Source organism: Polymorphospora sp. NPDC051019 (assembly GCF_040683055.1).
In the GTDB taxonomy this organism is placed as follows: Bacteria; Actinomycetota; Actinomycetes; order Mycobacteriales; family Micromonosporaceae; genus Polymorphospora; species Polymorphospora lycopeni.
The window spans coordinates 114,361-169,290 of record NZ_JBFBCH010000009.1; the positions used below are offsets into that span (position 1 = coordinate 114,361).

Consider the following 54,930-nt stretch of genomic DNA (forward strand, 5'->3'; position numbering starts at 1 on the left):
ATGCCGTCGTTCCTGCGCTACGACGGGCGCGAGGGACGGGCCCGCAAGGAGGCCGAGGACGCGGCCTGGGCGGCAAAGGCGGGCAGCGGCCCAGCCCCGTCCTGACCCGGCAGGGCCGCCCCGGGGAGCCGACCGGCGCCCGGGACGGCCCCACGGCAGGCTCAGCTACGTGCCCCGGCGAACTCCTTGACGATCGTGCGGCAGAAGGCCGGCAGGTCGTCCGGCTTCCGGCTGGTGACCAGCCCCCGGTCGACGAAACACTCCTCGTCCACCCAGGTGGCCCCCGCGTTCGTCAGATCCGTACGCAGGGTCGGCCACGAGGTCAGCGTGCGCCCCTCGACCACCCCGGCGTCGATGAGCGTCCACGGCGCGTGGCAGATGGCGGCGACGGGTTTGCCCGCGTCGAAGAACCCCCGGACGAACCGCCGTACGTCGGTGTCCGTACGCAGGAAGTCCGGGTTCGCCACGCCGCCGGGCAGCACCAGGGCGTCGTAGTCGGCGACGTCGGCGTCGGCCACCACCCGGTCGACCCCGTGGGTGCCGCCCTTGTCGAGGTGCTCGAACGCCTGGATGGTGCCGGAACTCAACGAGATCAGGTCGGCCGTCGCACCGGCCTCCTCGACCGCCGCCCGCGGCTCGGTCAGTTCGATCTCCTCGACGCCGTCGGTGGCGAGGAAGGCGATCCGGCGGCCCTGAAGTGTCGTACCCATGGTTGATCTCCCGTCTCGTCGGTGGCTCCCTTTTTCAATCTCCGCAGGTCGGTGGCCCAAACACCGGCCCGCGTCGTCCGCCTCACGTTTGACCCGCGGCACCGGCGGGGATGCGCAGCGGCATGTCAGAGGTCGCCGCCGTCGTCGACAACTGGGCCGACCGGGAGGTGCTGGTCGTCGGCGACGCCATGCTCGACGAGTGGCGGTTCGCCGACACCGACCGGCTCTGCCGCGAGGCGCCCGCCCCCGTACTCACCCTGCGGCACCGGCTGGCGAGCGCCGGCGGGGCGGCGAACACGGCCGTCAACGTCGCCGCGCTCGGCGCCCGGGCCACCCTCGTCGCGCCGGTCGGCGCGGACACCGCCGGCGGCGAGGTCCGCGCCTGCCTGGACCGGGCCGGGGTACGTGACCACACCCTGCTCCGCCCCGGCCACCCCACCCCGGTCAAGCGCCGCCTGCTCGCCGCCGACCAGATCCTGGTACGCGAGGACGAGGGCGGGCCGGCCGGGCCGCTGCCGGACGACGCCGTACGGCTGCTCCTCGACGCGCTGGCCGATAGCGTCGACGAGGTCACCGGCCCCGGCGCCGCCCTGGTGATCTGCGACTACGGGCTGGGCGCGCTGCCCGGGCCGGTACGCGCCTGGCTGCTCGCCCACCGGCACCGCTTCGACACCGTCGCGCTCGACGCGCACGACCTGGCTCCCTGGGGCGGCCTCGCCCCGACGGTGGTGACCCCGAGCCTCGGCGAGGCACACGCGGCGCTGCGGCCCGGTTCCGGGCCACCCCCCGGCAGCCCGCCGGGGCCGGCCGCCGGGTCGGCGGAGCGGGTGGCGCTGGCCGAGTCGTACCTGCCGGAGCTGCGCCGACGGACCGGGGCCGACGTCGTCGCGCTCACCCTCGACGTCGACGGGGCCGTGGTCAGCGACGGGGTCGGGAGCCCGTACCGCAGCCATGCCGACCCGGTGCCGGCGAGCCACGCGGTCGGTGCCGGCGACGTCTACCTGGCCGCGATCACTCTGGCCCTGACCACCGGGGTGCCGGCCGGGGTCGCCGCCGGGATCGCGCAGTCGGCCGCCAGCCACACCCTGGACGGCCCCGGCACCTGCGTCTGCGACCGGGACCGGCTGGTCGCCGCGCCCGGCCCGACCGGCACCACCCGGCGTCCGGTCGTCGACGCCGCCGCCCTGGTCGCCGCGGTCGACCGGCGGCGGACGGCCGGCGCCCGGATCGTCTTCACCAACGGCTGCTTCGACATGCTGCACCGCGGCCACGTCCGGTTCCTCGAACAGGCGGCCGAACTCGGCGACGTGCTCGTGGTGGCGGTCAACTCCGACGACAGCGTCCGCCGGCTGAAGGGGCGCGACCGGCCGGTGAACCCGGTCGAGGACCGGGTCGCCGTGCTCGCCGCGCTGTCGTGTGTGGACCACGTGGTGACCTTCGCCGCGGACTCGCCGGCCGACCTGCTGCGCGCGGTCCGGCCCGAGGTGTATGTCAAGGGCGGCGACTACCCGCCCGATCTGGTCCCCGAGGCCCCCCTGGTCCGTGGGCTCGGCGGCGAGGTACGGATCCTCGGGTACGTACCGGACCGCTCCACCTCGGCGATCATCGAGCGGATCCGGTCCAGGAGCAGGGTTGGCAGCCTTGACCCGGCCGATTGACCCCGGCGAGCCGGCCGCCTTCCGGGCCGGCCGGCTGCTCGACGTGCTCATCCCGACCCGGAACCGGCCCGCCGAACTGGCCACCACGCTGTCCGGGCTGGCCGGACAGCCCGGCCCGGCCGGATTCGGGGTGCTGATCAGCGACCAGTCCGACGGCGAGCCGTCATGGGCGCATCCGGCAGCCGCCGCGATGGCCCGGGTGCTGCGCCACCGTGGCCATCCGGTGCTGCTGGCCCGGCATCTGCCGGCGCGGGGCATGGCCGAGCAGCGGGCCTTCCTGCTCGCCGGTTCGGCGGCCCGCTACGTGCTCTTCCTCGACGACGACGTGTGGCTCGAACCCGGGGCGGTGGACCGGCTGGTCACCGCCATCGGGCGGCTCGGCTGCGGCTTCGTCGGCAACGCCGTACAGGGCCTGTCCTATCTGGATGACCTGCGGCCGGCGGAACAGGCGGCGTACGAGGAGTGGCCCGGCCGGCCGGAACCCGAACGGATCCGTTCCGGCGGGCCCGGCTGGGACCGGTGGCGGCTGCATTCCGCCGCCAACCTGCTGCACATCGCCGACCGGCTCGGCCTCGGCCCCGGGCAGTGGCGGGCCTACAAGGTCGCCTGGATCGGCGGCTGCGTCCTCTTCGACCGGGCCGGGCTCGTCCGCGCCGGCGGGTTCGACTTCTGGCCCCGGGTGCCCGCCGACCATCAGGGCGAGGACGTGGCCGCGCAGCTACGGGTGATGGAGCGCGACGGCGCGGCGGGCGTGCTGCCCAGCGGCGCCTTCCACCTGGAGTCGCCGACCACGCTCACCGACCGGGGCGTGGAGTGCTGGCAGGTGGTGCTCGGCGACGGGGCCGGCACGGACTACCCGCCGGCGACCGGGCCGGCCGGCCTGCCGGCGACCGGGCCGGGCGTGCCGAGCCGCGCCGGCTGAGTCCGGGCGTGCCGGAGCAGGTCCTCCACGGCGTCGAGGACCTCGCGCACCGTTATCTCGGCGACGAACGACTCCCGGTGGTCGCAGGTGCTGCCGCCGCCGGGCCGGTCCGGGTAGAGGTCCCGGGTGCAGTCCAGCCCGCAGACCGGGCAGTGGACGGTCCACGACTCCAGCGCCCGGTGCCGGCCACGCACCCCCGCCGCACAGTTGATCAGGTTGCCGATCCAGTAGATCCCGACCGTCGGCGTCCCCACCGCCGCCGCCAGGTGCACCGGGCCGGTGTCGTTGGAGACCACCACCGCACAGTCCGCGAAGAGGCCGGCGAGGCCGCCCAGCGACAGCACGCCGACCAGCGGGCGGACCGGGGCACGCGCGGCGGCGCGGACCGCCTCGACCACGTCGCGTTCGGCCGGCGTACCGGTGACCAGCACCTCGAACCCGTCGGCCGCGAGCCGGTCGGCGATCTGCGCGAACCGGTCCGGCGGCCAGCGGCGCCGGGAATCGCTGGCACCCGGATGCAACACGGCCCGCGGGGCGGCCGGAACGCCGACGACCGCCGCCGCCTCCTCCCGGTCGGCGGTGGTGACCCCGATCGACGGGGTCAGCGTGACCGGCTCCGCGCCGACCAGGGCGACCGCCTCCAGATAGCGGACGACCTCCGGTTGGTAGTAGACGTAGCGGAGCCAGCGGTCCAGCGGCGGCGCGTCGGGGGCGCGCAGGCCGGCGGTCAGCCCGGCGCCGAGCCGGCGGACGAACGGGTTGCTGTTGCGCCCGCCGCCATGCAGTTGCAGCACCAGGTCGAAACCCTCCCGCCGGGTGAGGGCCGCGAAGCGCGCCTCCTGCCCGGCCGGATCGGGTTCACCGGGGACCGGCCCGCGTACGCCGCCGGTCGGCGGCACGACGACCACCCGGTCCACCGGACCGGGCCGGCCGGTGAGCCAGTCCGCGTGCCAGGGGGCGCCGAGCAGCACCAGCTCCGCCCCCGGGTACGCGGCCCGCAGCGCCTCCAGGGCCGGCAGCACGAAGATGAAGTCGCCGAGGGCGTTGGCCCGCAGTACGCCGATCCGGCGTACCCCCTCGACGAGGCCGGTGCCGGTCACCAGCCGATCTGCCCGCCGGCGGTGGGAAACGACACGTCCGGCCGGTGCATCTCCCGGTCGGCGACCGGATCGGGGATCGTGACCGGACCGGGTGGGGACTTCGGCTCGGGTGGCGGTGTCCGCGCCGCCGGCTCCGGTCGCGCCCCGGCGGGCCGCTCCGGCTCGTACTGCCGGCGGCCGACGACGATCGTACGGCGCAGCACCCGGGTGCCCCGGGGCAGCGTGACGGTGAGCAGCCCGTGGTCCATCACCGCGTCGACCCGGGACAGGTCCACGTCGGCGGGCAGGTCGATCCGGTGCTCGAAGGCCCGGCTGGAACCCGCGCCGTCCGGGATGCCGTTGTCGGCGTCGACCTCCTCCGGCGTCCGGGCACGAACGCACAGTTCCCGGTCGTCGAGTTCGACGGCGACCTCCTCGGGCGCGACACCGGGCAGCCGTACGACCACCGTGTAACCGCCGTCGGTCGGGGTCAATTCCGCGTCCGAGCGGCCGACCCGACCACCGGTCAGCGTCGCCAGCACCCGGTTCAGCCCGGACCGCAGCGTCCGCAGGTCCTCGACCGGATTCCAGCCCCACTCGGGGCGTGCCTTCAGCAGCGATCGGTTCACCGGTCGCCCCCAGCGCGACCGAGCCGGGTGGCGGACAGCGAGTTGGGGGCGTTCAGGTCGGCCTCCCGGTCGACGCCGACGCCGAGCCGGTCGACGAGTTCGCCGCCCAGCCACGCGGCCACCCCGGTGCCGGCGATGGCCACGATCTCGATGGCCAGCAGCCCGCCGCCGGCCACCCGCTGGTCGGCGGCCGTCCGGACCACCCAGACACCCGCGAACAGCAGGATCATCGCCGTGTTGACCAGGGCGTGCATGACCCCGATCCGTTTGGCCCGGGTGTTGCGCGGGATGGCCCGCAGGTCGACCGCCCCGGCGCCGGCGGCGAGGATGCCGCCGATCAGGCCGACACTGATGTTCCAGTACGCGACCTCGCCGAGGATCCGTGGTCCGCCGGCGACGTCGATGACATCGAAGATCACGGCGGTGACGAACAGCCCGACCGGCAGTGTCACCAGCATTGGATGGACCGGATGGCCCAGCACCTTGAGACGGCTCTCCATTGGTCGTTCTCCCAGCCTCGGCCGGCGCGGCCGCGACAGCCCCGGCGTGGGCCACTGCCGTACCCGTCGAGGGGAGACACAAACGCGGAGGTGGCCCGCTCTCCGGTCGGAGAGCGGGCCACCCGCGTGTCGAAACGGTCGTTCGGCCCTCGGGGAGGTCAGTCCTCGGGGGTGGTGAGCACGACCCGCCGGCGCCGGGCGAAGTACGCCGCGACGACGCCACCGATCAGCAGGAGCAGGCCGACGGTCACGATGCCCGTCGTGGCGGCACCGGTGACCGGCAGGCCCGGGTCGTCGCCGCCACCGCCGCCACCGGCCGGGGGCGCGTCGTCGACGTGCACGGCCCGCTTGGCGGTGTCTGCGGTGATCGGGCTGTTCGCCTCGAAGTAGGCGACCAGCATGGTCAGGTCGTTGTCACCGGTGGTGGTCCGGTTGGTGCCCTCGCCCAGCGCGGCGAAGTTGTCACCGCCGGACGCCAGGAACGAGTTGATCGTCACCCGGTAGGTGCCGGCCGGGTCGATGGCGGTGCCGTTCAGCGTCATCCGGACGATCCGGCTGCCGGCGGCGGCGTCCGGGTCGAAGACGTAGCTGAAGCCCTTCGAGACGCCGAGGTGCAGGTAGGGGCGGCTGGAGCCGGCCGGCTGCCACTGCTGCTCCAGCGCCGACTTGATCTGCGCGCCGGTCAGGGTCACCGTGACCAGGTCATTGGCGAACGGCTGGACGGCCGCCAGATCGGCGTACGTGACCACGCCGTCGTCGCCCTTGAGCAGGTCGTCCCGCAGGCCGCCCGGGTTCATGAAGGCGATCTGGGCGCCACCACGGCCGTCGGCCTTGGTCTGCTCGAACTGCACGTCGGCGATGAAGTTGCCGAGCGTCGACTCGGCGCCACGGTTCTCCGAGCCGTCGGCGTTCTTGGCCCGGGTGATGTCGGCGGTGATCTCGCCGACCTCGACCAGCCCGATCACGTCGGCCTCGGCCTTGGCCTTGGCGACCAGTTCGGCGACCGCCGGGTCCGGGGTGATGCCGCTGACCGGCACGTTCTCGGCCTCGATCGCGGTGACCGCACCGTCGGTGACGGTGATGTTGAGCTGGCCGAGCAGCGCACCGTACTGGCCGGACTGCAGGACCACCCGCTCGTGCCCCAGCCCGGTGACCGGGTAGGAGCAGTTGTACTCCCGGTGGGTGTGCGCCGAGACGATGGCGTTGATGTTCGCGCTCGCGCCCTTCACGATCTTGCCGAAGTCGGTGGCCTCATTGGCGACCCCGGCGCAGTCGGTGGCCTCGGAGCCCTCGTGGGCGAGCAGCACGACGAGGGCGGCACCCTCGGCCTTGAGCTTCGCGGCCACCCGGTTGGCCTCGGTCGTCGGGTCCTTGAACTCGATGCCGGCGATCCCGTCCGGAGACACCAGCGACGCGGTCTCCTCGGTCACCACGCCGACGAAGCCGACCTTGACCCCGTCGACCGTCTTGACGAACGACTCCTCCAGCGCCGGCGAGCCGCCCTTGTAGACGTTCGCCCCGAGGTAGGGGAAGTTCGCCAGGTCGTTCACCCGGCCGTCGAGGTCGGCGAAGCCCTTGTCGAACTCGTGGTTGCCGACCGCCGACACGTCGAGGTCGATCACGTTGAGAAAATCGAGCGTCGGCTTGTCCTGCTGCACGGCGGAGATGAACGGCGAGGCGCCGATGTTGTCGCCGGCGGAGACCACGAGGGTGTTCGGGTTCTCCGTACGCAGCGAATTGATCAGGCCGGCAAGCTGGGCGGCACCGCCGACGGGCGGGGTGGCGGCGGTGGCCTCCAGGCGGCCGTGAAAGTCGTTGAAGCCGAGAATCTGGATCTCGGTCGTGGCCGGGGCGGCACTCGCGGGTGTCGCCATCGCACCCATGGCGAGCAGCGCGGCGCCGGTCGCCGCGCCGAACGCGCGCAGGGGTGACTTGCGCATGAATCCTCCTGTTGCCGCGCCGGTCCACCGGATCGACAGCCGCCGGTGCCGACGCGTGACGCGGCCCCGATGGTGCGGGGCCGGGAGTCGCGGGTGAAGACGTCGACCGTCACGATCGGGAATCTCGGCGCGCACGTCAAGACGGAGCGCTGTTACGGCTGGTTGCGATACTCGACCAAAGCCTTCAAGGCTGACAGAGCCGACATAGCGCACCAATGACCATTTAGGAGGTTCCATCCGACCGGAAAGCCGGACCAACCGGTAGCGTCGCGCCCGATCCGCGCTCAACCAGTGACCTTCATAACTAACTGGTAACAAGAATGGATGGCCGGCAAGCGCGATGAACGGTACGCCAACGCGCCGTGAACCGGGTGCCCGGTGGCATCAAAAAGCGCCCCACCGACCGGTGGGGCGCTTCATCTGGAGCCGCCTAACGGAATCGAACCGTTGACCCCGATATTACGAGTATCGTGCTCTACCGACTGAGCTAAGGCGGCACGCGCGCATGCTGGTGCACCGCGCCGGACCAGTGTACGCGACCCGACGACCGACGGGCGCACCGCACCCCGCACAGCGGCTAGGCTGCCGATCCGTGACGGATGACCGCGCCACACCACCCCCACCGGTCGAACCGAACCACGACGGGCGCCCCCGGCCGCGCAGCCTCGACCCGCACGAACTCGGCTTCACCCCACGCGGGCCGGTCCCCTGGCTCGGCCCGTTCCTGCTGCTCAGCACCGGTCTGCGTACGCTGCTGGCGATCCTGTTCGGCGCCTATCTCGACAAGCGCGAACTCCAGAACGCGTTGCCCGGCGACGTGCTCGAAGAGGCCGGCACCGACGGCGAACTCTGGCTCGACTACGTCGCCGACCTCGGTGACGGCTTCGACGCCACCTATTCGGTGGCGTACCTGCTGGGCCGTCCCGAGTTGGAGATCGACGGGCGGCAACTGCCGCGCGGCCAGGTGCTGCTGATGGGCGGCGACCAGGTCTATCCGACCGCGAGCGGGTCGGCGTACGAGGACCGCTGCAAGGGGCCGTACCAGGCAGCGCTGCCCGGCAGCGCCGAGCCCCGGCCGAGCCTCTACGCGGTGCCCGGCAACCACGACTGGTACGACGGGCTGACCGCCTTCCTGCGCCTGTTCACCCGGCACCGCGACGCCAGCATCGGCGGCTGGCGGACCAAGCAGTCCCGCTCGTACTTCGCCGTCGAACTGCCGGCCAACTGGTGGCTGTTCGCCATCGACGAGCAGTTCGGGGCATACCTCGACGATCCGCAGCTCAGCTATTTCGAGAAGGCCGCCACCCGGCTCGGCCCCGACGACCGGGTCATCCTCGCCGTACCGGCACCGACCTGGGTCAAGGCCGTCGAGGAACCGCAGGCGTACGACGCGGTCGACTACTTCATCCGTACCGTCATCAAGCCGACCGGGGCGCAGGTCCGCCTGATCGTCTCCGGCGACCTGCACCACTACGCCCGCTACTCCGGCCCGGACCGCGAGCTGGTCACCTGCGGCGGCGGTGGCGCCTACCTCTACCCCACCCACAAGCTGCCGGAACGGATCGAGGTGCCGCCGCGCCGCACGCTCGCCCGCCGGTCCAGCACCACGCAGGAGTACGACCTCGCCGCCCGCTACCCGACCGCGCGGAAGTCCCGCCGGCTCGGGTGGGGCATCTTCGGCAAGCTGCCGCTGCGCAACCCCGGCTTCACCACGTTGCTCGGCGGACTCCACGCCCTGCTGCTGCTCGCCATGACCAGCTTCGCGGAAGAGCGGGTCAGCGGCACCGAACAGCGGCTCTTCAGCATCCCGCTGGCCCTGGTGCTGATCACGACTCTGCTCGGCGCGGCCCTGTTCGCCAAGCCGCCGAGCGCGTCCGGCAGCCGCCGTACGCCGCACTGGATCCTCGGCACCGCCCACGGCCTGGCGCACATCGCGCTCGCCATCGGCGGCACCCTGGTCTGGCTGCGGCTGCCGTTCCACGACTGGGCGTGGCCGCTGCCACTGCTCGTCGCCGCCCTGCTCTACGCGCCGGTGGCCGGGCTGGTGGCCAGCCAGGTGACGGCGGCGTACCTGCTGATCGCCAGCAAGTTCAAGGTCAACCTGAACGAACTCTTCGCCGGGCAGGGCATCGAGGACGCCAAGAGCTTCCTGCGGGTGCACATCGCGGCCGACGGCACGCTGACCGGCTATCCGGTCGCCGTCGACAAGGTCTGCCGCCGCTGGCGGCCCAACCCCGACGGCCCGTACGACGCGCCGTGGCTGGAGCCGGAAACCCCGCTGACCGTACGGCTCGCCGAGGAGCCCTTCGTCATCCGCTGACCGCGGCCGGTGGTGGTGGCTCAGCCGTAGTGCTCGTCGTGGGCCTTTCGAGGACCGCAGACCGAGGCGCGGCTGCACGAGCAGCGCGAGCCGTCGGCGTCCAGCCGGACCGTGACCGAGTCGCGCGGGACGCTGTGCGCGACCACCCGCCCGTCGCCCTCCGGCGTCGAAACCCGGGATCCGATCGACGGTGCGGAAGCCTGGAACTGCTGGTAGAGCGGGTGTTCGTACTTCAGGCAGCACATCAGCCGGCCACAGGCGCCGGAGATCCGCAGCGGGTTGAGCGGCAGGTCCTGGTCCTTCGCCATCCGGATGGTCACCGGCTCGAAGTCGTTGAGGAAGGTGGCGCAGCACAGGTCGCGCCCGCAGGACCCGATGCCGCCCTGGACCCGGGCCGAGTCGCGGGCGGAGAGCTGCCGCAGTTCCACCCGGCAGTGCAGGGTGGCGCCGAGGTCTCGGACCAGGGACCGGAAGTCGACCCGGTGCGGCGCGGTGAAGTAGATCGTGGTGCGGGCGCCGCCACCCGCCGACGGGCCGCCGGCCTGGTCGAGCGTGTGGTCGACCGCCACCACCTTCATCGGCAGCCCGTGCTCGCGGATCAGCCGCTTCGCGGCGACCTTGGCCTCGGCCTTCCGCTTGCGCTGCGTCTCGTCGCGGCGCAGGTCGCTCTCGGTGGCCATGCCGGCCAGCCTGGGAAAACCGGTGGTCTCCTCGTCGACCCACTGGGCGGCCCAGACGCACTCGGCGACCTCGGTGCCGTCGTCGGTGGGGACCAGCACCTTGTCACCGACGACGGGGTGCAGGTCGCCGGGGTCGAGGTAGTAGAGGCGCCCGTATCGGTTGAAGCTGACGGCGCAGAGCATCCCCATGCACCACACCCTACGACGGACACGGGCAACCGGAGAACACTGACCATTCGGACGATCCGCGCTGACCGTATGAATGGGACTTACTTTTTGTCCGCAACCCGAGGGCGGGGCCGTCGTTGGGATCGATCAGTAGACACCGTCTGACGCGGTGCCGACGGCATACCGCCGTATGCCGTCGCCCCTGGTTCCCGGTCACCGGAGGATGTCGATGACGGACGCCCAGTCCGCCCGTACCACCCTGCCCAAGCGCAGCCGGCGCCTCGCCGGACTCACTGTCGCCGGTCTCGCCGGCGCCCTGGTCAGCCCCGCCCTGGCGATTACGCCCGCGGCCGCGGACCCAGTGTGCGCCACTCCCGCCGCGTACGGCGCTCTCGCCAGCGCCGAACTGGTCAAGCTCGGCCTGCTCGACCTGCGTCCGCTCGGCCTGCCGCTCGGCCCGGTCGCCGACGTACGGCTGGCCTCGGCCAACTCCGGGCTCAACGCCCAGGCCGAAGTCAACTCGGGTGCCGCGGCCCGGCTGCTCGAAGCCGACCTGCTCGGCATCGACCTGCCGCTCGGCCCGCTGACCCGGCCGCTGCACCAGCAGGCCCCGCCGACCAACGCCGAGCCGGCCACCCGCTCACTGGCCCGGGCCGACCTCGGCGTGCTGTCGCTCGGCGTCGGCGAACTCAAGGCCCACGCCCAGTGGGACGAGGCGATGGCCTGCGGAAAGAAGGTCGGCCAGACGACACTGTCGTCGGCCAGCATCGCCAGCGCCAAGGTGCTGCCCGGCCCGTTCGGCCGGGCACTGGTCAGCGTGCCGAACAACCTGTCGAGCACCAGCACCACCGGCCTGGCCGAAGAGGGCGGCGCGGTCCGCTCGGTCGGCGCCGCCTCGATCGGGGTCAGCGAGGTGCGGCTCTTCGCCGGCTCGTCGTCCGAGATCGTGGTCAAGGTGATCAAGCCGCCTACCCTGCGGGTCACCACCGCCGGTACGCGGGACAGCGCCACCGTGCAGTACGACGCGCCGATCCTGGAGATCTCCGCCGCCGGCATCGCCTCGGCCCGGATCGAGTCGCCCGGCGAGTACGTCGACCTGGCCCTGCCGGCCCGCACCCTCGGACTGCCCGGGGCACGGGCGGCCGCCGAATCCGGTGACGTGCCGCTGGTCGGCAGCAACCCGCTCGACGGCCTGCTGAAGGAACTCGACCCCGACCAGGCCCGCACCGGCGCCGCCGCCGGACCGCTCGCCCTGCCCGGCGTACCCGGGCTGCCCGGCCTGCCGGACCTGCCCCCCGCCGGAGAGATCATCGGTGGCATTCCGGAGCGGCTGCCCGTGCTCGGCGGCGACCTCGCGCTCGTCCGCCTGTCCGTCGGCAAGCTCGAACAGCGGATCACCGACCAGGCCGTACACGCGAACGCCGCCTCGCTGCGCCTGCAGGTGCTGAGCGGCCCACCGAGCCGGGACACGAACGGGAACACCGAACGGCGCAGCGTCGTCGACGTCGGGGTCGGCCTGCTCCAGGCCGCGGCCGTGGCCCCCGTACCGGCGGCCAGCCCGAGCCCGTCCACGCCCCCGCCGAACGCCGGTGGTGGCGGCGGCCTGCCGGTCACCGGCGTGAACGTCGGGGTGGTGGCGGGCGCCGGCCTGCTGCTGCTCGCCGGTGGCGGCGGTCTGCTGGTCGCCACCCGGCGGCGCCGTACGACCTGATTCCTTCCCCCGCCTTCGGGCCGCACACGTCCCCGGTGTGCGGCCCGAAGGGCTTACTCGAGGTGCGGCCCGAAGGGCTTACTCGAGGTGCGGCCCGAAGGGCTTACTCGAGGTCAGTACGCGGACCGCCAAATAGTTGGCACCTCAGCCGGTACCGCACGGTACCATTCATCGTATGGCGACCATTTCTCTGCGCGAATTCCGGGACGGCGCGGGGCGCATCCTGGAAAGCCTCGAACGCAACCAAGAGCCGGTGATCATCACGAAGTACGAGCGGCCGGTGGCCGTCCTGATCGGCATTGAGGAGTGGGAGGAACTGGAAGCGTTCCGGGACCGGAAGGACTCCGAGGCGATCGCCCGGTCCCGTGCGGACGGCGAGTTCGTCCCGCTGGCCGCCGCTCTGGAGTCGCTCGGTGTCGACCCCGAAGAGGTACAGGCGTTACTCGCCGACCGGGGGCGCGCAGCCGCATGAAGGTCGAGGTCGATCGCGAAGTGCTCGTCTGGCTCCACAAGCAGCCACGCAATGTCTTCTTGACCGTGCTCGGCGCGATGCTCGAACTCGTCGCCGACCCGCAACCGCCGAACTCGACCGCCATGCGGGACGGGTCGGGCCGGCGGCTCCGGGTGGGTGACTACCGGATCGTCTACCGGATCGACGGCGACGCGCTCACCGTGCACGCGGTCGGGCACCGCAAGGATGTCTACAACTGATCCGCCGTGGCACCGGTTCCCGCCGTCCGGTCAGAGCGGGAGGCGGAGGTCGGTGTGGTGGCCGGGCGGCGGGTCCGCAGGGGCCCGGTAGGGCACTTCGGCCAGGCCGGACGCGTGCCGCCGGAGCAGGGCCTCGCCGCTTTCGTACACGTCGGCCACGGCCTGGAGCAGGACGGTGCCGACGCGCGCCGCGGCGAGCGCGTCGTCGCTGTCCGGGCCGGCTCCGGCCGGAGCCGCCGCCGTCAGGGTGACCGCTTCGGCGCAGGTCAGCACGGTAGCCAGGGTACGGGCCAGCGTGGCCCTGCTCCCCGCCAGCCATTCGGCGACCGCTTCGGCGTACGTCGCCGTCGCCGCCAGCCGGCCGGTCAGCCCGTCCGGGTCGTCGGACAGGTGGGTGGCGAGCGCCGTACGGTGCGCCTCGAAGCTGTCGGCACCGCCGCCCGTCCAGTCGACGCCGCGGGCGACGGCGGCGTGGCCGCGGGCGTAGCCGGGGCGCAGGTCGTGCAGCGCGGACCCGGCGGTGGCCAGCGGTGCCGGGTCGAACGCGGCGACCGCGCGGACCGCCTCGCCGGGCAGGGCCCGTAGGCGGCGCAGCAGTGGCCAGACCGGGTCGCCGTCCGGGGCACCGGATCGGGCGAGGATGTCGTCGACCCGGACGAGCAGTCCGGCGCCGGCCCGGACGAGCTGGTCGAGCGCGTCCATCAGGTCTCCTCGGGCTGCCGCCGGCGGGCGGCGTCGTCGGTGTCCGTGTAGTGGCCGGCGAGTTGGCGCAGGGTGTCGGCGACCTCGGCGAGGCGGGTGGCGGCGGTGGTGGCCTCTTCGCAGCGGGCGCCGGCCGCGACGAGCCACTGGTCGCGCAGGTCACGGGTGAGGTCGCCGAGCCGGCCGGGGCCGGGCGGGCCGAGGTCGGCGCCGGCGGCTCCGGTGACGGCGATGCGGCGGGCCGCGTCGGTCAGGTTGCCGGCCGCCGCGTCGAACCGGTCGGCGGCCTGCCGCAGGCTGTCCATTCAGGACCTCCGGAGCGGCGGGTAGTCGGTGAACGTCTCGGCGTGCAGCTTCTCGCGAGCCCAGCGGGCGGCGTCGGCCGCGGCGGTGACCGCCGCGTGGATCGAGCGGGCGACCTCGGTGTTGGCCCGGTTGTGGAGCGCGCCGGGGATGCGGACGTCGGTGATGACGCCAGCGGCGGTGACGACGACCTCGATCAGCCCGTCGGGCGAGCGCACGGTCACCTCGACGCCCTGCACCGCCTTGTCGAACTCGGCCCGGAGTGACTCGATGCGGCGGTGCCGCTCGACCGCCTCCTCGATCCATGCCTCGTCGATCTCGCGCGCCATGCACAGGCTCCTCACCCGATGTGCCGCTCCGGTTGCGGTACGGCACCGAACCGTACCGGTCGGGCTGCGGTTGCGATACCCCGTGGCCGTCGAGCCCGGGATGGCCGGTGGACGGTCAGCCGCGCCAGAGGGCGAGCATCATCGCCTCGACGGCGATGCGGGGTTTCACGTTGGCCCCGATCGCCTCCCGGCAGGCGAGCACCGCCTCCAGGCGGCGCAGCGTGCTCTCCGGGGTCCACTTCTCGGCGGCCGCCTCGGCAAGCGGTGCGGTGTCGGTGTGCACCGGGGCGACCGGGGCGCGCAGCAGGGTGGTGAGCACGTCGCGGTAGAAACCGGCCAGGTCGACCAGGGCCCGGTCGAGGGCGTCGCGCTGGGCCCGGGTGGCCCGCGACTTCTGCCGGCGTTCGAGTTCCTTGATCTGTCCGGCGGAGCCACGGGCCGCGCCGGCGGCGCCCCGGCCGGTGCCACCGGCACCGAGTGCGGTCTCCAGTGCGGCCCGTTCGGCGGCGTCGGACTCGGCGACCGAGGCGGCCGCCTCGGCCTCGGTGGCCTCGATGAGTGCCGAGGCGGCGTCGAAGCAGGCGCCGACGCTGCTGAGCCGGCGGGGTACGGCGAGCACGGCGTCGCGGCGCTTGCGGGCCTCCGGGTCGCGGGCCAGCAGCCGGGCCCGGCCCACGTCGCCCTGGGCCGCCGCGGCGGCCCACCGCGCGACCTCGGCGTCGATCCCGTCGCGGGCCCCGAGGACCGCGGCGACCGCTTCGGCGGGAGGCTGGCGCAGCGGGACCAGCCGGCACCGGGAGCGGATGGTGACGGAGATGTCGTCGGGGTGGGTGGACGGCGTGCAGAGCAGGAACACCGTCCGTGGTGGCGGCTCCTCGACCGCTTTGAGCAGGGCGTTGCCGGCCGCTTCGGTGAGCCGGTCGGCGTCGGTGACGACGACCACCTGCCAGCGTCCGCCGGCCGGGGTGCTCGCGGCGCGCAGCACCAGGGCACGCATCTCGCCGACACCGATCGACAGCCCCTCGGGCACCACGAACCGTACGTCGGCGTGGGTGCCGGCGAGCGTGGTGTGGCAGCCGGTGCAGTCGCCGCAGCCGGTGCCGTGGACGCATTCGAGGGCGGCGGCGAAGGCCCGGGCGGCGACTGTGCGGCCCGAACCGGGCGGCCCGGTGAAGATCCAGGCATGGGTCATCGCGCCGGTGCCCGGGCCGGCCGCGCCGTTTCCGTCGGCACCGTCCTCGTGGGCGGCCCGGACGATGCCGGCCGCGTCGGCGGCGGCCCGGCGCAGGGTTTCGACGGCCTCGTCCTGGCCGACGAGTTCGGCGAACACGCCGAGGCTCATCGGCCCGCCTCCACCGCGTTGTCCGCCATCGACATCCGATCGTCCTGGGGCGGCTTCGGCGGCCGGGCGGGCTCGGCCTCGCCGTCCGCGCGGGTCCGGTCGCCGGGATCGGTCCCGTGACCGGCGAGCAGTTCGGTGACCCGGGCGGCGACCGCCCGGGCGATGTCGTCGGCCGGCAGGGCGGCGTCGAGCACCAGGTAGCGCTTCGGGTCGGCGGCGGCCAGGTCGAGGAAGGCGTACCGGACCCGCTCGTGGAAGGCGACCGACTCGCTCTCCAGGCGGTCGGCGGCCGTGCCCCGCCCGGCGGCCCGGGCCAGCCCCACCGCCGGGTCGACGTCGAGCAGGACGACCAGGTCGGGCTTGAGCCCGCCGGTCGCCCACGACGACAGCCAGGAGACCTCGTCGACCGGCAGGGTACGGCCGGCCCCCTGGTAGGCCAGTGACGAGTCGACGTACCGGTCGCTGACGACGACGGCGCCCCGGGCGAGGGCGGGCCGTACGACGGTGGCGACGTGGTGGGCCCGGTCGGCGGCGTAGAGCAGCGCCTCGGCGCGGGGCGAGGGGGCCGACGGGCCGCTCCCGTCGGAGAGCAGCAGGGTACGGATGCGCACGCCGATGTCGGTGGCACCGGGTTCCCGGGTCACCACGACCTCGTGCCCCTGCTCGCCCACGGCGGCGGCCAGCCGGTTGACCTGGGTCGACTTGCCGGCGCCCTCGCCGCCCTCGAAGACGACGAACAGGCCGCTGCGGGCGAACGACTCGCCGACCGACAGCGGCCGCCCCCGGACCGAACCCCACAGGTCGGGCAGCACCGGCACCCCGGGCTTGTCGTCCATCTGCCGGAAGGCGCTGATGCCGGCGAAGATGCCGAAGACACCGGCGGCGAGCAGGAGCAGGCGGGTCGACGAGATCGAGATCCCGAGATCGGCGATCCGCAGCTCGCGGGAGCCGCCGACCCCGACGAGCAGGCTGCTGAGCGAGATGGCGAGCATCAGCACGATCCGGGTACCGGTCTGCACGACGGCGAAGACGCGCCCCCGGACCTCGTCGGCGATCTCGCCGCCGAGCAGGGTGGTCCCGGCCAGGAACGCCATGCCGGCGCCGGCGCCGACCAGGATCGCGCCGAGGATGGCCATCGACAGGTGGATCGCCGCGGCGAGCAGGAGCACCGAGGCGCTGGCGAGCACGATGCTCATGCCGAACCAGCGGCGCCGGGACAGCTCCCGGATGACCATCGGGCCGAGGCCGATGCCGATCGCCAGGCCGACGAAGATCGAGCCGAAGAGCAGGTAGAAGGCGGCGTCACCGGCGCTGAGCGAGTTGGTGAAGAAGCGGGCGGTGCCGATGACGATGCCGCCGCCGGCGAAGGCGCCGAAGATGCCGAGGACGAGGCCGCGGACCAGCGGGGTCTTGCCGATGAACCGCCAGCCCTCGACGAACTGCTTCATCACGCTCTGGCCGGGGCCGTCCGGCCGGCCGCCCCGACCGCTGATCTCCTTGATGCCGAAGAAGACGACGAGCGCGGTGGCGAGCCGGGACAGCGAGTTGAAGTAGAGGGCCAGCTGTGCGGGTTCGACCCAGGCCGGCGGCTCGCCGGAGGAGATGCCCCGGACCGTCCGGTCGAGGGCGGCCAGGACGGCGGCGGCCAGGACCGGGGTGATGCCGTACGTGGTGATCAGGGTGAGCTGGTTGGAGACCTCCAGCCGGGCCCGCGGGATCAGGTTGGGGACCGCGGCCTCCTTGGCCGGGATCCAGATCAGCGTGACCGCCTCGATCAGGAAGGTGGCGACGGCCGCCCAGGTGACGGTGACGCCGCCGCTCGCGCCCAGGAGCGCCACCAGCGGGATGGAGGCGAACAGCACGAACCGCAGCAGGTCACAGATGACCATCGTGTAGCGGCGGTCGAAGCGGTCGGCGAGGATGCCGGCGATCGGGCCGAGGACGAGGGCCGGCAGCAGGCGTACGGCGATGACGCCGCCGAACGCGAGGCCCTTGGCGGCGTCGCTCTCGACCTGGGTGGCGGCGAAGACCGAGGTGGCGAGCAGGCCGAGCCAGTCGCCCAGGGAGGCGACCCCCAGCACGGCCCAGAGCCGGCGGAACGGGCGAATCCGCAGCACGGACCGTAACGCCGGCAGACCGGACATCTCCATCCCGGCCGAGGACTTCGCCTTCCCGGTGGATGCCGACCTGTCGTCTCCGGTCTGATCGCCGTCTGCCGAGCCGCTCGCCTGCGTGTCGATGGCCGTACCTCCGCGTGCCGGCCCATCGCTGGGCTCCCCCGGATGACACTCTAACGGCGGGGCCCATCAGGCCGGTCCCCGACATTCCCCTGATCGGCCGGCCGAAGCGGCGCGACGATGATTAATACACGAAGGTATTTCGCATTGATCGGCGGCCCGCTAGCGTGCTGTCGTGCCCACCGAACGTGACCTGCTGCGCGACCGGCTCGACCGGGCGACCGCGCACCTCGACCCGCCGATCGCGGTGATCGACCTATCGGCCTTCGACGCCAACGCCGCCACGCTCGCCCGGCAGGCCGGCAAGCCGCTACGGGTGGCCAGCAAGTCCGTACGCAGCCGGGCCCTGCTCAGCCGCGCGCTGGCCACGCCCGGCTGGCAGACGGTGATGGCGTACACGGTGGCGGAGGCGATCTGGCTGGTCCGCACCGGCGTCACCAGGGACGTGCTGGTGGCGTACCCGAGCGCGGACCGGCAGGCGCTCGCCGAACTGGCCGCCGACGCCGACCTCGCCGCCGCCGTCACGATCACCGTCGACAGTGTCGAGCAACTCGACGCGGTCGACGCCGCCGCTCCCCCGGCCCGCCGGCCGGAGATCCGGGTCTGCCTCGAACTCGACGCCTCCTGGCGGCCGCTCGGTGGGCGGCTGCACCTGGGGGTACGCCGTTCGCCGGTGCACACGCCCGCGGCGGCCGGCACGCTCGCCGCGCTGATCACCGCCCGCCCCGGGTTCCGGCTGGTCGGGCTGATGGCGTACGAGGCGCAGATCGCCGGGCTGGGCGACATGCCGCCGGGGCAGGCCCTGCGCGGTACGGCGATCCGGGCGGTGCAGCGCCGGTCGTACCGGGAACTGGTGCGGCGCCGGGCCGCCGCGGTGGCGGCGGTACGCGACCACGCCGACCTGGAGTTCGTCAACGGCGGTGGCACCGGCAGCGTCGCCGCGACCGGCGCCGACAGCTCGGTCACCGAGGTCGCCGCCGGCTCCGGCCTCTTCGGGCCCACGCTGTTCGACGCCTACCGGGCGTGGCGGCCGGCGCCCGCCGCGTTCTTCGCCCTGCCGGTCGTACGCCGCCCGGCGCCACGGGTGGCGACCGTGCTCGGCGGCGGCTGGATCGCGTCCGGGCCGGCCGAGGCGAGCCGGCTGCCGACACCGTGGCTGCCGGCCGGGCTGCGGCTGACCGGCACCGAGGGGGCGGGCGAGGTGCAGACCCCGCTGACCGGGGCGGCCGCCGACTCGCTGCGGGTGGGCGACCGGGTGTGGTTCCGCCACGCCAAAGCCGGTGAGCTGAGTGAGCACGTACGCGAGCTGCACCTGGTCGACGGCGACCGGATCGTGGACACGGTGCCGACCTACCGGGGCGAGGACCAGGCGTTCCTCTAGCGGGTGGCCGGGCGGGCGGCACGGCCCGCCGGCCGGTCAGGTGGTGCTGACGTCGACGTGCCGGTGCAGGTATTCCCGGATCAGTGCCTTGGCCTCGCCGAGCACCTCGTCGTCGCCCTCGGGGTCGCGCCGGAACGCCAGCTTGATCAGGGCGTCGGCGGACTCGACCGCGATCTCCAGCGCGAAGCGCAGACGCGGCTCGTCGGCCACCCCGAACTGCTCGACCAGCACCCGGGCCAACTCCTCGGCGATGACCGCGTTGTTGTCGCGCTCGTCGTCGAGCAGGTGCACGTCGACGATGTCGCCGAAGTGCAGGGTACGGAAGCCGGGCAGCGACCGGTGCATCGAGATGTATTCGTCGATGCCGGCGTCGACGCCGTCCCACCAGTTCTCGAGGTCGCCCTGGCCGAATCTGGCGGACAGCCGCTGGAGGTACGCCTCCATGTTGCGCAGGGTCAGCGCCTGCACGATGGCCCGCTTGTCGGGGAAGAACTGGTAGACCGACCCGATCGCGACCCCGGCCCGCTCGGCGAGCAGGGTCGTGGTCAGGCCGTCGTAGCCGACCTCGTCGACCAGGACGGCGCAGGCGTCGAGCATCCGCTGGACCCGGGCCACGCTGCGTCCCTGCACCGGCACCCGGCGCAGGGGTCCGGCGGTGACGGTAGATGTCGCCACTCGTCGCCACTCCCTTTCAAAGATCGGTCGTCGGTCGTTCCGGATGAGAACGTCACCAGGATCAACGAACGACCCGCATCGACGGTGTTTACTCATATCAGTGGGCCTGATATGAAGGCTACTCACGTTCTCTGTGCGGACTCCGGAGGGTCCCATGCGAGGCACCGCCACAACGGGGTCCACGACCGGCAACACCTGGTCGAACTGGGCCGGCAACCAGCACGCCACCGCCGCCTCGGTACTCATACCGGGCAGCGTCGATGATGTAGTCGCCGCCGTCAATGCCGCCGCCGTCGCCGGCCAGCGGATCAAGCCGGTGGGCTCCGGACACTCGTTCACCGACATCGCCCGCACCGACGCACACCGCATCGACCTCACCCGGCTCGCCGGCCTGGTCGGGGTCGACCGGTCGGCCCGGCTGGTCACCGTACGGGCCGGCACCCGACTGCGGGCGCTCAACGAACTGCTCGCCGAGCACGGGCTCGCCATGCCCAACCTCGGCGACATCGACGAACAGACGATAGCCGGCGCGCTGGCCACCGGCACCCACGGCACCGGCGCCGGCTACGGCTGCCTGTCCACCTTCGTCGAGGCGCTGACCCTGGTCACCGGCACCGGCGCGGTGCTGCGCTGCTCTACGGCGGAGAACCCGGAAGTCTTCGCCGCCGCCCGGGTCGGCCTCGGCGCCGTCGGGGTGCTGGTCGAGGTCACCCTGCGCTGCGCCGACGCGTTCGTGCTCCGGGCCCACGAACGGCCCGCCCCGCTGCCGGCCGTACTCGCCGAACTCGAGACGTACGTCGCCGGCAACGACCACTTCGAGATGTACTGGTTCCCGTACACCGACCGGGTCCAGGTCAAGACGAACAACCGGGTGCCCGCCGACGACCAGCCGCTGCCCCGGCTGCGCGGCTGGCTCGACGACGAGTTCCTGTCCAACACCGTGTTCGCCGGCGTCTGCCGGCTCGGCCGTGCCGTGCCCCACCTCGCGCCGACGCTCAGCTCCGTCTCGGCCCGGGCGCTGACCGCCCGCACCTACACCGCCCGCTCCGACCGGGTCTTCTGCACCCCGCGCCGGGTCCGGTTCACCGAGATGGAGTACGGCCTGCCCCGCGCCGCCCTGCCCGAGGCCCTGGCCGCCCTCCGGAAGATCGTCGACGGGCTGCCGTTCAAGGTGCTCTTCCCGGTGGAGGTGCGGTTCACCGCCGCCGACGACATCTGGCTGTCGCACGGCTACGGACGCGAGTCGGCGTACGTCGCCGTGCACCAGTACGTCGGCATGCCGTACGAGCCGTACTTCCGGGCCTTCGAACAGGTCGCGCAGGCACTCGGCGGTCGGCCGCACTGGGGCAAACTGCACTACCGCGACGCCGCGTCGCTGCGGCCGGCGTATCCCCGCTTCGACGACTTCCTGGCCGTACGCGACCGGCTCGACCCGCGCCGCATCTTCGCCAACGACTACACGGCACGGGTGCTGGGCGCCTGACGGCGCCCGGTCACTCCGCCGCCGGCTGCCCGGCGGCCGCCTTCTTCGGCGCCGCCTTCTTGGCCGGTGCCGCCTTTGCCGTCGCCTTCTTCGCCGCCGTCTTCTTTGCCGCCTTGCGCGGTGCCGCCTTCTTCGCCGGCGTGCCGCCGTCGGCCGCCGCCTTCTTCGCGGCCGTCTTCTTCGCCGTGGCCTTCTTCGGCGCCGGCCCCTTCGCCCGCTTCTCCGACAGCATCTCCGACGCCTGCTCGATGGTCAGCGCCTCCGGCGTCTGCCCCCGGCGCAGCGAGGCGTTGGTCTCGCCATCGGTCACGTAAGGGCCGAACCGGCCGTCCTTGATGACCAGCGGCTTGTCGGTCAGCGGGTCGACGCCCATTTCCCGCAACGGCGGGGCGGCCGCCCGGCGCTGCCGGGTCTTCGGCGCGGCCAGCAGGGCCAGCGCCTCGTCGAGGCTGACCGTGAAGATCTTGTCTTCGGAGTCCAGCGACCGGTAGTCGTCGCCGCGCTTGACGTACGGGCCGTAGCGACCGGACGCGGCGAACACCTCCGCCCCCTCCGGGTCTGCCCCGACGAGCCGGGGCAGGCTCAGCAGGCGCAGCGCTTCGTCGAGCGTCAGCGCGTCCGGCGACTGTGTCTTGAACAGCGAGGCCTTGCGGTCCCCGCTGGCGACGTACGGCCCGAACCGGCCGGACTTGAGCACGATCGGCTCACCGGTGTCGGGGTGCTCGCCCAGCTTCCGCTCGCCGCCCCCGCCGAGGAACAGTTCGTTGACCTTCTCCGGGGTCAGCTCGTCCGGTGCCACCCCCTCGGGGATGGACGCCCGGTCACCGGTCGGCCCCTCGCCGCCCTCGCCCTCGACGACCGGCGCCGCCTCCGCACCCGGCAACGCCCGCTGCAGGTACGGCCCGTAGCGGCCGACCCGGACCACGACGTCGCGGCCCTCGTCGTCGCGGAACAGCGGGATCGAGTTGACGCTGCGCGCGTCGATCTCGCTGAGGTTCTCGGTGACCAGCCGCTTCAGGCCGCCGGCCCGGGCGATCGAGTCGTCGCCGGCCACCTCGCTGCCGAAGTAGAACGAGGTGAGGAAGTCGACCGCCGCCGAGTCGCCGCCGGCGATCTCGTCGAGCTGGTTCTCCATCGCCGCGGTGAAGTTGTAGTCGACCAGCCGCGGGTAGTGCCGCTCCAGCAACCCGACCACGGCGAACGCCAGGAACGACGGGATCAGTGCCTGGCCGCGCTTGAAGACGTAGCCGCGGTCCTGGATCGTCTGCATGATCGACGCGTATGTCGAGGGCCGGCCGATGCCCAGCTCCTCCAGCGACTTGACCAGCGACGCCTCGGTGTAGCGCGACGGCGGCGAGGTGTGGTGCCCGGTCGGGGCCAGTTCGTCGGCGGTGAGCGGCTGGTCCTTGGCCAGCTTCGGCAGCCGGCGCTCGGCGTCCTCGGCCTCGGCGCTCTCGTCGTCGCTTGACTCGACGTATGCCTTCAGGAAGCCCGGCTCGGTGATCGTCTTGCCGGTGGCGCCGAAGTCGGCCTCCTCGCCGGCCGTCGACACCGCGCGGATCCGCACCGACACCGACATGCCGACCGCGTCGGTCATCTGCGAGGCGATCGTCCGCCGCCAGATCAGCTCGTAGAGCTTTCGCTCCTCGGTCGACAGTTCGTTCGCCACCTCACCCGGGGTGCGGAAGTTGTCGCCGGCCGGGCGGATCGCCTCGTGCGCCTCCTGGGCGTTCTTGACCTTGCCCGTGTAGCGGCGCGGCTCCGGCGGGACGCTGCCGGCGCCGTACAGCTCGGTGATCTGCCGGCGGGCCGCGGCGATCGCGGTCTCCGACAGGTTGACCGAGTCGGTACGCATGTAGGTGATGTAGCCGTTCTCGTAGAGCCGCTGCGCCGTACGCATCGTCTGCTGTGACGAGAACCTCAGCTTGCGGGCCGCCTCCTGCTGGAGGGTGGAGGTGATGAACGGCGCGTACGGCCGGCGCCGGTAGGGCTTCTCCTCGACCCGGGTGACGGTGAACGGGCGGCCGTCGAGGCGGGCGGCCAGCCCGCGGGCGCCGTCGCCGTCGAGGTGCACCACGGACGCGCCGGGCTTGACCCGGCCGGTGGTCGGCTCGAAGTCCTTGCCGGTGGCGATCCGGTCGCCGCCGAGAGCGACGAGGGTGGCGTGGAAGGTGCGCGGGCCCTCACCGACGTCCTTCGCGTCGACCGCCAGGGTGGCCAGGATGTCCCAGTATTCCGCGCTGCGGAACGCCATCCGCTGGCGCTCCCGCTCGACCACGATCCGGGTCGCCACGGACTGCACCCGGCCGGCCGACAGCCGCGGCATGACCTTCTTCCACAGGACCGGGGAGACCTCGTATCCGTACAGCCGGTCAAGGATCCGGCGGGCCTCCTGGGCGTCGACCAGGTGGCGGTCGATCTCCCTCGGGTTGGCCACGGCCGCCTGGATGGCCGGCTTGGTGATCTCGTGGAAGACCATCCGCTTGACCGGCACCTTGGGCTTGAGGGTCTCGACCAGGTGCCAGGCGATCGCCTCGCCCTCGCGGTCCTCATCGGTGGCGAGGAAGACCTCGTCGACCTCCTTGGCCAGCTTGGTCAGCTTCGCGATCTGCTGGCGCCGGTCGGCGGAGACGACGTAGAGCGCGGTGAAGCCGTTGTCGACGTCGACGCCGAGCCGCGCCCACGGCTCCTTCTTGAACCTTGCGGGCACGTCGGCGGCGTTGCGGGGCAGGTCACGGACGTGGCCCAGGCTGGCCTCGACGACATACCCCGGGCCCAGGTAGCCCGAGATCGTCTTGGCCTTCGCCGGGGACTCGACGATGACCAGACGGTTGCTCCTGTCGTTACTCGGCACGTCTCTCCCTGACCTCGACCTCGTGTGCCGCCCGGCTGACCCGCCGTGCAGGCAGACGTCCAACGTAACCCGCGTTCCGGCCCGAGGCCGCGCGGGCGGTCAAACCTCCCTCACAAACCGTCCCTGACCGGGTGTGGAGCGCCGCCCGTGGCTCATCCGACGGACGGCGACACCGTACACCTATGAACAACGTGACGGCGCCCACCGCACCGGAGATAGGCCGATCTCACCAGGCTACGGAAAGCCACCGTACGGATGCGGTTGGTGTTCGAGGACCGCCCACGATCAGGGCAGATGACTGCGAATCCCGCGCAACCGCACCCCGACCCGCAACAACCATCTACTGTCGTGAATTAGACAGTTGGGTCGGGCCACTCGGCCACCGGGGCGGCTGGCGGGCGGTCACCGACCATCTCCGCCAGCCGGCGCAGGCGCCGACGCCCGGTGATCCGGTATGCCGGACCGCCGCCCCCGCCACCGATCAGGGCCGCCGGCAGGCCGACCGCCGCCAGCGCACCTCCCACCGGCTCCCAGCAGCCCTCGTCACCGGCACCCAGACGCAGCACGAACCCGGTCGGCTCGACCGCGCCGGCCGCCGCGACCCACAGCCGCAGCCGCCGCCCGTTGAGATGCAGGCCACCCGGCGGCTGCTTCACCGCACCCCGCAGCCAGGCCCGCCCGAGCGGAGCGAGAGTCGTCGCGTACGACGTACGCACGACGAGCCGGTCGTCCGGCGCCGGCTCCCAGGTCGCCGCCAACCCACAAGCCGCGAACTCGGCGACCAGCACGTGCACCCGCCAGGCCGCGTCGACGGCGACCGACACCCGCGCCGTGCCACCCATCCGCACCACCTCACCCGGCCCGGCCAGCAGGCCGGCCAGGTCGGCCGGCGACGGCTCCGCCGCCTCCACCCCGAACAGCGAGAGCTGCCGAACCGGGTCCGACGACCCCGGCATCCCCGCGGGAGGAGGCGTCAGCGACACTCCGGGACCTCGTCGAAGGCCCGCGTCAGCTCCTCGGAGTTGAGCCTGCTGGTGTCCAGCGCACTCTCGTCGTACTCCTTGTTGAGCACGTCGACGGCGGCCCGGACACCGGCGTAGAAGGTCTCCGGCGCCCCGGTGGTGGCCAGTGCGTCGATCGTCGTCCTGGCCCGGCCGTAGGCGTCGCGAACCGCGGTGAGCGACGTGACGAAGCCCCGGGCGACCACCTCGCCCTGCTCCACGTCGGGCACCCCGGCCTGCTCGACCTTGGACCGGGCGGTCTCGCTCGCCTGCTCGGCGCCGCCGAGCAGGCGTACCAGGTTCTCTTTGGCCTGTGCCGGCGTGGTCATCGCGGTCATCTGCTGCTGGGTGCGGCTGGTGAGGTTGTGGATCTCCGTTCGCCACGGGCCGAGCGCGTCGCAGACGGCGGCCGCCCAGGCCCTGGGCGCCGGAGCGGAGGAGCAGCCGGCCAGGACCGCGAACGCGGCCACCACCGCCGTGAAGACACCGACGGTCGTCGCCCGGGACCTACGCATGCGAAGCAGCGTACGGCCTGACGGCCAGCCAGGAGCAGTGTGATCACGGCCGGACGACGACCGGGTGCCGTCCGGGCGAGACGACAGGACCCCCTGCCGGCATCCGGCAAGGGGTCCCGCAACCGTCGATCCGTTCAGGCGGTGACCGTCTCCGGCTCCTGGTCCGGAGCACCGTCACCGGTGCTGCCCGGCCCACCCGGGTTGTCGCCGATGGCGATCGGCTTGCGCTTGCTGAACACCACGGCCGCCACGATGACCAGCACGGCGACCGCGGCGATGGCGATCCGCGCCGGGTGGTTGGCGTCGTCACCGATGCTGAGAGTCACGACCGCCGGGGCGATCAGCAGCGAGACCAGGTTCATCACCTTGATCAGCGGGTTGATCGCCGGGCCGGCGGTGTCCTTGAACGGGTCACCCACGGTGTCGCCGATGACCGTCGCGGAGTGCGACTCCGAACCCTTGCCGCCGTACGCACCGTCCTCGACCAGCTTCTTCGCGTTGTCCCAGGCGCCACCGGAGTTGGCCAGGAACACCGCCATCAGCACGCCGGCACCGATCGCGCCGGCCAGGTAGGCCGCCAACGCGCCGGCACCGAGACCGAAGCCGACCGCGATGGGCGCCATGATCGCCAACAGACCGGGGGTCAGCAGCTCACGCTGGGCGTCCCGCGTGCAGATGTCGACGACCCGCCCGTACTCCGGACGCTGGGTGCGGTCCATGATGCCGGGGAACTCGCGGAACTGCCGGCGGACCTCCATGACCACCGCGCCCGCCGACCGGGACACCGCGTTGATGGCCAGCCCGGAGAAGAGGAAGACCACGGCCGCGCCGACGATCAGCCCGACCAGGTTGCCCGGGTTGGCCACGTTGAGCAGGTCGGAGACGAAGGCGTCCAACTCCTCCTGGGTCGGGAAGTCCAACGCCGTCCGCACGCTGCTGGTGTAGGAGCCGAAGAGCGCGGTCGCCGCCAGCACGGCCGTCGCGATCGCGATGCCCTTCGTGATGGCCTTCGTCGTGTTGCCCACCGCGTCGAGTTCGGTGAGCGTACGGGCCCCCTGCTCGTCGATGTCGCCGGACATCTCCGCGATCCCCTGCGCGTTGTCGGAGATCGGGCCGAAGGTGTCCATCGCCACGATGACGCCGACGGTGGTCAGCAGGCCGGTGCCGGCCAGCGCCACCGCGAAGAGCGACAGGGTCAGCGAGCCGCCGCCGAGCAGGAACGCGCCGTAGACGCCGGCGCCGACCAGCAGCGCCGAGTAGACGGCCGACTCCAGCCCGACGCTGATGCCGGCCAGCACGACGGTCGCCGGCCCGGTCAGCGAGCTCTTGCCGATGTCCTGCACCGGACGCCGGTGCGTCTCGGTGAAGTAGCCGGTGAGCGCCTGGATCGCCGCCGCCAGCACGATGCCGATGACGACCGCCCCGATGGCCACCAGCGGCGGGCTCAACGGAAGGCTCTCGTCGGCGTCGAGGTCCAGCACCGACCGCCAGTCGTCGCCGAGCAGCGCCGGCCAGGTCGACGGGAGGTAGAGCCACGACACGATCGCGACCAGCACCGCCGACAGCACCGCCGAGGCGTAGAACGCCCGGTTGATCGCCACCATCCCGTTGCGGTCGGACGCCCGCAGGCGGGTGATGAAGACGCCGATGATCGCGATGATCACACCGACGGTGGACACGATGAGCGGGAACACCAGCCCCTGCTCGCCGAACGCGGCCCGGCCCAGGATCAGCGCGGCGACCAGGGTCACCGCGTACGACTCGAACAGGTCGGCGGCCATGCCGGCGCAGTCGCCGACGTTGTCGCCCACGTTGTCGGCGATCGTCGCCGGGTTACGCGCGTCGTCCTCGGGGATGCCCTGCTCGACCTTGCCCACCAGGTCGGCGCCGACGTCGGCCGCCTTGGTGAAGATGCCGCCGCCGACCCGCATGAACATGGCCAGCAGCGCGGCACCGAAGCCGAAGCCCTCCAGCACGGTCGCCGCGTCGGCCTTGAAGATCAGCACGACCACCGCGGCACCGAGCAGGCCCAGGCCGACGGTGAGGAAGCCGACCACACCGCCGGTGCGGAACGCGATCTGCATGGCCGCCTCGCGGCCACCGCTGCTCTCCCGCGCCGCCGCGGCCACCCGCAGGTTGGCCCGGGTCGCCAGCGCCATACCGGCCCCACCGATGAAGGCGCTGAACGCCGCACCGACGACGAAGAAGGCCGACCGGCCGATCTTCACCAGGGTCTCGTTGTCGCCCGCGCCGTGCACCGGCAGCAGGAAAAGCAGCACCACGGCGATGACGACGAAAATGCCGAGGGTTTTGAACTGGCGGAACAGGTATGCCGAGGCGCCCTCCTGGACGGCCCCAGCGATCTCCTGCATGTTGGTGGTGCCCCTACCGGTCGCCAGAACCGCCTTGACGAGCGCACCGGCAAAGCCGAGCGCCACCAACGCGATTACCGCGGCGACAATTACGTACGAGAGATTCTCGCCGGTAAGGGACAACCCGCCGCCCTCGGCGGCCAAGGTCCCGGACATCTATGTCCTCCTGTACCGAACGCTCGCGCCGACCCGGCGGACGAACCGGCCCGGCGACTCCACGCGTGGAGCATCGACTCACCCGGCATCGCGGGCTGCGGGCCAGGCTGTTGCTGATAACCCCGGGTACTGTAGCGGCAGACCGTGGTGGAGGTCACACCGTCCACCCACTGTGACACGGTGATGTTTTTCGCTGTAGTACCGGTTGCGAGAAGCGGCGCCATCGGCTTCGGCTTCCGAGGCGGACGGCCGGAGGGTCCCGCGTTACCGCCCCACCGGCCACACCATCCGGACCTCGGTGCCGATCCCTTCGTCGACCGGACGCACCTGAAGGTCCTCGACAAAGCCCGCCAGCAGGGCGAATCCCACTCCGACGGTGAGCGCCTCGTCGGTCAGCGACTCGTCGGCGAGTTCGTCCGGCGGTAACGCGGCCAGCCCCAGCCCAGCCTCGATCGGCGCCCGGTCGATCACCCGCACGGTGTAGGAGACGTCGTCGGACATCTCCATCAACACCAGGTCGGGCAGCCCGTACTGGCGGTGCAGGGCGACCGCCCGGGTGCACGCCTCGCCGATCGCGAGACGTACCTCGTCGAGCAGTTCCTCGGCCACCCCGGCCCGACGGGCGACGGCCACACCGACCAGCCGCGCGGTCCGCACGTGCACCGGGGCCGGCGAGAACGAGAGTCGAACCGTCGACATCACGCCGCCGGACCGGCCTGACCGGCGCTGAGGGCCTCCTCCGCAGTGGCGAAGATCGGGAAGACCTGGTCGAGGGCGGTGATCCGGAAGATCTTGAGCAGCGGCTCCTTGTCACAGACCAGGCTGAACGTGCCCCCGACGGCACGCAGCCGCTTCAGGCCGCCGAGCAGCACCCCCAACCCGGTGGAGTCGATGAACGTCACCCCACCCAGGTCGACCACGATGCTGCGTGACCCGCCGTCGATCAGCTGGAGGAACCGCTCCCGCAGCCGGGTGCCGGAGACAAGATCGACCTCGCCGCCGACCTCCAGCACCGTGTGCCCGTCGACGGTGCGGGTCGTGAGCGACATCGCATCTCTGGACTGCCCCTCACTGTCCATCGGCCTGTCCATGGATCCTCCTCCGCCAGGAACGCTCCTGGCATCTAACCATCGGGTGGGCGGACGGGTCCGCACGAGGTTCAACCCGGTGCCGTCGCGCCATATACCCCGCGCGACCATTTCCCATATCCGCACACCAGTGCGAGAGTGCAGGGCGTGACCTCCGCAGCCACACTATCCGCGGCGGGCGGCCCGGATCGGCCGCCGGTCACGGCCGCCGTGACGCCGCCCGACCTGCTGCGGCACCTGCGACCGCGGGCCGACAGCGGCACCGGGGACTCCGCCGTCACCCACGTCGAGCGGATGCCGGCCCGGGCCGGCGTCACCGCCGAATGGCCCCGGTGGGTGCCGGAGGAACTGCGGGACACCCTCACCCGGCGGGGCGTCGCCGCACCCTGGCAGCACCAGGCGCGGGCGGCCGAACTCGCGTACGACGGCCGCCACGTCGTCGTCGCCACCGGCACCGCGTCGGGTAAGTCACTGGCCTACCAGCTGCCGGCCCTGTCCCGGCTGCTCGCCGACCCGCGAGCCACCGTGCTCTACCTCGCACCGACCAAGGCGCTGGCCGCCGACCAGTTGCGCGCCGTCGACGGCCTGGCCCTTCCCGGGGTACGCCCGGCGGCGTACGACGGCGACACGCCGCGCACCGAACGGGAGTGGATCCGGCAGCACTCCCGGTTCGTGCTGACCAACCCGGACATGCTGCACCACAGCATCCTGCCCGGCCACGCCCGCTGGGCCGGCTTCCTGCGCCGGCTGGCGTTCGTCGTCGTCGACGAGTGCCACACCTACCGCGGCGTCTTCGGCTCGCACGTCGCACACGTGCTGCGCCGGCTGCGCCGCCAGGTCGCCCGGTACGGACGTACCCCGATCTTCGTGCTGGCGTCGGCGACCTCGGGCGATCCGGCCGCGGCGGCGGGGCGGCTCATCGGCCTGCCCGTCGAGGCCGTCGTCGAGGACACCTCGCCCCGTGGCGGGGTGACCTTCGCGCTGTGGGAACCGCCACTCCTGCCCGCCGACCGGCCGGACGGGGACGCGGTCGTGGTGCCGGCGACCCGACGGCCGGCCCTGCGGGAGGGAGACGGGCGGCCCGCCGACGGCGACGAACCAGCCCCGGACGCCGTACGCCGGTCGGCGCTGCGGGAGACGGCCGACCTGCTCGCCGACGCGGTCGCCGCCGGGGTACGCACGCTGGCCTTCGTCCGCTCGCGCAAGGGCGCCGAAGTGGTGGCGACGATGGCGCGGCGATCGCTCGACGAGGCGGTCCCGGGCCTCGGCGACAGGGTGGCGGCCTACCGGGCCGGCTATCTCAAGGAAGAGCGGCGGTCGCTGGAACGCGCCCTGCTCGACGGCGAACTGCTCGGCCTGGCCTCGACGAACGCGCTGGAGCTGGGCGTCGACCTGATCGGCCTCGACGCCGTGCTGATCTGCGGCTATCCGGGCACCAGGGCCTCGCTGTGGCAGCAGGCCGGGCGGGCCGGGCGGGCCGGTGGTGAGGCGCTGGCCGTGCTGGTCGCCCGTGACGACCCGCTCGACACCTACCTGGTGCACCACCCCGAGGCGGTGTTCGGCCGCCCGGTCGAGTCGACCGTGCTGGACCCGTCCAACCCGTACGTCCTCGGCCCGCAGCTCTGCTGCGCCGCGGTCGAGGCCCCGTTGACACCGGCCGACCTGGAACTCTTCGGCCCCGGCGCGAACGACGCGGTGGCGGCGCTCGTCGAGGCCGGCGCCCTGCGGCAGCGGCCCACGGGCTGGTACTGGCGGCACAGCGGGCGGCCCGAAGTCGACCTGCGCGGCACCGGGGGCGCACCGCTGTGCGTGGTCGAGTCGGCGACCGGACGGCTGCTCGGCACCGTCGACCCGGCGTCGGCGCACTTCCTGGTCCACCCCGGAGCGGTCTATCTGCACCAGGGCGTGTCGTACGTCGTCGACGAACTCGACCTCGACGACGCCTGCGCGCTGGTGCACGCCGAGGAGCCCGACTGGTCCACCCATGCCCGCGACGTCACCTCCCTCTCCGTGGTCTCGGTCCGGTCCTACGTGGACGCCGGACCGGTCGGGCTGTTCCTCGGCGAGGTCGACGTGACCAGCCAGGTCGTGTCGTACCAGCGCCGGCGCATCGGCTCGGGCGAGGTCATCGACACCCGCCCGCTGGATCTGCCGACCCGCGAACTGCGGACCGTCGCGGTGTGGTTCACCCTCTCCCCGCCGGCCCTGGCGGCGGCCGGTGTCGACGTGGCCGACATACCGGGTGCGCTGCACGCCGCCGAGCACGCCGCCATCGGCCTGCTTCCGCTGGTGGCCACCTGCGACCGGTGGGACATCGGCGGGTTGTCGACCGCGGCGCACGCCGACACCGAGGCTCCGACCGTGTTCGTCTACGACGGACACCCGGGCGGTGCCGGGTTCGCCGAGCGGGCGTACGGGACGGCGGCCTCGTGGCTGCGGGCGACCCGGGACGCGATCGCCGGATGCCGCTGCGAGACCGGCTGCCCGTCGTGCGTCCAGTCGCCGAAGTGCGGCAACGGCAACAACCCGCTGGCGAAGGCCGAGGCGGTGAAGGCCCTCGACGTGGTGCTGGCGCACCTTCCGGAGTAGACCATCGGGCCGCCGCAGCCGGCCGTCCCGTGGCCGGGTCGTCCCGCACCTCATGCCGGACCGCCCGGGCCGGCGCGGACCGGGCCGGCCCGGGACGTGGCACTGGCGGTCCGGGCCAGGCCGGGCATCGGATGCACGACCACGTCGGCGGTGACGAGGAGGTCGAGACCGTCGGGCGTGCACGAGACGAGTCGGGCGCCGTTCGCCTCGACGATCATCGCGGCCCGGGCACAGGCCGGACCGGCTCCGTCGAGAGTCCGGGCGGCCCCGGCCAGCGCCCCCAGGTCGGCCGCCACCTTCGCCTGTCGGCCGGCGACCCGGGCCGCGCCGACCGCGGCACCGGCGATGCCGGCCGCCACGAGCAGCAGGCCGACGGCCAGCACCCACAGCGACGCACTGCCCCGGTCGGATGGGGCCGCGTACGTCGGCGGACCGGCGGCGGTCATGGGGCCGGCTCCGGCAGGTCGGGCTCGACAGCGGCGACAGCGGTGGCGGTCACCGTCAGGCGTGGCAGGCGCGCGCCGAGGGTGCGTACCGGCGCCCGCACCGTCGCCACGACCGTGTCGCCCCGGACGGACACCGAGACCGCTCCGCCCGGCGGGGCGGCCCGTTCCCCCGCCGCCGTTCCCGGCTCGCCGCGGGAGGCGGCCAGCGCCGCCTCCCGCGCCGCGTCGACGCATTGCGCCTTCGCGGTGACCGCGTCGACCGCGGTGAGTCCGACCAGCAGCAACAGCAGGAGCGCCGGCAGCCCGGCCGCAGCCTCGACGGTGAACGAGCCTCGGTCGCGGCCACCTGACCGGCGCCGGATCACTTGAGCGCCCGGTCGATCACGGCGGTGAGCGCGGACTGGACGTTGCCGGAGGTCAGCACCTTGAGCAGGATGCCGGCGAAGGCCACGGCGGCGAGAGTGCCGACGGCGTACTCGGCGGTGTTCATTCCGGCGTCGCCCTGGAGCCGGGCGATGAGTTTGCGCATGGCGGGTTCCCTTTCCTCGGTCGGGTTACAGCACGTCGTCGAGCACGGCGACGATCACCGGCACCAGGCCGGCGAGAATGAAGGCGGGCAGGAAGCACAGCCCGAGCGGCAACACGATGAGCACGCCCGCCCGCCGGGCCGCCGCCTCGGCGGCGACCGCCCGGTCTGCCCGCAGGTCGTCGGCGAGCCGGGTCAGCGCGCCGGCCAGGGCGCCGCCGCTGCCCGCCGATCGCACCGCCGCGGCGGCCAGCCGCTCGGCACCGGCCACGGGGGCGAGGTGCGCCCACGCCTCTTCCGGTTCGGCACCGAGCCGCAGCGATCGGGCGACCGCCGTCAGCCGGACGCCGAGCGGACCGTCCAGGGCCTGCGCCACGGCGCTGACCGCCCGGTCCACCGGCGCACCGGATCGCAGCGCCGCGGCGAGGAGATCGGCGGCCAGCGGCAGGTCCGCCAGCTCGCGCAGCCGTCTCGCCCGCTGCGCGGCCGGTTCGAGGCGGCGCAGCGACCGGTCGAGCCCGACGGCGACGGCGACGCCGGCCGCGAGTCCGCCCCAGCCACCGAGTACGACCGCCGTGGCCAGCCCACCGAGCACGGCACCGGCGCGGACGACATCGGGGCGTCGTGGAGCCCGTGGGTGAAGATCGCCGAGCACCTGGACGAGCCGGCGCCTGGTCGCCGTACGGGCCGGACGGCCGGGGAACACGACCAGGAGGGCGATCACGGCGAAACAGCCGGCGGCGACGATCGGTGCCAACATCAGGGCACCCGGCCGGGAATGCCGTCACGGGTGGTCGGGCGTGCCGCCGCGCCGGCCGTTGCCCGGACCGGGGTGTCGTGGGCACCGCCCGGTGCGGACGCGGCGGCGGTGCCGCTCTGCGCCACGGTGGCGGGGCCGCCTGTCCGGTCCAGGATGCCGGGGCCGCTGGTCCGGTCCGGTGCGTTCACCAGCCGGTCCGTCCAGCTCAGTCCGGCGACCTGGAGCGCGACCGCGCCGAGTGCGCAGGCGGCGCCGATCGGGGTGTGCAGAAGGACGGCGAGCGGGTCCACGCCGATGCCGTAACCGAGAGCGATACCGCCGACGGGTAACCCGGCCAGGAGGTAGCCGGTGGCCCGGGCACCCGCCGCCTGCGCCGCCGCGGCGGCCCGGGCACGATCCATGGCCCGCGCGTCCGCCTCGATCCGTTCGACCAGCTCGGCCAGGGGCGCACCGGTCTGCTCGGCGAGCCGGGCCGCGGCACCGGTCAGCCGGGCGAGCCGGTCGTCGCTGCGGGTGGCCCGCTCACGGGAGGTGGCGGGCGCGGCCGTGCGGGTGGGTGGGGTGGTCGGGGCCAGTAGGGTGGCGGCCGGCAGTCCGGCACGCAGGTCGGCGGCCAGCCCGCACAGGTCGTCGAGGGCTTCCCGGTGCCGCCGGGCGGTTTCGCGGGCGGCCCGGCCGCGCAGCACGGTGCGTGCGGCAAGCCAGCCGTAGACCGCCGCGACCGTCGCGGCGACCGGCCCGCCGGCGAGCCCGCCCGGCACCGCCACCACCACCGCGGCGAGCAGGGCCGCCCGACCCGGCGGCAGGGCGTCGAGGGTCAGGTGGCGGCCGAGCCGCCGGGCCGCAGGGGCTGCCCGGTGACCGACCAGTCCGGCCCAGCGGACCCGCCCCTGCCTGGCGGGCCAGCCGACCACGGTCGCGGCCGCGAGGAGGCTGGCGGCGGTGAGCCATCCGTTCATGCGCGGCCACCGTCGATGGTGGCGGGAACGGCGACGCCACGCTGGGCGAACAGCCGGGCCAGCATGGGTGCGCCCGGACCTGCGCCCGGCCCGTTGCGCCAGGCCGGTACGGCGGTCACCAGCCGGTCCGGCCCCGCTGGCAGGAGCAGGCAGATCGCCTCCAGCACCCGGCCGTCGCGGGTACGGCGTACCTGGATCAGCACCTGGAGCGCGGCGGCGACCTGGGCGTGCAAAGCCGCTCTGGGCAGGCCGCCGAGCAGGCCGAGTGCCTCCAGTCGGGCGGGTACGTCGGCGGGTGCGTTGGCGTGCAGGGTGCCCGCTCCGCCGTCGTGCCCGGTGTTCAACGCGGCGAGCAGGTCCACGATTTCGGCGCCCCGGCACTCGCCGACGACCAGCCGGTCGGGGCGCATCCGCAGGGCCTGACGTACGAGGTCGCTGAGACCGACCGACCCGACTCCCTCCACGTTGGACGTACGGGCTTGGAGCGCGACCACGTGCGGATGGACCGGACGCAGCTCGGCGGCGTCTTCGACCAGGACGATCCGCTCGTGCGACGGCACCATGCCGAGCAGCGTGTTCAGCAGCGTCGTCTTGCCCGAGCCGGTCCCGCCGGTCACCAGGTAGGCGAGCCGGGCGGCCACGATCCCGGCGAGCAGCGGCTCGGCCTCGGCGGGCACCGTGCCGCAGCCGACGAGTTCGGCGAGGGTGAAGGGGCGCTGCCGGAAGGTACGCAGCGACAGGTACGGCCCGGCGACGGCCACCGGCGGCAGCACGGCGTGCAGCCGGGTGCCGTCGGGCAGCCGCGCGTCGGCGTACGGCGCCCCGTCGTCGAGGCGGCGCCCGCAGGCGGCGGCGAGACGCTGTGCCAGCCGCCGTACGTCGTCGACCCCGCCGAGCGGCACCGCCACCCGGCGCAGTCCTCGCCCCCGGTCGACCCAGACGTCGATTCCGTTCACGAGAATGTCGGTGACCTCGGCATCGGCCAGCAGCGGGGCGAGTGGACCGGCACCGACGAGATCGTCGTGCACCCTGGTGGCCAGGCGCAGCAGCGCGTTGTCGCCGAGGACCGCCGCACCGCCGTCCTCGCGTACGGCGGTGACGACGGCGGCGGGTGTCACGTCGGCGCCCCGGGTGACGAAGTGCCGCCGGACCCGTACGGCGAGGTCGGTGCCCTGGGCGGACGGCCGGGCGGGCCGGATGCCGGTCATGCCGCCGCCGCGTCGGTGCCGGTGACCTCGGCGACGAGCCGCTGGCACAGTTCGGCCAGCGGGCCGCGTCCGGTGGCGGCGGGGGCCTCGCCGCGTTCGAGCCCCCGGCACAGGCCGGGCTCGGGGCGCAGCGTCCCGGCCAGCGGCATCCCGAGGGCGCGGGCGATCTCCCGGCCCTTCAGGCGGCCGGGTGCCGGGCCGCGCACGATGGCGGCAAGGTTGGCACTGTGCACGGCCGCGGCGGCGGCGACCCGGGCCGCGGCGGCGGTGGCCCGCAGTTCGGCGGGCACGATCACGAAGGCGTGGTCGGCGGCCTGGAGCGCGACGACCGCCGCGTCGTCGAACTGCCTGGGCAGGTCGACCACGACGATGTCGCGACCCCGCCGGCCGGCGTCGATGGTGGCGGCCATCGCCTCGGCGGGCAGGTCCAGCAGGTCGCCGCGGTCCCAGGAGAGCATCACCAGGTCACCCCGGCTCGGCAGGGCCCGGACCAGGGCGGGCACGTCGACCCGGCCGTCGGCACGGGTGAGCGCCGGCCAGCGCAGTCCCTCCAGTTGCTCCCAGCCGAGCACCAGGTCGAGGCCGCCGCCGAGGGGGTCGGCGTCGACGAGGAGGGTACGCAGGCCGGCCCGGGAGGCGGTGATCGCCAGGCCGCCGGCGAGCACGCTGGCACCCGCGCCACCGCGGCCGCCGACCACGGCGACGATCCGGCCGGTGGCGGCGCGTTCGACGACGGGCTCGGCGAACCGGTCGACCAGCCAGGGTTCGGCCGCCGGGAGCAGTGCCACGTGCTCGGCGCCGATCAGTTGGGCGATCTCGAAGACCGTGTTGTCGGCGCCGGAGCGGCCGACGAGCACCAACCGGGGGCGGCCGGGCAGCCGGGCGCGCAGGCAGGGCTGAACCTGGTCACTGCCGACGAACACCAGCGGGGCGGTGCTCCAGCGCGACCGGGCGGCGGCGGGATCGGTGGCCACGTCGACCTCGCGGCCGCCGGCTGCGGCGAGCCGGAGCAGGTCGTCGAGAAGGTCGGTGTCGGAGGTCACCACGAGCGGGAGCCGCGGCGCGGGGCGGACGGACGTACGGGGTGGCATCGCGCTCCTCCAACGGTCGAGTGCGGTAGGGCACAACCGTGGCGGAGCGGGGGCGGCCGGTGCAGCCTGCGATGGCGTACCTGTGGATAACCGACCCGCCTGTGGACAACGCTGAGGGTCGATGGTGGATCTGCTATCGGAGCGGTGACGAAGTACCCTTCGGGGGACGCACCAGACTCATGATCGACAATGTGGCGCTACCCGATTCGGCACCTCGCAGGCGGCGTGGGAGCGCTACCCCGGGAAATGGGACGACCCCCGTCGGGGGGAAACGGTTTCTACAAACTGCGGACAGTTGGGCAGCAGCAATAAGACCTGTTCAAGTGGCTGCCAGCGTCATCCGTTGCCGTCTACTGTCAACCGCTACCATCGCTTCTGCTGACGATCCGCTGACTTACCTTCCCCACCACGCAGGCGCGCACCGAGTCGGGGGAAACCCCGTCCTCGGTGCGCGCCTGCGTGTCTTGCGCTACACCTCGCGCGTCTCATCAAGAATCCAACGAATGTACTCAGGATTCCCCGAGGCAATCGGCAGCGCGATTACGCATGGAACGTCGTAGGGATGCTGCGCTCCAGCCTCTTCAACTATCTTGCGCACCAAAGCACTTCGGGTATGGAGTGCAACTCTCGCCTCACGCTCATCGTGGACTTCTCCTCGCCAGCGATAGATCGAGCGAATCGACTCCACATGGTGCCCGCAGGCTGCAAGTCGCTCGTCCACGAGATGCTTGGTAAAGGTCGCCAACCATTCGGCACTCGGCCCCGTGATTACAACCTCACACACATCAGTGGTCACGCTAATCCACCCTGCCTTTCAAGGTCTTGAATGACGCCCGTCGCACCTTCAGCATCCTTCGCCATGCCACCCCAACCGGAAACGACTTTGCCGTCATGACTCAACCCAACCCAGCGACCGGACAACCTTTGCCCATGCGGGTGCAGAACGAAATACATGGTGCCCTTAGAGCGAACTGATCCATCCATTGCGGCATACCAACCCATCAAGACTTCGTTATCCCAGAGCCGCAATTCGCCGCGCCAATGGTACCCACCGTCTTCGACGGAAATTCCTCGGGTCACCGTTTGAACCTCTATCAGGTCACCCTGTTGACGAAACTGCACTTCCTGCAAGGTGATTACCTGCTCACCGTCCTTAAATGTCTGCCATGACGCCCACCATTCTCCAGATAGGTCAATCCGGTGGCTTGGGATACCTGCCAACTCGCCAACCGAGATCTTTAGGGCATTAGCAATCGCAACGGCAACCGAAAGTAGGGGTTGCTGCTCCCCCGCCTCGTACCGCCTGATCTGCCGCTTGTCTACGCCGGCAGCCTCAGCGAGGTCCGCCTGCGAGAGCCCCAACTCGGCCCGGCGGCGCCTGAGAACTTCTGACATCTCCATGCACCCATCATGAGGGACGTTCTAGTCCTCGCCAAGCGGACGGGGTAGTCATCGAGGACACACAAGTCCTTGACAGGGGACCATCTAGTCCCCCAAGGTAGGGGGAGAACTGGTCCCCACGGGGACCAAAAAGACCTCGGCGGGGCGGCTACCCCACCGAGGCCGACACATCCACCCGTTCCCCTTGGAAGGACAAGAAGATGCAGGTCAAGCGTAGCTCCATCATGCCCAAAAACGGCTGGTCGCTGTCTGACTTGTCGGCGATGTCCACTTGTGAGGTGGTGGCGTTGGCGCAGGCGGGTGAGCGTGAGGCGGTTGGGGAGTTGTTCCGCCGGTATGGGCGGCGGGTGTTCCTGTACGCGGTGAACCGGTGCAACGGGGACCGGATCGCGGCGGATGACGTGGCCGGTGAGGTCTGGGCGAAGGTACTCACCCGGATCGGGGCGTGGGTGCCGAGGGAGGGTGGGGACGCGGACAACTTCGTGCGGTGGCTGTTCGGGATGGTGCGCTGCACGGTCGGGGAGACGCGGGCCGCGCGGTGGACGCAGATGCCGGCGGCGGTGCCGGGCGCGGCCCCGTTGGACGAGATGGGTTGGCTGCTGGCCGACACCTCGGATGAGTTCGACGACTTGGACGAGTGCCCGGCGAAGGCGGAGATGCTGACGCAGCTGCGCGCCGAGATCGAGCGGTTGTCGCCGCTGTGCCGGTCGGTGGTGCGGCTACGGATGGACGGTGCGCCGGTGGAGGAGATCACCGCCGCGCTGGGAGTGACGACCAAGCAGGCCAACGACGCCTGGCGGCGGGCGCAGGCGCAGCTTCGGCGGCGACTGGTCGGACGCATCGATGTGGAGTCGCTGTCCGACGCGGAGCTGACGCAGCTGCGGACGCTGGCCCAGGAGTTGCCGGAGGTTTCGCGGGAGGTCGCGGTGTTGCGGCTGGCCGGGATGAGCGTGCCGCAGATCGCGGCGCGTACGGGCGCGTCGCGTCACCAGGTGCACAACGCGTGGCGGCACGCCGAAGACCTGCTGCGCAAGCTTCAGGACGACCCGCAGGCCACCCGTGCCGCCCGTCCGGGGCGGGTCGCGGTGTGGGAGAAGGAGCGTGACCGGCTGCGCGGCGCGGCGCAGTCGCTGCCCCCGGCGACGCGACGCATCGCGCTGATGCGGCTGGACGGGCTGACCCACCCGCAGATCGCCGAGCAGATCGGCTGCACCTCCGGCACGGTCGCCTCCACCTGGAAGCGGGCGCTGGACACGTTCACCCGCGCCGGCCACCTCCCGATGGCCGCCTGAGCCGGGGCATCCGGCTCGGACGACGGTCAACCTGCACGATCGCGCCCCTGGCGGCGGTGGTTCCTTGATAACTCCACAGTGGATACCAATGTCCGTCGACACGCTGTCGACAGCGTGTCGACGGACCCGACCGGAACCGGCCCCGGCCGGTCTGCTTCCGGGCGGAACCGGCGCAGTGCCGGTCTACTTCCACCCGGAAGCGGCGCACGGTCGATCTGGTTCCGGTCCGGGTCCGGCGGACCCTGGAAGCGGAACCACCGGAACCGGATCGGCACTGAAGCGGAACCGAACCGGAACCGGTTCTACCCGTCCGGTCCCGATGCCGGGGCGGGGGCATCTCGTGGTTGCGTTGTTCATGCTGCTCCGGGTTGCCGTAGACCCGGGTTCCAACATCATCGCCGGCCGGTTCTGTCAGCGGTTCTCCGGTGACGGTTCGGGCCGGGCCGGACGCCTGTCGGGGTTGCCGGACTTCGTTGCCGGTCCGGCGCGCGGACTCGCGTGACCGACGTTGGTCCTGCGTCTGTCGGAGATGGTGAACCGGTTCCCGGCGCGGTCCGGGCCGGTTCGCGGGCGGTTCTCCGTTGCTCTGCCGGCGGCGGCGGTGCAGCCCGAACGTAGGGCTGGTGAACCGGTGGTGAACCGTGCAGGGGCGGGGGTGGTCCGCTCGCCCCTGCGTGTGTCGTGCTGGCAGGGTCAAGGGCAGTGACGGCCGGCTTCGCCGGGCTCACTTCTGCGGGCCGATGGCCCGAGGTCGGCACCGGGGCGGCCCACGACCGGACATCACCGATGGTGACCGTCGAGGTGTCGAAGCGCTGAAACACTCGTGGGTGGCGGGAAACCATCTCCGCAACTCCGCAACTCCGCAGAACTACACCTTGACCAGGAGAAACCTTCTGCGGAGATAGCCTCCATCGAGGATCTTCCATCTCCGCATCTCCGCAGAACTGCGGGGATGAACCCCGGTTTGCGGAGATGGCTCGACCGGTCGGGGATTCATCTCCGCAACTGTTTGCCCAGCTCACAGCCAGGTTTGCGGAGATGCGGAGATGCGGAGTGTGTTTCAGCCCCGGTTTGCAGGAGCAACGGCCGCGAGCATCTCGACCACCCCGAGCACGTCTACCGAGGGTCACCGCCCCGAGTTTCCGCCGGAAACCCGCTGAACCATCTCGGCATCTCGGCATCTCGGCAGAACCGGCCCTTGACCAGCACGGATGCTCTGCCGAGATCTTCTCCATCGACAACCGGCCATCTCGGCATCTCGGCAACCAGACTGCCGAGATCAGAGGCACTTGCCGAGATCTCTTCCCGACCCGACGAAGATCTCGGCAGACGTTCTCCCAGGTCACAGGCACCTTTGCCGAGATGCCGAGATGCCGAGATGGTTCAGCCCCACCGACGCAGACACATCCCCGACACCGCGGCGGAACGCTTCTCGTTGCCGACCAGATCCCCGGCGGGGGGCCGGAAGGCGTTGACACGTTGACACCTGGCCCATCTAGCGGCGTTCTCCCAGCTCAGAACCCCTACGAAGGTGTCAACGGGGACCGTTGACAGGCGTTGACAGCGTTGACACCCCAGGGTTGCCTAGCGGGTCGCTGTCAACGGTGTCAACGCCTGTCAACGCCGGGCGTTGACACCTTCCCGAGCACTCTGAACTGCGCAAACTGGCCCGCCGGGGCCGATTGTCAACGTGTCAACGCCTCCCGACCCCTCCCGGCGACAGCTTCCCAGGAACGACCTAATCCCGGCTATCGACCCTAAACGGCTGATACCCGCCTGCCGCCGATCGGGGAAGGAGATGACCCCCGCCGAGGTCCGGTAGGCCAACGTAGGTTGCCGCAGTCGGGCCGGGGGTAGCCGTCCCAGCCGTCCCAGCCGTCCCATCGCAGCTCAGGGCCGGGACGGCTCGCAAGCTGGGACGGCTTGAGCCGTCCCAGGCCCCGCTCGCGTCCCGGGCTGTCGTCGTGGCGGCACTGGCCCGCTGGGACGGCTCAAGCCGTCCCAGGAAAAAAGCCGTCCCGGGGCTGACCTGCACGGGGACGGCTGGGACGGCTGGGACGGCTGCCCCCGGCGGCAGGCTGACAGCGGCTCTCTCGGGCCGCATGAGGTCAGGGCAAGGAGATGCCCCCGCCCCGGCGTACCGCGGCAACGGACCGCGCGCCCGCCGTGGAATCCACGGAGAATCCACGGCGATTCCACGGCCCCTGACCTAGGCAAACCCGCCGTGGAATCCACATGAAATCCACGACCAGGCGGCTTCCGTCACCGGCCCGTCGACGGGCATCCGTCACCGACCGACCCACCCGCAAACTCTTTCATTTGGGCACGTCGTTGTTTGCGGGGCTCCTTCGACTCTGGAGTAACCACATGACAAACGTAACGCCGGCCGCCACCACAAACGCCGCTCCCACCATGAACATGAACCCGTCTTTCCGACTTCCAAGGTCGAAGAACAGCCTGCTCATGACCTGAACCGTGGTTGCCAACCCAATGAACAAGCACGACAGCCCCAACAACCGTGGCGCGCTCAGACGCCGTCCTCGCCACAGGATCGCATCGGCCCGATGACGACTACGCGCCAGGATTGCTATACCGATGACGCCAAATAGCCCGGCAGCAACGCCACCACCAGCGATCAGCGCTATATCCACGGTTCTCACAGGGATCACGGTACGGCACGACGACATAGTTCCCCCTCAACCATTCGGCGCCACCTATCCAACCAATGCAACCGCTCTAGCAGTGATGAACGCCTGCGGTGGATACGTCACCGCCCCGGCGGCCCGCCGGCAGGCATCCGTCACGCCCGCCCCGGTCGACCAGGTCGGCTGTCAACGCTGTCAACGCCAAGTCGTCCCAGCCGTCCCGCGCGGCGGGGGCATCTCCCCGCCGAAACCGACCGACCAACTCGTCAGCAACCCGACCAACCGGCCCTCTCAGAACCTCTCAGACAGATCGGCGCATACCAGCACACCAGACAGGTCGAGATCTTGCGCCTACGGGGCTCTCAGCGGGCCGCCCACAGCCAACCTGCCACCACCGGCCCCGCACCCTCCACCCCGGACCGTCGACAGCCGAACGGCCACCAGCGGCCCGCACAGCCGCCCCGCCGACCGTTCCTAGACCTAGGCCACCAGCCCCCTAGACCTAGGAGACGACCTAGAACCACAACCCGCCCGCCACCAGGCCACTAGGGATCTAGGACCACCACACCGACCACCCCGAAAACCCGCCCACCGCCGGCCCGGGCCGACACCCCAGCCGCCCCCTAGACGCCCGACCCCGGCGGGCCGCTGGCGCCTCCCACAAACCGGCGTAGAGGGTCCCACACGGCGCCTCCCACAACTGTGGGACTCCCACAGCGCGTGCCACCCCCCGTGGGACCCGCTGACCTGCATGTGTCAGGCGTGGGACTCCCACACGAACAGGGGGGTTTCGGCCCCAAAACCAGCCCCGACCCCCCTGCCTTCACCCCCTCCCACGCCTCCCACAGCCCCATACACGCCCGCCCTCGGTCGGCGTGACGCAACCCTGTCGGCCAGCCGACCCGAGCGGTGACGAAAGCCGCCAGGCCGACAACCGCGGTTGCCACCACACCCACTCAGCAGGCCACCCGCCCGGGTCGCGGCCCGCCCGCGACTGGTCGCGGCAACGCGACCCCACCCGCGACCCACCCCACCAGCACCAACCCCCGCCGGTCGCGGGTCGCCCCCGGGCACCCCGCGCCAACCGAAACCCGCCCACCGCACCACCACGCGGCGGCCCGCCCCGCGACCGCTACCCGCTGAACCACCGGTAGCGGCCCGGACAGAGGTAGCGCGAACGCTACCCAGCCGCTACCCAGCCCCACCTGCACCAACCCCCGGCGGTAGCGGTAGCCGGGGGTCACCTCCTACCGCACCGAACCCCGCCCCCGCCCGCACGGCCAGACCCGCACCAGCCGCTACCCGCAACCGGAAGGACACCCGATCCCGTGAGCAACGTCGTCCCGTTCACCGCCCGCACCGACCGCCCGCAGCTGCGCGACACGACGTCAACCCCGGTTGTCACCAGCCGCGCCAGCTCCACCCCGACCCCGATCGGCCGAGCCGTCTACACCGTCAAGGAAACCGCCCACATGCTCTCCCTCTCCCTCGGCTCCACCTACGCCCTGATCCGCTCCGGCGAGATCCCCGCCATCAAGCTCGGCGGCCGGTGGGCCATCCCCAAGCGCCGATTCCACGAATGGCTCGACAACCTTCCCGAAGCCACCACCGACGACGTACGCCGCGAACTGGACCGCCTCGACCAGGCCGACACCCGACACCAACGACGCAACGCCTGACCGACCGTAACCAAACCCACCCCACCCCGGAGCCGCTAGGTCTAGCACCACCACCCGCTAGACCTAGCGGCTCCGCTAGCACCCAAACCACCCACCCACCAGACACCTAGCGCCTAGCAGCACCACCACCCCCACCCCGCCAAACCCCTCCGAACGACGACCGGCACGCCCCCGGCCAGCCGCTAGGCCACCAACCCGAACCGTCACCGAACGTGACGCCACCGACCTTCACGCCACCTGTATAGCCCTACACACGCCCGCCTTCACACCCGTATAGCCCCACACAGCCTGTAAACCCCTCTGACCAGGCCGTGAAGCCGTGAACCCCACACACCACACAGGGGGTCCACCAGCAAAAACCCACCCGACACCCCCACCTTCCCCAACCGCCTTCACGCCTTCACAACCCCACCCGCCCCACCCACAAGATTCGTAACCGTAAGTAGCAAGCAGCACGCGAGAAACAACGCAGGTAGAGGTGCTAGCGCAAGCACCCCCGCTTGCTAGCGATAGCACCCCTGCTAGCACCCCAAACCCCACTCCGCCAGCGGGTTAGCAGATAGCAGCCAACCAGGGACAACGTCCCCAACCCCGTCACAAGGCGATTCCCGCCCCATGAACCGCCGCCTGGTAACCCGCCAATCAACCCTGCCCGCACTACCCACCGTGAACACGATCAAGGGAGCTACCAGCACCATGGGACACGTCGTCAAAACCCCCGCCGGCACCTTCCGCGCCAACTGGCGCGACCCAGCCGGCCAGCAAAAGGCCAAAACGTTCAAGACCAAGAAGGAAGCCTCCGCGTTCCTGGCGGAGATCGAAGGCAGTAAGAACCGAGGCACCTACGTCAGCCCGCACGCGGGCCGTATTCGGTTTCAAGATTTCGTTGATCGATGGTTGGCCGGTCGGGACGTGGAGGCGCGTACGGCGGAGCGGACGTTGTCGATGCTGCGAAGCCACCTGTTGCCTCGGTGGGGAAAGTGGCAGATAGCCCAAATTGACTACCTCTCCGTTCAGGAGTGGGTGGTGATGCTGGGAAAGGTCCTAGCGCCGACCACCGTGGCGAAATGCCATGGCCTAATGCAAATGATTATGGAAGCCGCTATCAAGAACCGCATGATTGCCGCTAATCCGGCAGTTGGCGTCAAACTTCCGCGTAGTACCGAAAAGCGGCCACCGCGAGCGGTTGCGCTCACCCGAGAGCAGTTCTTCGGACAACTGCTCCCGGCGCTTCCGATCGAGCATCGCGCGATCGTGGTTGCCGCAGTAGGGGCGGGGCTTCGGTGGGGCGAGTGCGCCGGGCTGCCGTGGGCAGCCGTCGACCTGGCGCAAGAGCGCCTTACGGTGACCCAGGTCGCCGTCGAGACGCACGCGTCTGTGACGCTTCGGCCCTACCCGAAATCGCGGGCGGGGCAGCGAACGGTGCCCATGCCGGCTTTCCTGGTCGCGGAACTGATCCGCGTGTTGGGCGCTTTGGAGTCGGAGCCTGCCCCGACCGACCTGGTGTTCGCCACCCACACGGGTACGCCGCCGCGCCGGTCGAATTTCCGGCGCCGGGTATGGGTCCCCGCACTCCTGAGGGCCGGACTGCCCCCGGCCCTCAGGTTCCACGACGTCAGGCACTCCTACTCGACCTGGCTCGTGTCGGCGGGCGTGCCGGTCAACGCCGTGCAGCGGGTCATGGGGCACGCCAAGGCGTCGACCACGCTCAACCTCTACACGCACACCCCGACTGACTACGAGGCTCGCGTACGGGCCGCACTGGAGGGAGTTGCTGACGATCCGCTGACGATCCGACCGACCAACGACGATGACGGGGAGGGAGACAGCGGGAGCGGAAGCCTCGTACCTGCGTAAACCCATCTACGGGGAGGCATGGTAGCGCTCCCTCATATAGGGACGACCCCCGTCGGGGGGAGACGGGGGTCGTCTTGAGGTTCGGCTCCGGGGGGGTCGAGCCGAACCCACTCAGCGGTCACGGGGGGTGCAACCGCTGAGGGTCAGTCGGACGAGCCGATCACACAGAACTCTGTCGCGATTACAAGCATGCCTGAGTGGACCGGTGCGCGTCGAGTGGCGTTTACCCCAACACGCGGCACCGGCTGACACCGGGCCCGGGATCGACGGCCGCCACATCGCTGACCTGCGTATCAGGATTCGCAGGCCGACGGGGCGACGACCATGCCCCCCGTGCACCCGCAGACCATAGACCATCCGGCTAGACTTGCGCGCCGTGGGCCGAAGTGCCGCGTTTTTCGATCTCGACAAGACCGTGATCGCCAAGTCCAGTGCCTTGGCGTTCGGTCGGCCGTTCTACCGCGACGGCCTGATCACGCGACGAGACGTGGTCAAGTCCGCGTACGCCCAGTTGATGTTCCGGTTGGGCGGCACGGACGAGCAGACGATGGCGCGCACCCGCGACTACCTGGCGACCCTCTGCAAGGGGTGGCAGGTCGACCAGGTCCGGCAGATCGTCGCGGAGACCCTGCACGAGCTGATCAACCCCTACGTTTACGCCGAGGCGGCCGCGCTGATCGAGGAACACCAGGCGGCCGGCCGGGATGTCGTCCTCGTGTCCGCCTCCGGCGAGGAGATGGTCCGGCCGATCGGCGAACTGCTCGGGGTGCCGGACGTCATCGCCACCCGGATGATGATCTCCGAGGGGCGTTACACCGGCGAGGTCGAGTTCTACGCGGCCGGCCCGGCCAAGGTCGACGCGGTCGGTGAGCTGGCCAAGGCGCGCGGTTACGACCTGGCCGAGTGCTTCGCCTATTCCGACTCGTCGAGCGACATTCCGCTGCTGGAGTGCGTGGGCCACCCGACCGCGGTCAACCCCGACCGGACGCTGCGCAAGCTCGCGTCGGAGAACTCGTGGCCGGTGCTGGAGTTCCGCCACCCGATCCCGCTGCACCGCCGGTTGCGTGAGCGGCCGGCCGTACCGGTCGCCGCGGCGGCGATCGGGGTCGGCGTCGGGGTGGCGATCGGCATCGCCTGGTACGGCCGCCACCGCCGGACCCGCACCGCCTCGGCCTGACCCCGTCCGGGGCGCCGCACACCGCCCGCTATCCGGCGGCGAGCACCTCGTCGCCGACGGCGGTGAGCTGGTCGGCCCCGACCTCGATCGCCGCGGTGTAGTGCCGCAGCCACGCGCGCACCCCGTCCGGCGTTCCGGTGGCGAACGCGCCGGCCGCGCCGACGTACTCGGGTTCCCGCTCGCGGTGGCCGACGTCGACGGCGACCAGTCCACGTGGGTCGAAGCCGGTGGACAGCAGGGTCAGGCGCGCGGCGGCCCGGGCGACCACGCCGGACGGGCCGGCGAACGGGCGCAGCGCGAGCAGTTCCCCGTGCACGACGGCGGCCAGCACCAGCGGGGAAACCGAGGTGCCGCCGGTGACCAGGGCGGACAGGGCGTCGAGCCGGGCCGCCGCCGGCTCGTCGGGGGCGCCGCCCGCCGGCCGGCCGAGGGCGTCCTCGGCCACGGCGCCGCGGGCCGCGAGCACGTGCAGGCGGGCGAGCACCTGCCGGGGCGCCTTCGGCCAGAGGTCGGCGAGGCCGGGCAGGGCGCCGGCGACCCGGAGCGCCCCCTGCGCCACGGGATCGGTGACGGTGCCGGCGCGAACGGCCTCCCGCTCGTGGACGTACCCCTCCAGGGCGGCGCTGGCGACCGCGGACCGCAGGCTGATCTCGGCGGCGACCTGGCCGCCGTGGCGGCGTAGGGCGCGGTGCCGCAGAGCCTGGTCGACCCGCTCGCGGGCCCGGTCGAGGGCCGGCGCGACGTCGGCCAGGGCGAGAAGCGGGGCGAGCGGGTCGGCGGTCACGCTGCCACGCTAACCGGGTCCGTCGGTGGCCAGCGGTTCGGGTACGAAACAAGGGCTGCGTGATTGCGCTCGTAAGTGGCAAGATTCGATCAGGTGTGGCCAACCGGCGCGCAGCACCCGCGCATCGGCCCGGCCCCGCCCACATCGACCACCGCGACGACCACGCCCACCCCGCCCCACGTCGGCGGCAGCGGCGGACCGGCCGGCGCGCGGCAGCGGCCACTCGGCGCGCCGTCCCGCCTCCGGCCCCGCCTGCTGTCGCACCAGTCCGGACATCGCAACTAACCTCGCGATGGAGACGCAAATCACGTGACGCACGAGGAGCCTTACGCATGAGCGAGACTCTCGAGAACCTGCTTCAGGAGACGCGGCAGTTCGAACCCCCCGCGGCACTCGCCGACGCCGCAAACGTCACCGCCGCCGCCTACGCCGAGGCGGCCGAGGACCGGCTCGCGTTCTGGGCCCGCCAGGCCGGTCGGCTCGACTGGGCGAAACAGTGGGACGAGATCCTCGACTGGTCGAACCCACCGTTCGCGAAGTGGTTCGTCGGCGGGCAACTCAACGTCGCCTACAACTGCCTCGACCGGCACGTCGAGGCCGGCCGGGGCGACCGGGTCGCGATCCACTGGGAGGGCGAGCCGGGCGACACCCGCACCATCACGTACGCCGAACTGCACCGGCTGACCAGCCAGGCCGCCAACGCGCTGACCGACCTGGGCGTCACCGCCGGCGACCGGGTGGCGATCTACATGCCGATGGTCCCCGAGGCAGCGGTCGCGATGCTGGCCTGCGCCCGGATCGGGGCGACCCACAGTGTCGTCTTCGGCGGCTTCTCGGTCGACGCGCTGTCCAGCCGGATCGCCGACGCCAGCGCCAAGGTCGTCATCACCGCCGACGGCGGCTACCGCCGGGGCAAGCCGTCGGCGCTGAAGCCGACCGTCGACGAGGCGGTCGCCAAGTCGCCGACGGTGGAGCACGTGCTGGTCGTACGCCGTACCGGACAGGACGTGGCCTGGACGGACAAGGACCTGTGGTGGCACGAGACCGTCGAGACGGCCAGCGACCAGCACGAGGCGCAGCCGTTCGACGCCGAGCAGCCGCTGTTCATCCTCTACACCAGCGGCACGACGGCCAAGCCCAAGGGCATCCTGCACACCAGCGGCGGCTACCTGACCCAGGTGGCGTACACGCACCACGCGGTCTTCGACCTCAAGCCGGAGACCGACGTCTACTGGTGCACCGCCGACATCGGCTGGGTGACCGGCCACTCCTACATCGTCTACGGGCCGCTGGCCAACGGCGCCACCCAGATCATGTACGAGGGCACCCCGGACACCCCGTCGAAGGCCCGCTTCTGGGAGATCGTCGACCGTTACAAGGTCAGCATCCTCTACACCGCGCCGACCCTGATCCGCACGATGATGAAGTGGGGCGACGACATCCCGGCCGGCTTCGACCTGTCGTCGCTGCGGGTGCTCGGCAGCGTCGGTGAGCCGATCAACCCCGAGGCGTGGATGTGGTACCGGGAGAACATCGGCCGAACCCGGACCCCGATCGTCGACACCTGGTGGCAGACCGAGACCGGCGCGATCATGATCTCGCCGCTGCCCGGCGTCACCGCGACCAAGCCGGGCAGCGCGATGAGCCCGCTGCCGGGAATCGCCGCCGACGTGGTCGACGACCAGGGGCAGTCGGTGCCCAACGGGGGCGGCGGCTACCTGGTGCTGCGCGAGCCGTGGCCGTCGATGCTGCGCACCATCTGGGGCGACGACGACCGGTTCGTCGAGACGTACTGGTCGCGGTTCGAGGGGATGTACTTCGCCGGCGACGGGGCCAAGAAGGACAGTGACGGGCACCTGTGGCTGCTCGGCCGGGTCGACGACGTGATGCTGGTGTCCGGCCACAACATCTCCACGACGGAGGTCGAATCGGCGCTGGTCAGTCACCCCTCGGTCGCCGAGGCCGCGGTGGTCGGCGCGACCGACCCGACGACCGGTCAGGCGATCGTGGCCTTCACCATCCCGCGGGGCAGTGTGGACACCGCCGGCGACGCGGGCGAGGCCCTGATCCAGGAGTTGCGCAATCACGTCGCGAAGACCCTCGGCCCGATCGCGAAGCCGCGCCAGATCATGCTCGTACCGGAACTGCCGAAAACCCGCTCCGGCAAGATCATGCGCCGGCTGCTGCGTGATGTGGCGGAAAACCGGTCACTCGGCGACGTCACCACGCTCCAGGACTCGGCGGTCATGGATCTGATTTCCTCCGGCATGCAGTCCGGAAAGTCCGACGAAGACTGATTTTCATCGTCGACGGTGAGTGGGTCCTGACTGAGGACTCACTCACCGTCGGTCTTTTGGCAGGCAGACACACCTCCGGGGGCCAGCCGCACGGGACTGAACATCCGATGGATGTGACATATGGGGCAGCGACTGCGAATTTCCTGCAACAAACTGACGTCGGTGACTTCCCACGATCCCCATCAGTGTTTAGGTTTCTCAATGGCCCCATAAAACAGGGCCGTCCCCCGACCCCTCTAACCCCCGTCGGGTCGGTTCCCTCAAACCGGAGGTACCACGTGCGCAGAGTCGCAGTGGGGCTGCTCGGGCTCACGCTGACGGCGACGTCGAGCTTCGCGCTCAGCTCGCCGGCCTATGCCGCGCCCCCGGCACAGACGCCGGACGCATCCCCGTCGGTTTCGGATCCCGCGCCCTTCCACGACGAGTTGCCCAACCCGCTCGAAGACAAGCGCCGTGAACTGCGCCAGCAGGGTCTCACGGACGTTCTGACCGGCCGCTCGACGCCGGAGAAGCGCAACGGCAGCACCGTCGTCAAGGTCGGCGAGACCACCGGCAACGGGCCGGCCGGCCGCAGCGCCGGCGCCCGCAAGGCCGGTGGAGCACAGACCACCGATCAGTACGTCGAACTGTCCCGTGAGAAGACCGACCGGATCTTCGTGATCCTGGCCGAGTTCGGCAACGACCGGCACCCCAGCTACCCCGACATCGACAGCAACCCCAACGTGCCGGGGCCGATCCGTTTCGACGGTCCACTCCACAACGAGATCCCCGCCCCCAACCGGGCGGTCGACAACTCGACCGTGTGGCGCTCCGACTTCAGTGCCGACTACTTCCGCGACCTCTACTTCGGCGAGGGCGCGGGCACCGAGTCGGTCAAGCAGTACTTCGAGGCGCAGTCCTCCGGCCGCTACAGCGTCGAAGGCACCGTGACCGACTGGGTCAAGGTCAACTACAACGAGGCCCGCTACGGCCGCGACCTATGCGGCAGCAACGTCTGCTCCAACGTCTGGGCGCTGGTCAAGGACGCCGCCAACCAGTGGGTCGCCGACCAGAAGGCCGCCGGCCGCACCGACGCGCAGATCGCCGCGGACATGCGCGAGTTCGACAAGTGGGACCGTTACGACTTCGACGGCGACGGCGACTTCAACGAGCCCGACGGCTACATCGACCACTTCCAGATCGTCCACGCCGGTGGCGACGCCGCCGACGGTGACCCCTGGCAGGGCGAGGACGCCATCTGGAGCCACCGCTGGTACGCGTACAACAACCTCGTCGGCCTCGACGGCCCGGCGACGAACCCGCTCGGCGGCACCCAGATCGGCAGCACCGGAATCTGGATCGGCGACTACACGATCCAGCCGGAAAACGGTGGCCGCAGCGTCTTCTACCACGAATACGCGCACGACCTCGGCCTGCCGGACGACTACAACGTCCTCAGCGGCGGCGACAACAACAACGAGCACTGGACGCTGATGGCGCAGAGCCGCCTCGGCGCCCCGGGCGACGGCGGCATCGGCGAGCGCGGCGGTGACCTCGGCGCGTGGAACAAGCTCCAGCTCGGCTGGCTCGACTACGAGGTCGTGGTGGCCGGCCAGAAGCGCACGCTGGAACTCGGCCCACAGGCCTACAACACGAACAAGGCGCAGTCCGTCGTCGTGGTGCTCCCGCAGCGGGAATACTCCTTCGACCTCGGCGCACCGTTCGAGGGCACGAAGCAGTTCTTCTCGGGCAACGAGAACGACCGCAACGACTCGCTGGCGACCTCGATCGACCTGACCGGCAAGACGTCCGCGTCCGTGTCGCTCAAGGGCCGCTACGACATCGAGGCGGGCTACGACTACCTCTACTTCGAGGCCTCGTTCGACGGTGGCTCGACCTGGACGGCCCTGCCGTTCACGGTCAACGGCACGCCGGGCGGCACCGACGGCGGCAGCCGGCCGGCGCTCGACGGCAGCTCCGGCGGCGAGTGGGCGAACATCAACATCCCGCTGAACGAGGGTGCCGGCAAGGTCGTTCCGTTCCGGTTCCGCTACGTGACCGACGCCGCGGTGGCCGACGGTGGCTTCTTCGGTGACGCGATCACCGTGACCGCCGACGGCGCGACGCTGTCCACCGAGGGCGCCGAGAGCGGTGCCCCGGGCTGGACCCTGGGTGGCGAGTGGGCGATCGTCAGCGAGAGCGACACCCGCCTGTTCGACAACTTCTACATCGCCGGCCACCGGACGTACACCGGTTACGACAAGTACCTCGAAACCGGCCCGTACTTCTTCGGCTACGCCAACACCCGGCCGGACTACGTCGACCACTACGCGTACCAGGAAGGTCTCCTGATCTCGTACTGGAACACCCGGTGGGCCGACAACGACACCTTCGCCCACCCGGGTGAGGGTCGTAACCTCTACATCGACGCCCACCCGCGGCCGATCTACAACCTGACCGGCCAGCCGTGGCGGGCCCGGGTCCAGGTCTACGACGCGACGTTCAGCCTGCGGAAGGCCGACTCCTTCACGCTGCACCTGAACAGCCAGCCGCAGTACATCCGTGGCCAGGCCGCGGCCCCGCTGTTCGACGACACCAAGAAGTACTTCTACGACGAGCTGCCGAACCACGGCGTCAAGCTCCCGGCGACCGGTGTCAAGATCCGGGTAGTGGAAGAGAACGGCACTTCGATGAAGATCCGTATCTCCTGACCCACCTCGGTCCACCGGCGGCGCCCGGGAAGGTTCTCCTTCCCGGGCGCCGCCCCCGTTTTCCGAGCCGGCCCGACCGGGAACCGTACGGCGGTCCGCCGAGTCCAAGTAGTGTGTCCACGATGCGTCGCACCGCTGCCCCGCTCGCCGCTGGACTGACCCTGTTCGCGCTGGTGGCGGCAGGTTGCGCGAACGATCCGGACGGAGGCTCCGTGACCGATCAGTCGCCGCCCCCGGCGGCCGCGGCGTCACCGCCGTCACCCGAACCGACACCGCAAGGCTCCCCGTCCGGCGTCGCGCCCTCCGGCCGGACCAGCCCACCACCGCTGTCCAGCACCGACCTCCCGACGCTGCGGCCGCCGAGCGGGCCACCGCAGAAACCGACCGACCAGCTACCGGACTCGATCGTCACCGGGCTGGTCGTCCGCGGCGGCAACGGACCGTGCTTCGGGGTGCAGAACGACGACGGCAAGCTGTACGCCCTGCACAGCTCCGAAGGTGTCCGGTTGCAGGAGGGCACGTTCGTCCGGGTCAAGGTCGAACCGCTCCTGCTCCGGATCAACTGCGGTCCCGGCGAGCACCACAGCATCGTCGAAGTGATGCCGGTGCGCTGACCCCGCGCCCCGGCCGGCAGTCGCCGTCAGTCCGCCGGCAGCAGCGCGGCCAGGTCGAGCCAGGTGTAGTCGTGCCCGCACGGCGGCCCGGCCGCCAGCCCGAACCGCCGCCCGTCGAGGTCGAGCAGCACCGAATAGACCGTCTCCGAACGGTCGAGCGGCGCGTCCCGCTCGTCGACGTGCCGGCAGATGCCCAGCGGGAAACTCGCATGGTCGCGGAAGACCCCGATCAGGTCGTCGGCGCCCACCTTCCGAGTAGCCGCCGGGTCGGCGAGCAGGCGCCGGGCACGCGCCGACCGGAACAACGACGAGCCGCCCCACTCCTTGATCGTGTCGAAGACCGGCAGCCCGGTCTCGAAGTGGTTGGCGTGGGTCACCAGGCCGTCCACCGGATGCAGCCAGCCCGCCTCGCCCGGTGCGAGTTCCAGGTCGATCAGTTCACCGCCGTGGTCACCGGCCTGGCCGAGCACCATGTTGATGGAGGCGTTGCGCGGGCTGCGGCAGGCCGCCCGCAACGCCCAGGCCAGGCTGTCGGCCTCCAGCACCGAACGGAGCAGCACGTGGTAGGGCACACCGGGTGCTCCGCCGCCACGGGGCAACCCGTCACGGTCGCAGCCCAGCATGTTGATGCAGACCCCCACGCCGGCCGAGTTGAGCCCGGCCTTCGCCAGCATGCCCGCCTCGGCCAGCGTCACGACCGCGTGGCCCCGCTCGTCCCGGGTCGCCAGCAGCACCGTGGCCTCCCGCTGGGCCGGATGCCAGTCCCAGTTCTGCCCGATCAGCAGGCTGCCGGTGGCGGTGTGCGTACCCAGCACACCAACCGCGGTGCAGCCTCCGTCACCGCCGTCGGGGCGTACGCCGTAGATCAGTTCGGTACGCCCGTTCAGCGCGTAGATCTCCTCGACCGAGGCGCCCGCCCCCTCGGCGACGCCGTCGAGCATCTCGGCGACCCGCGGGTGGTGGTCGAGCGTCGTACGCCGGAACCCGGCACCGGCGACACGAACCGCGGCGGCGTCGAGACCGGCCTGCTCACGGAACCGGCGCAGATAGAGGTCGAGGTTGGCGGCGACGAGCGCACGGGCGGCCCGCCCGTAGGCGGCACCGCACTCGGCGGGCGTGCCCTGGACGCTGACGACCGGCACCGGAAGGTCGGCGTACGTCGTGGCGGGGTCGACGGTCATTCGAGCACCGTAACCGCCGCCGGCCGCCGGGGAGAACCCGTATTCGCCGAGCCGGGCCGCGATCGAACGTAACCCGCTGATCAGGCCCTAGGCTGGCGCCGTGAGCGAGCGTAGCGAGCGAACCGTCAGGCTCAGTCGAGAACACGGTGGGGCCGAGCGAAGCGAGGTGACACCGTGAGCGAGCGTAGCGAGCGAACCGTCAGGCTCAGTCGAGAACACGGTGGGGCCGAGCGAAGCGAGGTGACACCGTGAGCGAGCGTAGCGAGCC

46 protein-coding genes, 1 tRNA gene and 1 pseudogene (1 of these 48 only partly in view) are annotated in these 54,930 nt (G+C 71.8%); 17 read left to right on the forward strand and 31 right to left on the reverse strand.

Annotated elements, in window-relative coordinates; translation table 11 throughout:
• On the forward strand, positions 1 to 105 hold the 3' portion of the coding sequence (locus AB0M79_RS18070) for an MFS transporter (protein WP_364214573.1). Its footprint begins 1,197 nt before the window's first position; 105 of the gene's 1,302 nt are visible here — the last part of the coding sequence; its start codon lies off the left edge, out of view; the stop codon is at positions 103 to 105.
• 56 nt (positions 106 to 161) lie between these two features.
• Here the strand turns inward: AB0M79_RS18070 and AB0M79_RS18075 are convergent, their stop codons facing one another.
• Positions 162 to 710, reverse strand: a complete 549-nt coding sequence (locus tag AB0M79_RS18075; RefSeq protein WP_364214576.1) for a type 1 glutamine amidotransferase domain-containing protein — start codon at positions 708 to 710, stop codon at positions 162 to 164.
• Positions 711 to 832: 122 nt separating this feature from the next.
• On the opposite strand from AB0M79_RS18075, the gene rfaE2 reads away from it, so the two are divergent.
• Positions 833 to 2,368: a D-glycero-beta-D-manno-heptose 1-phosphate adenylyltransferase gene (rfaE2, locus tag AB0M79_RS18080; RefSeq protein WP_364214579.1), complete on the forward strand. Its 1,536-nt coding sequence runs from the start codon at positions 833 to 835 to the stop codon at positions 2,366 to 2,368.
• Positions 2,352 to 3,200, forward strand: a pseudogene (locus AB0M79_RS18085) (glycosyltransferase); the annotation flags it as partial. The gene rfaE2 and the pseudogene AB0M79_RS18085, both read left to right, overlap by 17 nt.
• A 20-nt stretch (positions 3,201 to 3,220) precedes the next feature.
• On the opposite strand, the gene AB0M79_RS18090 reads toward AB0M79_RS18085, so the two are convergent.
• The 5 genes from AB0M79_RS18090 to AB0M79_RS18110 all read right to left on the reverse strand — a co-directional run bounded on the left by AB0M79_RS18090 (position 3,221) and on the right by AB0M79_RS18110 (position 7,935).
• Entirely contained in the window at positions 3,221 to 4,390 is a 1,170-nt protein-coding gene (locus AB0M79_RS18090) for a glycosyltransferase family 9 protein (protein WP_364214582.1), read from the reverse strand.
• Positions 4,387 to 4,998 (reverse strand): Hsp20/alpha crystallin family protein, encoded by a 612-nt coding sequence (locus AB0M79_RS18095; RefSeq protein WP_364214585.1) that lies wholly within the window; start codon positions 4,996 to 4,998, stop codon positions 4,387 to 4,389. The genes AB0M79_RS18090 and AB0M79_RS18095 overlap by 4 nt, the downstream gene beginning before the upstream one ends.
• On the reverse strand, positions 4,995 to 5,498 hold the full coding sequence (locus tag AB0M79_RS18100; protein ID WP_357538223.1) for a DUF2231 domain-containing protein: 504 nt from the start codon (positions 5,496 to 5,498) through the stop codon (positions 4,995 to 4,997). The genes AB0M79_RS18095 and AB0M79_RS18100 overlap by 4 nt, the downstream gene beginning before the upstream one ends.
• Before the next feature lie 158 nt (positions 5,499 to 5,656).
• Positions 5,657 to 7,438, reverse strand: coding sequence for a bifunctional UDP-sugar hydrolase/5'-nucleotidase (locus tag AB0M79_RS18105; RefSeq protein WP_364214589.1), 1,782 nt, complete (start codon positions 7,436 to 7,438; stop codon positions 5,657 to 5,659).
• 421 nt (positions 7,439 to 7,859) lie between these two features.
• A tRNA-Thr gene (locus tag AB0M79_RS18110) sits at positions 7,860 to 7,935 on the reverse strand.
• Between the two features lie 95 nt (positions 7,936 to 8,030).
• Between AB0M79_RS18110 and AB0M79_RS18115 the strand changes: the two genes are divergently transcribed.
• Positions 8,031 to 9,758 (forward strand): metallophosphoesterase, encoded by a 1,728-nt coding sequence (locus AB0M79_RS18115; RefSeq protein WP_364214592.1) that lies wholly within the window; start codon positions 8,031 to 8,033, stop codon positions 9,756 to 9,758.
• A 20-nt stretch (positions 9,759 to 9,778) separates the two neighbouring features.
• Here AB0M79_RS18115 and ricT read toward each other — a convergent pair whose 3' ends face one another.
• Positions 9,779 to 10,627 (reverse strand): regulatory iron-sulfur-containing complex subunit RicT, encoded by an 849-nt coding sequence (gene ricT / locus AB0M79_RS18120; RefSeq protein WP_364214595.1) that lies wholly within the window; start codon positions 10,625 to 10,627, stop codon positions 9,779 to 9,781.
• Between the two features lie 208 nt (positions 10,628 to 10,835).
• Here ricT and AB0M79_RS18125 point away from each other — a divergent pair, with 208 nt between their 5' ends.
• From AB0M79_RS18125 to AB0M79_RS18135, 3 genes are all read left to right on the forward strand, one after another.
• Positions 10,836 to 12,317 (forward strand): hypothetical protein, encoded by a 1,482-nt coding sequence (locus AB0M79_RS18125; protein ID WP_364214598.1) that lies wholly within the window; start codon positions 10,836 to 10,838, stop codon positions 12,315 to 12,317.
• 175 nt (positions 12,318 to 12,492) lie between these two features.
• Complete coding sequence (locus tag AB0M79_RS18130; RefSeq protein WP_364214601.1) at positions 12,493 to 12,789, forward strand: type II toxin-antitoxin system Phd/YefM family antitoxin; 297 nt, start codon at positions 12,493 to 12,495, stop codon at positions 12,787 to 12,789.
• Positions 12,786 to 13,028, forward strand: a complete 243-nt coding sequence (locus AB0M79_RS18135; protein ID WP_364214604.1) for a type II toxin-antitoxin system RelE/ParE family toxin — start codon at positions 12,786 to 12,788, stop codon at positions 13,026 to 13,028. Before AB0M79_RS18130 ends, AB0M79_RS18135 begins: the two co-directional genes overlap by 4 nt.
• 30 nt (positions 13,029 to 13,058) lie before the next feature.
• Here the strand turns inward: AB0M79_RS18135 and AB0M79_RS18140 are convergent, their stop codons facing one another.
• The 5 genes from AB0M79_RS18140 to tmk form a co-directional block, all read right to left on the reverse strand.
• Positions 13,059 to 13,730, reverse strand: a complete 672-nt coding sequence (locus AB0M79_RS18140) for a hypothetical protein (RefSeq protein WP_364214607.1) — start codon at positions 13,728 to 13,730, stop codon at positions 13,059 to 13,061.
• Positions 13,730 to 14,035 carry a hypothetical protein gene (locus AB0M79_RS18145; RefSeq protein ID WP_364214610.1) on the reverse strand — a complete coding sequence of 102 codons (306 nt, stop codon included), beginning with the start codon at positions 14,033 to 14,035 and terminating at the stop codon, positions 13,730 to 13,732. Before AB0M79_RS18145 ends, AB0M79_RS18140 begins: the two co-directional genes overlap by 1 nt.
• Positions 14,036 to 14,362 (reverse strand): YbaB/EbfC family nucleoid-associated protein, encoded by a 327-nt coding sequence (locus AB0M79_RS18150; RefSeq protein ID WP_364214613.1) that lies wholly within the window; start codon positions 14,360 to 14,362, stop codon positions 14,036 to 14,038.
• Positions 14,363 to 14,477: 115 nt separating this feature from the next.
• Positions 14,478 to 15,704: a DNA polymerase III subunit delta' gene (locus AB0M79_RS18155; protein ID WP_364214616.1), complete on the reverse strand. Its 1,227-nt coding sequence runs from the start codon at positions 15,702 to 15,704 to the stop codon at positions 14,478 to 14,480.
• The gene (tmk, locus tag AB0M79_RS18160; protein WP_364214930.1) at positions 15,701 to 17,785 is read right to left on the reverse strand and encodes a dTMP kinase; all 2,085 of its coding nucleotides are present in this window, start codon (positions 17,783 to 17,785) and stop codon (positions 15,701 to 15,703) included. Before tmk ends, AB0M79_RS18155 begins: the two co-directional genes overlap by 4 nt.
• A gap of 331 nt (positions 17,786 to 18,116) precedes the next feature.
• Here tmk and AB0M79_RS18165 point away from each other — a divergent pair, with 331 nt between their 5' ends.
• Positions 18,117 to 19,322: an amino acid deaminase/aldolase gene (locus AB0M79_RS18165; protein ID WP_364214619.1), complete on the forward strand. Its 1,206-nt coding sequence runs from the start codon at positions 18,117 to 18,119 to the stop codon at positions 19,320 to 19,322.
• A 36-nt stretch (positions 19,323 to 19,358) separates the two neighbouring features.
• Here the strand turns inward: AB0M79_RS18165 and AB0M79_RS18170 are convergent, their stop codons facing one another.
• Positions 19,359 to 19,997 carry a TetR family transcriptional regulator gene (locus tag AB0M79_RS18170; protein WP_357538204.1) on the reverse strand — a complete coding sequence of 213 codons (639 nt, stop codon included), beginning with the start codon at positions 19,995 to 19,997 and terminating at the stop codon, positions 19,359 to 19,361.
• Between the two features lie 154 nt (positions 19,998 to 20,151).
• Between AB0M79_RS18170 and AB0M79_RS18175 the strand changes: the two genes are divergently transcribed.
• A complete protein-coding gene (locus tag AB0M79_RS18175) occupies positions 20,152 to 21,480 on the forward strand; it encodes a D-arabinono-1,4-lactone oxidase (protein WP_364214622.1) in 1,329 nt (442 codons plus the stop codon).
• A 10-nt stretch (positions 21,481 to 21,490) separates the two neighbouring features.
• Here AB0M79_RS18175 and topA read toward each other — a convergent pair whose 3' ends face one another.
• From topA to AB0M79_RS18205, 6 genes are all read right to left on the reverse strand, one after another.
• Complete coding sequence (topA, locus tag AB0M79_RS18180; RefSeq protein WP_364214625.1) at positions 21,491 to 24,334, reverse strand: type I DNA topoisomerase; 2,844 nt, start codon at positions 24,332 to 24,334, stop codon at positions 21,491 to 21,493.
• A 353-nt stretch (positions 24,335 to 24,687) separates the two neighbouring features.
• Entirely contained in the window at positions 24,688 to 25,290 is a 603-nt protein-coding gene (locus AB0M79_RS18185; RefSeq protein ID WP_364214628.1) for a hypothetical protein, read from the reverse strand.
• 17 nt (positions 25,291 to 25,307) lie between these two features.
• Positions 25,308 to 25,850, reverse strand: coding sequence for a hypothetical protein (locus AB0M79_RS18190; RefSeq protein ID WP_364214631.1), 543 nt, complete (start codon positions 25,848 to 25,850; stop codon positions 25,308 to 25,310).
• 134 nt (positions 25,851 to 25,984) lie between these two features.
• A complete protein-coding gene (locus AB0M79_RS18195) occupies positions 25,985 to 28,378 on the reverse strand; it encodes a sodium-translocating pyrophosphatase (protein WP_364214634.1) in 2,394 nt (797 codons plus the stop codon).
• A gap of 264 nt (positions 28,379 to 28,642) precedes the next feature.
• The gene (locus AB0M79_RS18200; protein WP_357538193.1) at positions 28,643 to 29,080 is read right to left on the reverse strand and encodes an ATP-binding protein; all 438 of its coding nucleotides are present in this window, start codon (positions 29,078 to 29,080) and stop codon (positions 28,643 to 28,645) included.
• A complete protein-coding gene (locus AB0M79_RS18205; protein ID WP_364214638.1) occupies positions 29,077 to 29,469 on the reverse strand; it encodes an STAS domain-containing protein in 393 nt (130 codons plus the stop codon). Before AB0M79_RS18205 ends, AB0M79_RS18200 begins: the two co-directional genes overlap by 4 nt.
• A 207-nt stretch (positions 29,470 to 29,676) precedes the next feature.
• Here AB0M79_RS18205 and AB0M79_RS18210 point away from each other — a divergent pair, with 207 nt between their 5' ends.
• Positions 29,677 to 32,055 (forward strand): DEAD/DEAH box helicase, encoded by a 2,379-nt coding sequence (locus AB0M79_RS18210; protein ID WP_364214933.1) that lies wholly within the window; start codon positions 29,677 to 29,679, stop codon positions 32,053 to 32,055.
• 50 nt (positions 32,056 to 32,105) lie between these two features.
• Here the strand turns inward: AB0M79_RS18210 and AB0M79_RS18215 are convergent, their stop codons facing one another.
• From AB0M79_RS18215 to AB0M79_RS18255, 9 genes are all read right to left on the reverse strand, one after another.
• Complete coding sequence (locus AB0M79_RS18215; RefSeq protein ID WP_364214641.1) at positions 32,106 to 32,501, reverse strand: Rv3654c family TadE-like protein; 396 nt, start codon at positions 32,499 to 32,501, stop codon at positions 32,106 to 32,108.
• Entirely contained in the window at positions 32,498 to 32,863 is a 366-nt protein-coding gene (locus tag AB0M79_RS18220) for a TadE family type IV pilus minor pilin (RefSeq protein ID WP_364214936.1), read from the reverse strand. The genes AB0M79_RS18215 and AB0M79_RS18220 overlap by 4 nt, the downstream gene beginning before the upstream one ends.
• Positions 32,863 to 33,030 carry a DUF4244 domain-containing protein gene (locus AB0M79_RS18225; protein ID WP_212824267.1) on the reverse strand — a complete coding sequence of 56 codons (168 nt, stop codon included), beginning with the start codon at positions 33,028 to 33,030 and terminating at the stop codon, positions 32,863 to 32,865. Before AB0M79_RS18225 ends, AB0M79_RS18220 begins: the two co-directional genes overlap by 1 nt.
• A 25-nt stretch (positions 33,031 to 33,055) precedes the next feature.
• Positions 33,056 to 33,787, reverse strand: coding sequence for a type II secretion system F family protein (locus tag AB0M79_RS18230; RefSeq protein WP_364214644.1), 732 nt, complete (start codon positions 33,785 to 33,787; stop codon positions 33,056 to 33,058).
• Complete coding sequence (locus tag AB0M79_RS18235) at positions 33,787 to 34,746, reverse strand: hypothetical protein (RefSeq protein WP_364214647.1); 960 nt, start codon at positions 34,744 to 34,746, stop codon at positions 33,787 to 33,789. Before AB0M79_RS18235 ends, AB0M79_RS18230 begins: the two co-directional genes overlap by 1 nt.
• Positions 34,743 to 35,954, reverse strand: a complete 1,212-nt coding sequence (locus AB0M79_RS18240; protein WP_364214650.1) for a TadA family conjugal transfer-associated ATPase — start codon at positions 35,952 to 35,954, stop codon at positions 34,743 to 34,745. The genes AB0M79_RS18235 and AB0M79_RS18240 overlap by 4 nt, the downstream gene beginning before the upstream one ends.
• Positions 35,951 to 36,997 (reverse strand): septum site-determining protein Ssd, encoded by a 1,047-nt coding sequence (gene ssd / locus AB0M79_RS18245; protein WP_364214939.1) that lies wholly within the window; start codon positions 36,995 to 36,997, stop codon positions 35,951 to 35,953. Before ssd ends, AB0M79_RS18240 begins: the two co-directional genes overlap by 4 nt.
• Before the next feature lie 517 nt (positions 36,998 to 37,514).
• Complete coding sequence (gene cutA / locus AB0M79_RS18250) at positions 37,515 to 37,841, reverse strand: divalent-cation tolerance protein CutA (RefSeq protein WP_364214653.1); 327 nt, start codon at positions 37,839 to 37,841, stop codon at positions 37,515 to 37,517.
• Positions 37,838 to 38,446 carry a helix-turn-helix transcriptional regulator gene (locus tag AB0M79_RS18255; protein ID WP_364214656.1) on the reverse strand — a complete coding sequence of 203 codons (609 nt, stop codon included), beginning with the start codon at positions 38,444 to 38,446 and terminating at the stop codon, positions 37,838 to 37,840. Before AB0M79_RS18255 ends, cutA begins: the two co-directional genes overlap by 4 nt.
• Before the next feature lie 263 nt (positions 38,447 to 38,709).
• Between AB0M79_RS18255 and AB0M79_RS18260 the strand changes: the two genes are divergently transcribed.
• Entirely contained in the window at positions 38,710 to 39,738 is a 1,029-nt protein-coding gene (locus tag AB0M79_RS18260; RefSeq protein ID WP_364214659.1) for a sigma factor-like helix-turn-helix DNA-binding protein, read from the forward strand.
• A gap of 2,315 nt (positions 39,739 to 42,053) precedes the next feature.
• Here the strand turns inward: AB0M79_RS18260 and AB0M79_RS18265 are convergent.
• Positions 42,054 to 42,398: a hypothetical protein gene (locus AB0M79_RS18265; RefSeq protein ID WP_364214662.1), complete on the reverse strand. Its 345-nt coding sequence runs from the start codon at positions 42,396 to 42,398 to the stop codon at positions 42,054 to 42,056.
• A 1,313-nt stretch (positions 42,399 to 43,711) separates the two neighbouring features.
• Between AB0M79_RS18265 and AB0M79_RS18270 the strand changes: the two genes are divergently transcribed.
• The 3 genes from AB0M79_RS18270 to AB0M79_RS18280 all read left to right on the forward strand — a co-directional run bounded on the left by AB0M79_RS18270 (position 43,712) and on the right by AB0M79_RS18280 (position 47,096).
• Positions 43,712 to 44,062: a helix-turn-helix domain-containing protein gene (locus AB0M79_RS18270; protein WP_364214665.1), complete on the forward strand. Its 351-nt coding sequence runs from the start codon at positions 43,712 to 43,714 to the stop codon at positions 44,060 to 44,062.
• A gap of 666 nt (positions 44,063 to 44,728) precedes the next feature.
• Positions 44,729 to 45,919: a tyrosine-type recombinase/integrase gene (locus AB0M79_RS18275; protein ID WP_364214668.1), complete on the forward strand. Its 1,191-nt coding sequence runs from the start codon at positions 44,729 to 44,731 to the stop codon at positions 45,917 to 45,919.
• Positions 45,920 to 46,295: 376 nt separating this feature from the next.
• Positions 46,296 to 47,096 carry an HAD-IB family hydrolase gene (locus AB0M79_RS18280; protein ID WP_357538185.1) on the forward strand — a complete coding sequence of 267 codons (801 nt, stop codon included), beginning with the start codon at positions 46,296 to 46,298 and terminating at the stop codon, positions 47,094 to 47,096.
• Between the two features lie 28 nt (positions 47,097 to 47,124).
• Here AB0M79_RS18280 and AB0M79_RS18285 read toward each other — a convergent pair whose 3' ends face one another.
• A complete protein-coding gene (locus AB0M79_RS18285) occupies positions 47,125 to 47,880 on the reverse strand; it encodes an oxidoreductase (protein WP_364214672.1) in 756 nt (251 codons plus the stop codon).
• A gap of 332 nt (positions 47,881 to 48,212) precedes the next feature.
• On the opposite strand from AB0M79_RS18285, the gene acs reads away from it, so the two are divergent.
• The 3 genes from acs to AB0M79_RS18300 all read left to right on the forward strand — a co-directional run bounded on the left by acs (position 48,213) and on the right by AB0M79_RS18300 (position 53,481).
• On the forward strand, positions 48,213 to 50,177 hold the full coding sequence (gene acs, locus AB0M79_RS18290; protein ID WP_364214675.1) for an acetate--CoA ligase: 1,965 nt from the start codon (positions 48,213 to 48,215) through the stop codon (positions 50,175 to 50,177).
• Between the two features lie 293 nt (positions 50,178 to 50,470).
• The gene (locus tag AB0M79_RS18295) at positions 50,471 to 52,867 is read left to right on the forward strand and encodes an immune inhibitor A domain-containing protein (protein ID WP_364214942.1); all 2,397 of its coding nucleotides are present in this window, start codon (positions 50,471 to 50,473) and stop codon (positions 52,865 to 52,867) included.
• Between the two features lie 212 nt (positions 52,868 to 53,079).
• Complete coding sequence (locus AB0M79_RS18300) at positions 53,080 to 53,481, forward strand: hypothetical protein (RefSeq protein WP_364214678.1); 402 nt, start codon at positions 53,080 to 53,082, stop codon at positions 53,479 to 53,481.
• A 26-nt stretch (positions 53,482 to 53,507) separates the two neighbouring features.
• Here AB0M79_RS18300 and AB0M79_RS18305 read toward each other — a convergent pair whose 3' ends face one another.
• Entirely contained in the window at positions 53,508 to 54,662 is a 1,155-nt protein-coding gene (locus AB0M79_RS18305; RefSeq protein WP_364214681.1) for a C45 family peptidase, read from the reverse strand.
• Positions 54,663 to 54,930: the final 268 nt, after the last annotated feature.

Excerpts from the sequence above, each read along its gene's own strand:
- AB0M79_RS18230 (WP_364214644.1), bottom strand. The coding sequence starts at position 33,787 with ATGTTGGCACCGATCGTCGCCGCCGGCTGTTTCGCCGTGATCGCCCTC.
- AB0M79_RS18130 (WP_364214601.1), top strand. The coding sequence starts at position 12,493 with ATGGCGACCATTTCTCTGCGCGAATTCCGGGACGGCGCGGGGCGCATC.
- AB0M79_RS18185 (WP_364214628.1), bottom strand. The coding sequence starts at position 25,290 with ATGCCGGGGTCGTCGGACCCGGTTCGGCAGCTCTCGCTGTTCGGGGTG.
- rfaE2 (WP_364214579.1), top strand. The coding sequence starts at position 833 with ATGTCAGAGGTCGCCGCCGTCGTCGACAACTGGGCCGACCGGGAGGTG.
- AB0M79_RS18135 (WP_364214604.1), top strand. The coding sequence starts at position 12,786 with ATGAAGGTCGAGGTCGATCGCGAAGTGCTCGTCTGGCTCCACAAGCAG.
- AB0M79_RS18260 (WP_364214659.1), top strand. The coding sequence starts at position 38,710 with ATGTCCACTTGTGAGGTGGTGGCGTTGGCGCAGGCGGGTGAGCGTGAG.
- AB0M79_RS18255 (WP_364214656.1), bottom strand. The coding sequence starts at position 38,446 with ATGGAGATGTCAGAAGTTCTCAGGCGCCGCCGGGCCGAGTTGGGGCTC.
- AB0M79_RS18100 (WP_357538223.1), bottom strand. The coding sequence starts at position 5,498 with ATGGAGAGCCGTCTCAAGGTGCTGGGCCATCCGGTCCATCCAATGCTG.
- AB0M79_RS18075 (WP_364214576.1), bottom strand. The coding sequence starts at position 710 with ATGGGTACGACACTTCAGGGCCGCCGGATCGCCTTCCTCGCCACCGAC.
- ricT (WP_364214595.1), bottom strand. The coding sequence starts at position 10,627 with ATGGGGATGCTCTGCGCCGTCAGCTTCAACCGATACGGGCGCCTCTAC.
- AB0M79_RS18305 (WP_364214681.1), bottom strand. The coding sequence starts at position 54,662 with ATGACCGTCGACCCCGCCACGACGTACGCCGACCTTCCGGTGCCGGTC.
- AB0M79_RS18140 (WP_364214607.1), bottom strand. The coding sequence starts at position 13,730 with ATGGACGCGCTCGACCAGCTCGTCCGGGCCGGCGCCGGACTGCTCGTC.
- AB0M79_RS18195 (WP_364214634.1), bottom strand. The coding sequence starts at position 28,378 with ATGTCCGGGACCTTGGCCGCCGAGGGCGGCGGGTTGTCCCTTACCGGC.
- AB0M79_RS18155 (WP_364214616.1), bottom strand. The coding sequence starts at position 15,704 with ATGAGCCTCGGCGTGTTCGCCGAACTCGTCGGCCAGGACGAGGCCGTC.
- AB0M79_RS18215 (WP_364214641.1), bottom strand. The coding sequence starts at position 32,501 with ATGACCGCCGCCGGTCCGCCGACGTACGCGGCCCCATCCGACCGGGGC.
- AB0M79_RS18225 (WP_212824267.1), bottom strand. The coding sequence starts at position 33,030 with ATGCGCAAACTCATCGCCCGGCTCCAGGGCGACGCCGGAATGAACACC.
- AB0M79_RS18125 (WP_364214598.1), top strand. The coding sequence starts at position 10,836 with ATGACGGACGCCCAGTCCGCCCGTACCACCCTGCCCAAGCGCAGCCGG.
- AB0M79_RS18235 (WP_364214647.1), bottom strand. The coding sequence starts at position 34,746 with ATGAACGGATGGCTCACCGCCGCCAGCCTCCTCGCGGCCGCGACCGTG.
- AB0M79_RS18240 (WP_364214650.1), bottom strand. The coding sequence starts at position 35,954 with ATGACCGGCATCCGGCCCGCCCGGCCGTCCGCCCAGGGCACCGACCTC.
- AB0M79_RS18205 (WP_364214638.1), bottom strand. The coding sequence starts at position 29,469 with ATGGACAGGCCGATGGACAGTGAGGGGCAGTCCAGAGATGCGATGTCG.
- acs (WP_364214675.1), top strand. The coding sequence starts at position 48,213 with ATGAGCGAGACTCTCGAGAACCTGCTTCAGGAGACGCGGCAGTTCGAA.
- AB0M79_RS18150 (WP_364214613.1), bottom strand. The coding sequence starts at position 14,362 with ATGGCGCGCGAGATCGACGAGGCATGGATCGAGGAGGCGGTCGAGCGG.
- AB0M79_RS18175 (WP_364214622.1), top strand. The coding sequence starts at position 20,152 with ATGCGAGGCACCGCCACAACGGGGTCCACGACCGGCAACACCTGGTCG.
- AB0M79_RS18105 (WP_364214589.1), bottom strand. The coding sequence starts at position 7,438 with ATGCGCAAGTCACCCCTGCGCGCGTTCGGCGCGGCGACCGGCGCCGCG.
- AB0M79_RS18190 (WP_364214631.1), bottom strand. The coding sequence starts at position 25,850 with ATGCGTAGGTCCCGGGCGACGACCGTCGGTGTCTTCACGGCGGTGGTG.
- AB0M79_RS18145 (WP_364214610.1), bottom strand. The coding sequence starts at position 14,035 with ATGGACAGCCTGCGGCAGGCCGCCGACCGGTTCGACGCGGCGGCCGGC.